Annotated in this window: 59 protein-coding genes and 1 pseudogene (2 of these 60 running past the window's edge); 31 read left to right on the top strand and 29 right to left on the bottom strand. The window is 59.9% G+C overall.

Annotated features, from left to right (window positions below):
* Together mfd and ITX55_RS04030 are read right to left on the bottom strand one after the other, a co-directional pair.
* Positions 1-3,449, bottom strand: partial view of a transcription-repair coupling factor gene (mfd, locus tag ITX55_RS04035; protein WP_223084816.1) — the 5' portion only. The gene continues 25 nt to the left of window position 1, outside the view; the window shows 3,449 of its 3,474 coding nt (coding positions 1-3,449); it begins with the start codon at positions 3,447-3,449; its stop codon lies off the left edge, out of view.
* 192 nt (positions 3,450-3,641) lie between these two features.
* The gene (locus ITX55_RS04030) at positions 3,642-4,247 is read right to left on the bottom strand and encodes a serine O-acetyltransferase (RefSeq protein ID WP_025302502.1); all 606 of its coding nucleotides are present in this window, start codon (positions 4,245-4,247) and stop codon (positions 3,642-3,644) included.
* A 136-nt stretch (positions 4,248-4,383) separates the two neighbouring features.
* On the opposite strand from ITX55_RS04030, the gene ITX55_RS04025 reads away from it, so the two are divergent.
* From ITX55_RS04025 to cobB, 6 genes are all read left to right on the top strand, one after another.
* Positions 4,384-4,581 carry a hypothetical protein gene (locus tag ITX55_RS04025; protein ID WP_127146175.1) on the top strand — a complete coding sequence of 66 codons (198 nt, stop codon included), beginning with the start codon at positions 4,384-4,386 and terminating at the stop codon, positions 4,579-4,581.
* Between the two features lie 87 nt (positions 4,582-4,668).
* Positions 4,669-5,871, top strand: a complete 1,203-nt coding sequence (gene lolC / locus ITX55_RS04020) for a lipoprotein-releasing ABC transporter permease subunit LolC (RefSeq protein ID WP_069100064.1) — start codon at positions 4,669-4,671, stop codon at positions 5,869-5,871.
* Positions 5,864-6,568: a lipoprotein-releasing ABC transporter ATP-binding protein LolD gene (lolD, locus tag ITX55_RS04015; protein WP_004941120.1), complete on the top strand. Its 705-nt coding sequence runs from the start codon at positions 5,864-5,866 to the stop codon at positions 6,566-6,568. Before lolC ends, lolD begins: the two co-directional genes overlap by 8 nt.
* A complete protein-coding gene (gene lolE, locus ITX55_RS04010; protein ID WP_033642765.1) occupies positions 6,568-7,815 on the top strand; it encodes a lipoprotein-releasing ABC transporter permease subunit LolE in 1,248 nt (415 codons plus the stop codon). The genes lolD and lolE overlap by 1 nt, the downstream gene beginning before the upstream one ends.
* Before the next feature lie 53 nt (positions 7,816-7,868).
* A complete protein-coding gene (gene nagK, locus ITX55_RS04005) occupies positions 7,869-8,786 on the top strand; it encodes an N-acetylglucosamine kinase (RefSeq protein ID WP_060659641.1) in 918 nt (305 codons plus the stop codon).
* A 91-nt stretch (positions 8,787-8,877) separates the two neighbouring features.
* Positions 8,878-9,741, top strand: coding sequence for a Sir2 family NAD+-dependent deacetylase (gene cobB / locus ITX55_RS04000; protein WP_223084814.1), 864 nt, complete (start codon positions 8,878-8,880; stop codon positions 9,739-9,741).
* A gap of 17 nt (positions 9,742-9,758) precedes the next feature.
* Here cobB and potD read toward each other — a convergent pair whose 3' ends face one another.
* The 5 genes from potD to ITX55_RS03975 all read right to left on the bottom strand — a co-directional run bounded on the left by potD (position 9,759) and on the right by ITX55_RS03975 (position 14,066).
* Complete coding sequence (gene potD / locus ITX55_RS03995) at positions 9,759-10,802, bottom strand: spermidine/putrescine ABC transporter substrate-binding protein PotD (RefSeq protein ID WP_033642768.1); 1,044 nt, start codon at positions 10,800-10,802, stop codon at positions 9,759-9,761.
* Between the two features lie 226 nt (positions 10,803-11,028).
* Positions 11,029-11,811, bottom strand: a complete 783-nt coding sequence (potC, locus tag ITX55_RS03990; protein ID WP_033642769.1) for a spermidine/putrescine ABC transporter permease PotC — start codon at positions 11,809-11,811, stop codon at positions 11,029-11,031.
* On the bottom strand, positions 11,808-12,668 hold the full coding sequence (potB, locus tag ITX55_RS03985; RefSeq protein ID WP_033642771.1) for a spermidine/putrescine ABC transporter permease PotB: 861 nt from the start codon (positions 12,666-12,668) through the stop codon (positions 11,808-11,810). The genes potC and potB overlap by 4 nt, the downstream gene beginning before the upstream one ends.
* The gene (gene potA, locus ITX55_RS03980) at positions 12,652-13,767 is read right to left on the bottom strand and encodes a spermidine/putrescine ABC transporter ATP-binding protein PotA (RefSeq protein WP_223084812.1); all 1,116 of its coding nucleotides are present in this window, start codon (positions 13,765-13,767) and stop codon (positions 12,652-12,654) included. Before potA ends, potB begins: the two co-directional genes overlap by 17 nt.
* Positions 13,768-13,775: 8 nt before the next feature.
* Positions 13,776-14,066, bottom strand: a complete 291-nt coding sequence (locus tag ITX55_RS03975; protein WP_129993149.1) for a hypothetical protein — start codon at positions 14,064-14,066, stop codon at positions 13,776-13,778.
* A 57-nt stretch (positions 14,067-14,123) separates the two neighbouring features.
* Here ITX55_RS03975 and pepT point away from each other — a divergent pair, with 57 nt between their 5' ends.
* From pepT to ITX55_RS03950, 5 genes are all read left to right on the top strand, one after another.
* On the top strand, positions 14,124-15,353 hold the full coding sequence (pepT, locus tag ITX55_RS03970) for a peptidase T (RefSeq protein WP_223084810.1): 1,230 nt from the start codon (positions 14,124-14,126) through the stop codon (positions 15,351-15,353).
* Between the two features lie 312 nt (positions 15,354-15,665).
* Positions 15,666-16,805 (top strand): tail fiber domain-containing protein, encoded by a 1,140-nt coding sequence (locus ITX55_RS03965; protein WP_223084865.1) that lies wholly within the window; start codon positions 15,666-15,668, stop codon positions 16,803-16,805.
* 92 nt (positions 16,806-16,897) lie between these two features.
* Positions 16,898-19,042 (top strand): S-type pyocin domain-containing protein, encoded by a 2,145-nt coding sequence (locus tag ITX55_RS03960; RefSeq protein WP_223084809.1) that lies wholly within the window; start codon positions 16,898-16,900, stop codon positions 19,040-19,042.
* A complete protein-coding gene (locus ITX55_RS03955; RefSeq protein ID WP_015377593.1) occupies positions 19,042-19,299 on the top strand; it encodes a hypothetical protein in 258 nt (85 codons plus the stop codon). The genes ITX55_RS03960 and ITX55_RS03955 overlap by 1 nt, the downstream gene beginning before the upstream one ends.
* 263 nt (positions 19,300-19,562) lie before the next feature.
* Positions 19,563-20,651 carry a malate/lactate/ureidoglycolate dehydrogenase gene (locus tag ITX55_RS03950; protein WP_049188248.1) on the top strand — a complete coding sequence of 363 codons (1,089 nt, stop codon included), beginning with the start codon at positions 19,563-19,565 and terminating at the stop codon, positions 20,649-20,651.
* 41 nt (positions 20,652-20,692) lie between these two features.
* Here the strand turns inward: ITX55_RS03950 and ITX55_RS03945 are convergent, their stop codons facing one another.
* The 3 genes from ITX55_RS03945 to phoP form a co-directional block, all read right to left on the bottom strand.
* Positions 20,693-21,814, bottom strand: coding sequence for a cupin domain-containing protein (locus ITX55_RS03945; protein ID WP_004941161.1), 1,122 nt, complete (start codon positions 21,812-21,814; stop codon positions 20,693-20,695).
* An 84-nt stretch (positions 21,815-21,898) separates the two neighbouring features.
* The gene (phoQ, locus tag ITX55_RS03940) at positions 21,899-23,356 is read right to left on the bottom strand and encodes a two-component system sensor histidine kinase PhoQ (RefSeq protein WP_033652118.1); all 1,458 of its coding nucleotides are present in this window, start codon (positions 23,354-23,356) and stop codon (positions 21,899-21,901) included.
* Positions 23,357-23,361: 5 nt separating this feature from the next.
* Positions 23,362-24,033, bottom strand: a complete 672-nt coding sequence (phoP, locus tag ITX55_RS03935; RefSeq protein WP_004941169.1) for a two-component system response regulator PhoP — start codon at positions 24,031-24,033, stop codon at positions 23,362-23,364.
* A gap of 378 nt (positions 24,034-24,411) precedes the next feature.
* Here phoP and ITX55_RS03930 point away from each other — a divergent pair, with 378 nt between their 5' ends.
* Entirely contained in the window at positions 24,412-25,431 is a 1,020-nt protein-coding gene (locus ITX55_RS03930; protein WP_046686902.1) for an ADP-ribosylglycohydrolase family protein, read from the top strand.
* 4 nt (positions 25,432-25,435) lie between these two features.
* Here the strand turns inward: ITX55_RS03930 and ITX55_RS03925 are convergent, their stop codons facing one another.
* The gene (locus ITX55_RS03925) at positions 25,436-26,200 is read right to left on the bottom strand and encodes a GntR family transcriptional regulator (RefSeq protein WP_042784278.1); all 765 of its coding nucleotides are present in this window, start codon (positions 26,198-26,200) and stop codon (positions 25,436-25,438) included.
* A 139-nt stretch (positions 26,201-26,339) separates the two neighbouring features.
* Between ITX55_RS03925 and ITX55_RS03920 the strand changes: the two genes are divergently transcribed.
* From ITX55_RS03920 to ITX55_RS03910, 3 genes are all read left to right on the top strand, one after another.
* Entirely contained in the window at positions 26,340-27,854 is a 1,515-nt protein-coding gene (locus tag ITX55_RS03920; protein ID WP_069100058.1) for a PLP-dependent aminotransferase family protein, read from the top strand.
* A 116-nt stretch (positions 27,855-27,970) separates the two neighbouring features.
* On the top strand, positions 27,971-28,423 hold the full coding sequence (locus tag ITX55_RS03915) for a GNAT family N-acetyltransferase (RefSeq protein ID WP_033652064.1): 453 nt from the start codon (positions 27,971-27,973) through the stop codon (positions 28,421-28,423).
* A 15-nt stretch (positions 28,424-28,438) separates the two neighbouring features.
* The gene (locus ITX55_RS03910) at positions 28,439-29,143 is read left to right on the top strand and encodes a GNAT family N-acetyltransferase (protein ID WP_046899339.1); all 705 of its coding nucleotides are present in this window, start codon (positions 28,439-28,441) and stop codon (positions 29,141-29,143) included.
* Between the two features lie 51 nt (positions 29,144-29,194).
* On the opposite strand, the gene purB is transcribed toward ITX55_RS03910, so the two are convergent.
* Both purB and hflD read right to left on the bottom strand, forming a co-directional pair.
* The gene (gene purB / locus ITX55_RS03905; protein WP_108680545.1) at positions 29,195-30,565 is read right to left on the bottom strand and encodes an adenylosuccinate lyase; all 1,371 of its coding nucleotides are present in this window, start codon (positions 30,563-30,565) and stop codon (positions 29,195-29,197) included.
* Between the two features lie 22 nt (positions 30,566-30,587).
* Complete coding sequence (gene hflD / locus ITX55_RS03900) at positions 30,588-31,214, bottom strand: high frequency lysogenization protein HflD (RefSeq protein WP_033642780.1); 627 nt, start codon at positions 31,212-31,214, stop codon at positions 30,588-30,590.
* A gap of 331 nt (positions 31,215-31,545) precedes the next feature.
* Between hflD and kup the strand changes: the two genes are divergently transcribed.
* Entirely contained in the window at positions 31,546-33,414 is a 1,869-nt protein-coding gene (gene kup / locus ITX55_RS03895; protein ID WP_108680550.1) for a low affinity potassium transporter Kup, read from the top strand.
* A 51-nt stretch (positions 33,415-33,465) separates the two neighbouring features.
* On the opposite strand, the gene mnmA is transcribed toward kup, so the two are convergent.
* The 4 genes from mnmA to rluE all read right to left on the bottom strand — a co-directional run bounded on the left by mnmA (position 33,466) and on the right by rluE (position 36,116).
* Positions 33,466-34,566, bottom strand: coding sequence for a tRNA 2-thiouridine(34) synthase MnmA (gene mnmA / locus ITX55_RS03890; protein ID WP_016928066.1), 1,101 nt, complete (start codon positions 34,564-34,566; stop codon positions 33,466-33,468).
* 106 nt (positions 34,567-34,672) lie between these two features.
* A complete protein-coding gene (locus ITX55_RS03885) occupies positions 34,673-35,119 on the bottom strand; it encodes an NUDIX hydrolase (RefSeq protein ID WP_060387611.1) in 447 nt (148 codons plus the stop codon).
* Between the two features lie 9 nt (positions 35,120-35,128).
* Positions 35,129-35,467, bottom strand: coding sequence for a lysozyme inhibitor LprI family protein (locus ITX55_RS03880; protein WP_108680552.1), 339 nt, complete (start codon positions 35,465-35,467; stop codon positions 35,129-35,131).
* Between the two features lie 22 nt (positions 35,468-35,489).
* Positions 35,490-36,116: a 23S rRNA pseudouridine(2457) synthase RluE gene (gene rluE / locus ITX55_RS03875; RefSeq protein ID WP_046686908.1), complete on the bottom strand. Its 627-nt coding sequence runs from the start codon at positions 36,114-36,116 to the stop codon at positions 35,490-35,492.
* Positions 36,117-36,247: 131 nt separating this feature from the next.
* Here rluE and icd point away from each other — a divergent pair, with 131 nt between their 5' ends.
* Entirely contained in the window at positions 36,248-37,501 is a 1,254-nt protein-coding gene (icd, locus tag ITX55_RS03870) for an NADP-dependent isocitrate dehydrogenase (protein ID WP_015377612.1), read from the top strand.
* Positions 37,502-37,575: 74 nt separating this feature from the next.
* Here icd and uspF read toward each other — a convergent pair whose 3' ends face one another.
* From uspF to ITX55_RS03855, 3 genes are all read right to left on the bottom strand, one after another.
* Entirely contained in the window at positions 37,576-38,025 is a 450-nt protein-coding gene (gene uspF / locus ITX55_RS03865) for a universal stress protein UspF (protein WP_042784284.1), read from the bottom strand.
* 217 nt (positions 38,026-38,242) lie between these two features.
* Positions 38,243-38,470, bottom strand: coding sequence for a YgdI/YgdR family lipoprotein (locus tag ITX55_RS03860; protein ID WP_019454813.1), 228 nt, complete (start codon positions 38,468-38,470; stop codon positions 38,243-38,245).
* 12 nt (positions 38,471-38,482) lie between these two features.
* Positions 38,483-38,716, bottom strand: coding sequence for a YgdI/YgdR family lipoprotein (locus ITX55_RS03855; protein ID WP_033642785.1), 234 nt, complete (start codon positions 38,714-38,716; stop codon positions 38,483-38,485).
* Between the two features lie 362 nt (positions 38,717-39,078).
* Between ITX55_RS03855 and tolA the strand changes: the two genes are divergently transcribed.
* Complete coding sequence (gene tolA / locus ITX55_RS03850; protein WP_197755970.1) at positions 39,079-39,516, top strand: cell envelope integrity protein TolA; 438 nt, start codon at positions 39,079-39,081, stop codon at positions 39,514-39,516.
* A 157-nt stretch (positions 39,517-39,673) separates the two neighbouring features.
* On the opposite strand, the gene ITX55_RS03845 is transcribed toward tolA, so the two are convergent.
* Positions 39,674-39,964, bottom strand: a complete 291-nt coding sequence (locus tag ITX55_RS03845) for a hypothetical protein (RefSeq protein ID WP_042784287.1) — start codon at positions 39,962-39,964, stop codon at positions 39,674-39,676.
* Positions 39,965-40,110: 146 nt separating this feature from the next.
* Between ITX55_RS03845 and ITX55_RS03840 the strand changes: the two genes are divergently transcribed.
* On the top strand, positions 40,111-40,530 hold the full coding sequence (locus tag ITX55_RS03840) for a GNAT family N-acetyltransferase (RefSeq protein WP_182073936.1): 420 nt from the start codon (positions 40,111-40,113) through the stop codon (positions 40,528-40,530).
* Here the strand turns inward: ITX55_RS03840 and ITX55_RS03835 are convergent.
* Complete coding sequence (locus ITX55_RS03835) at positions 40,527-40,739, bottom strand: hypothetical protein (RefSeq protein WP_042784289.1); 213 nt, start codon at positions 40,737-40,739, stop codon at positions 40,527-40,529. The two genes, ITX55_RS03840 and ITX55_RS03835, sit on opposite strands and share 4 nt — an antisense overlap.
* A gap of 92 nt (positions 40,740-40,831) precedes the next feature.
* On the bottom strand, positions 40,832-41,947 hold the full coding sequence (locus ITX55_RS03830) for an AI-2E family transporter (protein WP_033652078.1): 1,116 nt from the start codon (positions 41,945-41,947) through the stop codon (positions 40,832-40,834).
* Between the two features lie 295 nt (positions 41,948-42,242).
* On the opposite strand from ITX55_RS03830, the gene ITX55_RS03825 reads away from it, so the two are divergent.
* A complete protein-coding gene (locus ITX55_RS03825) occupies positions 42,243-42,380 on the top strand; it encodes a hypothetical protein (protein ID WP_016928056.1) in 138 nt (45 codons plus the stop codon).
* Between the two features lie 72 nt (positions 42,381-42,452).
* Here the strand turns inward: ITX55_RS03825 and ITX55_RS23980 are convergent, their stop codons facing one another.
* Both ITX55_RS23980 and ITX55_RS23975 read right to left on the bottom strand, forming a co-directional pair.
* Positions 42,453-43,055 carry a hypothetical protein gene (locus tag ITX55_RS23980; protein ID WP_255612185.1) on the bottom strand — a complete coding sequence of 201 codons (603 nt, stop codon included), beginning with the start codon at positions 43,053-43,055 and terminating at the stop codon, positions 42,453-42,455.
* 38 nt (positions 43,056-43,093) lie between these two features.
* On the bottom strand, positions 43,094-43,660 hold the full coding sequence (locus ITX55_RS23975) for an MFS transporter (RefSeq protein WP_255612184.1): 567 nt from the start codon (positions 43,658-43,660) through the stop codon (positions 43,094-43,096).
* 232 nt (positions 43,661-43,892) lie between these two features.
* Between ITX55_RS23975 and ITX55_RS03815 the strand changes: the two genes are divergently transcribed.
* From ITX55_RS03815 to ITX55_RS03795, 5 genes are all read left to right on the top strand, one after another.
* Positions 43,893-44,351 carry a hypothetical protein gene (locus ITX55_RS03815; RefSeq protein WP_072627748.1) on the top strand — a complete coding sequence of 153 codons (459 nt, stop codon included), beginning with the start codon at positions 43,893-43,895 and terminating at the stop codon, positions 44,349-44,351.
* Between the two features lie 98 nt (positions 44,352-44,449).
* Positions 44,450-44,866, top strand: a complete 417-nt coding sequence (locus ITX55_RS03810; RefSeq protein ID WP_004941246.1) for a DUF2000 domain-containing protein — start codon at positions 44,450-44,452, stop codon at positions 44,864-44,866.
* Positions 44,867-44,938: 72 nt separating this feature from the next.
* Positions 44,939-45,970 carry a LacI family DNA-binding transcriptional regulator gene (locus ITX55_RS03805; protein WP_046898570.1) on the top strand — a complete coding sequence of 344 codons (1,032 nt, stop codon included), beginning with the start codon at positions 44,939-44,941 and terminating at the stop codon, positions 45,968-45,970.
* A 186-nt stretch (positions 45,971-46,156) separates the two neighbouring features.
* Positions 46,157-47,080: a TIM barrel protein gene (locus ITX55_RS03800; protein WP_182073933.1), complete on the top strand. Its 924-nt coding sequence runs from the start codon at positions 46,157-46,159 to the stop codon at positions 47,078-47,080.
* A 14-nt stretch (positions 47,081-47,094) separates the two neighbouring features.
* The gene (locus tag ITX55_RS03795; RefSeq protein ID WP_033652084.1) at positions 47,095-48,267 is read left to right on the top strand and encodes a Gfo/Idh/MocA family protein; all 1,173 of its coding nucleotides are present in this window, start codon (positions 47,095-47,097) and stop codon (positions 48,265-48,267) included.
* A gap of 13 nt (positions 48,268-48,280) precedes the next feature.
* Here the strand turns inward: ITX55_RS03795 and ITX55_RS03790 are convergent, their stop codons facing one another.
* The gene (locus ITX55_RS03790; protein ID WP_016928050.1) at positions 48,281-48,631 is read right to left on the bottom strand and encodes a GFA family protein; all 351 of its coding nucleotides are present in this window, start codon (positions 48,629-48,631) and stop codon (positions 48,281-48,283) included.
* Positions 48,632-48,772: 141 nt separating this feature from the next.
* Between ITX55_RS03790 and ITX55_RS03785 the strand changes: the two genes are divergently transcribed.
* Together ITX55_RS03785 and ITX55_RS03780 are read left to right on the top strand one after the other, a co-directional pair.
* The gene (locus tag ITX55_RS03785) at positions 48,773-48,982 is read left to right on the top strand and encodes a hypothetical protein (protein ID WP_004941260.1); all 210 of its coding nucleotides are present in this window, start codon (positions 48,773-48,775) and stop codon (positions 48,980-48,982) included.
* Between the two features lie 204 nt (positions 48,983-49,186).
* Positions 49,187-49,831, top strand: coding sequence for a Qnr family pentapeptide repeat protein (locus ITX55_RS03780; protein ID WP_033642796.1), 645 nt, complete (start codon positions 49,187-49,189; stop codon positions 49,829-49,831).
* Positions 49,832-49,840: 9 nt separating this feature from the next.
* Here the strand turns inward: ITX55_RS03780 and ITX55_RS03775 are convergent, their stop codons facing one another.
* Positions 49,841-50,221 (bottom strand): hypothetical protein, encoded by a 381-nt coding sequence (locus ITX55_RS03775; protein ID WP_223523961.1) that lies wholly within the window; start codon positions 50,219-50,221, stop codon positions 49,841-49,843.
* 579 nt (positions 50,222-50,800) lie between these two features.
* Here ITX55_RS03775 and cspA point away from each other — a divergent pair.
* Together cspA and ITX55_RS03765 are read left to right on the top strand one after the other, a co-directional pair.
* Positions 50,801-51,013, top strand: a complete 213-nt coding sequence (gene cspA, locus ITX55_RS03770; RefSeq protein ID WP_004941268.1) for an RNA chaperone/antiterminator CspA — start codon at positions 50,801-50,803, stop codon at positions 51,011-51,013.
* A gap of 114 nt (positions 51,014-51,127) precedes the next feature.
* Positions 51,128-51,206 (top strand): annotated as a pseudogene (locus tag ITX55_RS03765).
* Positions 51,207-51,419: 213 nt separating this feature from the next.
* Here the strand turns inward: ITX55_RS03765 and ITX55_RS03760 are convergent.
* Complete coding sequence (locus ITX55_RS03760; protein WP_016928046.1) at positions 51,420-52,097, bottom strand: isochorismatase family protein; 678 nt, start codon at positions 52,095-52,097, stop codon at positions 51,420-51,422.
* Positions 52,098-52,350: 253 nt separating this feature from the next.
* Between ITX55_RS03760 and ITX55_RS03755 the strand changes: the two genes are divergently transcribed.
* Both ITX55_RS03755 and ITX55_RS03750 read left to right on the top strand, forming a co-directional pair.
* Positions 52,351-52,779 (top strand): universal stress protein, encoded by a 429-nt coding sequence (locus ITX55_RS03755; RefSeq protein WP_072627746.1) that lies wholly within the window; start codon positions 52,351-52,353, stop codon positions 52,777-52,779.
* 312 nt (positions 52,780-53,091) lie between these two features.
* Entirely contained in the window at positions 53,092-53,847 is a 756-nt protein-coding gene (locus ITX55_RS03750; RefSeq protein WP_033652086.1) for an SDR family NAD(P)-dependent oxidoreductase, read from the top strand.
* A gap of 43 nt (positions 53,848-53,890) precedes the next feature.
* Here ITX55_RS03750 and ITX55_RS03745 read toward each other — a convergent pair whose 3' ends face one another.
* Positions 53,891-54,233, bottom strand: the 3' portion of a protein-coding gene (locus ITX55_RS03745; RefSeq protein WP_016928043.1) for an FAD-binding oxidoreductase. It continues 938 nt past the right edge of the window; only the last 343 of its 1,281 coding nucleotides appear in the window; the start codon falls outside the window, past its right edge; the stop codon is at positions 53,891-53,893.

Genomic DNA, 54,233 nt, shown 5'->3' with positions numbered 1-54,233 from the left:
AACGCGTTCAGCAGCTCTTCGGTGAACGTCAGGCGTTTCTGGCGATCGGCCAGATCGAGCGTGAACTTCAGCTTGCTCGGGCCATCCAGGCGGTAAACCTGCGGATTGCCCTGCAACAGGCCGATCAGATAACCCGGGTCGACGCGGTTATTGTCGCCGAACTCGATAAAGCCGCCGCGCTCGTTGCTCTCGATGCGTTTGATCCCCAGCTTCTGCGCATGAAGCCGCAGCGCTGCGCACTGCAACAGGTTACGCGCCGCGTCCGGCAGTTGACCGAAGCGGTCGATCAGCTCGACCTTCAGCTCATCCAACTCACCGTCGTTCTTCGCGCTGGCGATGCGCTTATACAGCGACAGGCGGGTATTGACGTCGGGAATGAAATCTTCCGGCAGCAGCGCCGGCATGCGCAGCTCCACCTCGGTCTGGCTGTTGGTGAGATCTTCCAGCGACGGTTCGCGGCCGTTTTTCAACGCGTCGACGGCGCTTTCCAGCAGCTCCATGTAGAGCGAGAAGCCGACGGTGGTCATCTGGCCGCTCTGGTCTTCGCCCAGCAGCTCACCGGCGCCGCGGATCTCCAGATCGTGGGTCGCCAGCGCAAAACCGGCGCCGAGGTCTTCCAGCGAGGCGATGGCCTCGAGCCGTTTATGGGCGTCGGTGCCCATGGCTTTCGGGTTTGGCGTCAGCAGATAGGCGTAAGCCTGGTGGTGCGAACGCCCGACGCGGCCGCGCAATTGATGCAGCTGCGCCAGGCCGAAGCGATCGGCCCGCTCGATGATGATGGTGTTGGCGCTGGGAATATCGATGCCGGTTTCAATGATGGTGGTGCACACCAGCACGTTGAAGCGCTGGTGGTGGAAATCGTTCATCACCCGCTCCAGATCGCGTTCGCGCATCTGGCCGTGGCCGATGGCGATGCGCGCTTCCGGCACCAGCTCAGCCAGACGCTGCGCCGCTTTCTCGATGTTTTCCACGTCGTTGTAAAGGTAGTAAACCTGGCCGCCACGCAGCACTTCGCGCAGGATCGCCTCGCGCACCACCAGGCTGTCGTATTCGCGCACGAAGGTCTTCACCGCCAGGCGGCGCGCCGGTGGGGTGGCGATGATAGACAGATCGCGCATGCCGCTCATCGCCATGTTCAACGTCCGCGGGATCGGCGTGGCGGTCAGCGTCAGGATATCGACGTCGGCGCGCATCGCCTTGATGCGCTCCTTGTGGCGCACGCCAAAGCGGTGCTCTTCATCGACGATCAGCAGCCCCAAATCCTTCCAGCGCAGATCGCTCTGCAGCAGTTTGTGGGTGCCGATGATGATGTCCACTTTGCCTTCGGCCGCGTCGTTCAGCACCTGTTGCTGCTCTTTGGCGCTGCGGAAGCGCGACATCATCTCGATGCGGATCGGCCAGGTGGCGAAGCGATCGCGGAAGTTGTCGAAGTGCTGCTGCGCCAGCAGCGTCGTCGGCACCAGCACCGCCACCTGCTTGCCGTTTTCCACCGCCAGGAAGGCGGCGCGCATCGCCACTTCGGTTTTGCCGAAGCCGACATCGCCGCACACCAGGCGGTCCATCGCCAGCGGCTGGCACATGTCGCTCAGCACCGCGTTGATCGCCTGTTCCTGATCCGGCGTGGTTTCGAACGGGAAGCTCTGGCAGAACAGCTGGTACTGCTCGCGGTTGTGTTTGAAGGCGAAACCGGCCTTGGCGGCGCGCTGGGCGTAAATATCCAGCAGCTCGGCCGCCACGTCGCGCACCCGCTCGGCGGCTTTCTGCCGCGCGCGGGTCCAGGCGTCGCCGCCCAGTTTGTGCAGCGGGGCGTTTTCGTCCGCGCCGCCGGCGTAGCGGCTGATCAGATGCAGCGATGACACCGGCACGTACAGTTTGTCTTCACCGGCATAAGACAGGATCAGGTACTCGGCCTTGATGCCGCCGGCCTCCAGCGTGGTCAGGCCGACATAGCGGCCAACGCCGTGCTCCAGGTGCACCACCGGCTGGCCGGGATGCAGCTCCGCCAGGTTGCGGATCAGGGTATCGGTGTTGATGGTGCGCCGGTTGTCCTGCCGGCGACGGCTGACACGCTCGCCGAGCAGATCGCTTTCGCAGATCAGCGCCCGCCGGCGCAGGCCGTCGAGGAAGCCGTGTTCGGCGGCGCCGACCATCATGTAACGGCCCGCGGTTTCCGCCTGATCGAGTCGTTGGATCAAGGCAGGCGCCAGCTTGATGCGGCCGAGCAGATCCTGCAGCGTTTCACGCCGCCCCTCGCTCTCGACGGAGAAGATCACGCTGCCGTCAAAACTTTCAATAAAGCGGCGCAGATTATCCAGCGGGGATTTATGCTGCGCCTGCACCGCCAGATCGGGCAGGGCATGGTAATCCAGATTGGTATTGCCCGCTTTGGCTGGCAGCTCATCGGTTTTCAGCGCGATGCGCGGCCAGGCTTTCAGCTCGCCGAACAGTGCGTCAACGCGCAGCCACAGCGTATCCGGCGCCAGCAGCGGGCGCATCGGATCGACGCGGCGGCTTTCGAAACGCTGGTTGACGTCCTGCCAGAAGCGCTCGGCGGCGCCCTCCAGATCGCCGGTGTTGACGATCAGCGTATTGGCTGGCAGGTAGCTGAACAGCGACGGCAGCGGCTGGCTGAAGAACAGCGGCTGCCAGTATTCGATGCCGGCGGGCCAGGCGCTTTTGCTGACCTGCTGATAGATGTGCTCGGCGTCACGACGCACCTCAAACTGCTCGCGCCACTGGCTGCGGAACAGCTCGATGGCGTTTTTGTCGGTAGGGAACTCGTGGGCCGGCAATAGATTGATGGCCTCGACTTCGCTCAGCGTGCGCTGGGTGTCGACGTCGAAGATGCGCAGGCTGTCTATCTCGTCATCGAAGAAGTCGATGCGGTAAGGCTCATCGCTGCCCATTGGATACAGGTCGAGCAGCGCGCCACGGGTGGCGAATTCGCCGTGCTCCATCACCTGATCGACGCTGCGGTAGCCGGCCTGTTCCAACTGCGCGCGCAGCTTGTCGCGCGACAGGCGCTGGCCTTTTTTCATCACCAGCGCATGGCCGTGCAGGAATTCGTGCGGGCAGACGCGTTGCATCAGGGTATTGACCGGCAGAATGATTACGCCGCGCGCCATGGTCGGCAGGTGATACAGGCTCGACAAACGGTCGGAGATGATTTCCTGGTGCGGCGAGAAGCTGTCGTACGGCAGGGTTTCCCAGTCGGCCAGGGTGGTCACCATCTGATCGGTGAACTGTTGGATCTCGTCGCGCAGCCGCAGGGCGTTTTGCATGTCCGGCGCGATCAGCATCACCGGGCCAGGGTGACGTTCGACGATCTCGGCGCATTCCACGGCGCAGGCCGCGCCGGTCAGTTGCCCCAGCTGGCGCAGATCGCCCGCGCGATCGGGCAGAGAGTAACGAGGGGATGAGGAACGGTTACGGCTATCGGAAGTGCTCATTCAGGTATCTTTAATCAATGTGTTGGATGGCGTCCCGGCACGGATAACCCAGCGCCTTTATGCTGTTTATAGTAGCCCAGCGGCCGGCAAACTGACACCGATAAAAGTGCCCTGTCTCGCAAGTTATTGGGTTGGCATTGCATGCAAGCGCGACGCCAAACAGGCGTCGCGAGGGGCGGAAACAGCGCAAGATTAGCGCTTCTGATATTCGTCAAACGACAGGTAATCCGTATTCAGGACAATCGACGCTTTGCGCGAAATGATTTTAGCCGGTATGCCTGCCACGATGCAGTTGGGCTCGATATCGCTGGTGACTACGGAGTTGGCGCCAATCGTCACATTGTCACCGATGGTGACCGGGCCAACGATTTTTGCTCCGGCGGCAATGGTGACGTTATCGCCGATAGTGGCGACGTCGTCCCGGCTTTTGAAGAGGTTGTTGCCGATGGTCACCCCTTGCAGGATGGTACAATTTTTACCAATTTTGACGTTGGGATGGATGACGATGCCACCGAAATGCGGGATAACCAGACCTTCACCGATGCTGGCCTGATGGGGAATTTCGATGCCATATTTTATTTGCAGGCGCTTCAGATTCTTTACCAGCAGGCGGAAGCAAATTCTCTCAACGATATTGCGTTTCCTGGAATGAAAATCACTGTGCAGCCTCAGCGTGAAAATATAGTTAAAGCCGATGTAGTTCTGTTGGAAAAGGGACTTGATTAGTCTTGCGACGCCGGACTTTCTGCTGGCGCGAAAGAAGTCGGCATAAATTTTATATTTTGTTTCCGTTCTCATTGATTGCCCTTGGGTTTAACCGATAACTATCATCAACTTCGTCAATATTGGCAGATAGTAACATAGGCCGAAATCGCTGGCGATCCTGTGCGGGAGTCCCAGACTGAAACCCGTCGGATAACGGCATGTGCCAATAATGATGGAAAACGATGGCGCGGCGGGTGCCCTGCGAGCGACAGGGGCAAATGCGATTTCGCAGGCGACACTGTCATTTTCAGAAGAAACTGAGGCGGGCCGGCAAAAACATTTTCGGCGACTCACCAAAACAGTCAAGGGTAAACAAGGGGTTATCCGCGATGGAAATGCCGCATGCACATCGATGCAAGAATCGTAAAAATCTTTATTTTTCATTTAATTGTTTTTACGGCGACGATATAATCCGTGATCACTTTGCTTAAGCCACGGCTATCAAACGGATTTCATGTATCAACCTGTCGCGTTATTCATTGGCCTGCGCTACATGCGCGGGCGAGCCTCAGACCGCTTCGGGCGGTTTGTTTCCTGGCTTTCCACCATCGGCATTACGCTGGGGGTGATGGCGTTGGTCACCGTGCTGTCGGTGATGAACGGTTTCGAAAAGGATCTGGAGAACAACATTCTCGGCCTGATGCCGCAGGCGTTGGTCACCAGTCCGCAAGGATCGGTCAACCCGCAGCAACTGCCGGCCTCCGAGGTGCAGAAGCTGCAGGGCGTCACGCGCGTTGCGCCGCTGACCACCGGTGACGTGGTGCTGCAAAGCGCTCGCAGCGTGGCGGTCGGGGTGATGCTCGGCGTGAATCCCGACGAGGCCGACCCGCTGACCCCGTATCTGGTCAACGTCAAGCAGCAACAGCTGCAGCCGGGCCAATACAACATCATCATCGGCGAACAGCTGGCGGGGCAACTCGGCGTCAAGCGCGGCGATTCGCTGCGCGTGATGGTGCCGAGCGCCAGCCAATTCACGCCGATGGGCCGCATTCCCAGCCAACGTTTGTTCACCCTCATCGGCACCTTCCACGCCAACAGCGAGGTGGACGGCTATCAGCTGCTGGTCAACCAACAGGATGCTTCGCGCCTGATGCGCTATCCGGCCGGCAACATCACCGGCTGGCGTCTGTTCCTGCAACAGCCGCTGACGGTCGATACCCTCAGCCAGCAGTCGCTGCCGGCGGGCACCGTCTGGAAAGACTGGCGCGATCGCAAGGGCGAGCTGTTCCAGGCGGTGCGCATGGAGAAGAACATGATGGGGCTGCTGCTCAGCCTGATCGTGGCGGTGGCGGCGTTTAACATCATTACCTCGCTCGGCCTGCTGGTGATGGAGAAGCAGGGTGAGGTCGCCATTCTGCAGACTCAAGGGCTGACCCGTCGCCAGATCATGTCGGTATTTATGGTGCAGGGCGCCAGCGCCGGCATCATCGGTTCGCTGCTCGGCACGCTGCTCGGCGTGCTGCTGGCCACCAACCTGAACAACCTGATGCCGATCCTCGGCGCATTGATCGACGGCGCTTCGCTGCCGGTGGCGGTCGATCCGCTGCAGGTGACGATCATCGCCGTGGTGGCGATGGCGGTTTCCCTGTTGTCCACGCTCTATCCTTCATGGCGCGCTGCCGCCGTACAACCCGCTGAGGCTTTACGTTATGAGTAACCATCTTTTGCTGCAGTGTGACAACCTGTGCAAGACCTATCAGGAAGGCAACCTGCACACCGACGTGCTGCGCAACGTCAGCTTTGCTATGCAGCAGGGCGAGATGATGGCGATCGTCGGCAGCTCGGGTTCCGGCAAGAGCACCCTGTTGCACCTGCTGGGCGGGCTGGACTCGCCGACCTCCGGCGAAGTGATCTTCAAGGGCGAATCGCTGAACGCCATGTCTTCGGCGGCCAAGGCTGAGCTGCGCAACCGCCAGCTGGGCTTCATCTATCAGTTCCACCACCTGTTGCCGGACTTCACCGCGCTGGAAAACGCCGCCATGCCGCTCTTGATCGGTGGCGCCAAACCGGCGCAGGCGCAGGAGAAAGCGCGGGAGATGCTGGCGGCGGTCGGGCTGGAAAAGCGCAGCAAACACCGCCCGTCCGAGCTTTCCGGCGGCGAGCGTCAGCGCGTGGCGATCGCGCGCGCGCTGGTCAATAACCCGGCGCTGGTGCTGGCGGACGAACCGACCGGCAACCTCGACAAGCGCACCGCGGACAGCATCTTCGATCTGCTCGGCGAGCTGAACGTGCGTCAGGGCACCGCTTTCCTGGTGGTAACGCACGATCTGCAGCTGGCCAAGCGCTTGAGCCGCCAGTTGGAAATGGCCGACGGTCACCTGCAGGCGCAGCTGACCCTGATGGGGGCCGAGTAATGGCGGGAGCCTCACTGTCCTTCCTGACGGCCCTGCGTTTCAGCCGCGGCCGTAAACGCGGCGGCATGGTGTCGCTGATCTCGGTCATCTCCACCATTGGCATCGCGCTGGGGGTGGCGGTGCTGATCGTTGGTCTGAGCGCGATGAACGGCTTTGAGCGCGAGCTGAAGAACCGCATTCTGGCGGTGGTGCCGCACGGCGAGCTCGAGCCGGTCAATCAGCCGTTCAGCGGCTGGCCGTCGATTCTGCAGCGGGTGGAAAAGGTGCCGGGCATTGTGGCCGCCGCGCCGTACATCAACTTTACCGGCCTGATGGAAAACGGCGCGCAGCTGCGCGCGGTGGAAGTCAAAGGCGTGGATCCGCAGCAGGAGAGCCGACTGAGCGCGCTGCCGCAGTATGTGCAGGGCGACGCCTGGGCCAACTTCAAGCCCGGCGAGCAGCAGGTGATCCTCGGCAAGGGCGTGGCCGACGCGCTGGGCGTCAAGCAGGGCGCCTATGTCACGGTGATGATCCCCAACAGCGACCCTGAGATGAAGCTGCTGCAGCCGAAGCGTATTCGCCTGCACGTGACCGGCATTTTGCAGCTCAGCGGCCAGCTCGATCACAGCCTGGCGCTGGTGCCGCTGGCCGATGCGCAGCAGTATCTCGACATGGGTGACAGCGTCACGGGCATCGCTCTCAAGATGAACGACGTGTTCGCCGCCAACAAGCTGGTGCGCGACGCCGGCGAAGTGACCAACGCTTACATCTACATCAAGAGCTGGATCGGCAAGTACGGCTACATGTACCGCGACATCCAGATGATCCGCGCCATCATGTACCTGGCGATGGTGCTGGTGATCGGTGTGGCCTGCTTCAACATCGTCTCCACGCTGGTGATGGCGGTGAAAGACAAAAGCGCCGACATCGCGGTGCTGCGCACCCTGGGCGCCAAAGACGGCTTTATCCGCGCCATTTTCATCTGGTATGGGCTGCTGGCCGGGTTGCTGGGCAGCCTGAGCGGCGTGGTGATCGGGGTGATCGCCTCGCTGCAGCTGACCAACATCATCCGGGGCATCGAGAAATTGGTCGGCCACTCCTTCCTGTCGGGCGATATTTACTTCATCGACTTCCTGCCTTCCGAGCTGCACTGGCTGGACGTGCTGATCGTGCTGGCGACCGCTATCGTGCTGAGTCTGTTGGCCAGTTGGTATCCGGCGAGGCGCGCCAGCCGCATCGATCCGGCGCGGGTGCTGAGCGGACAATAAAACCCACGGGGAGGCAGCGATGCCGCCCCGTTTTTTTAGCCTGGGGATGGGTTATGTACTACGGTTTCGATATGGGCGGCACCAAGATTGAGCTGGGGGTGTTCGACGACAGCCTGCAGCGCATTTGGCAAAAGCGGGTGCCGACGCCGCGCGACGATTATCGGCAACTGCTGGCTACGCTGTGCGAGCTGACCCTTGAGGCGGATGCGTTTTGTGGCCGGCGCGGCAGCGTCGGCATCGGCATACCGGGCCTGCCCAATGACGATGACGGCACGCTGTTTACCGCCAATGTGCCGGCGGCGATGGGGCGGCCGCTGCCGCGCGATCTGGCGGCGCTGATCGGGCGCGAGGTGCGGGTCGATAACGACGCCAACTGCTTTGCGCTGTCGGAGGCCTGGGACGACGAGTTCCGCCGCTACCCGACGGTGCTGGGCATCATCCTCGGCACCGGCGTAGGCGGCGGCCTGATCGTCGAGGGCAAGACGGTGCCCGGGCGCAACTATATCGCCGGCGAGTTCGGCCATTTGCGCCTGCCGGTGGACGCGCTCGAGGTGCTGGGGCGTGATGTGCCTCGCGTCGCCTGCGGGTGCGGCCATCAGGGTTGCATTGAAAATTACATATCGGGCCGCGGTTTCGAATGGATGTACGCCCATTTTTATGGCCGGCGCTTGCCCGCCACCGAGATCATTGCGCATTATCAGGCGGGTGAGCCGCAGGCCGTGGCGCATGTCGATCGCTTTATGGACGTGCTGGCGATCTGCCTGGGTAACCTGCTGACGGTGCTGGATCCGCACCTGGTGGTGATCGGCGGCGGGCTGTCGAACTTCGACGCCATTTACCAGGCGTTGCCGCAGCGGCTGCCGGCGCACCTGCTGCGGGTGGCTCGGCTGCCGCGCATCGAGAAGGCGCGCTATGGCGACGCCGGCGGCGTGCGCGGCGCAGCGTTCCTCAATTTGGCTCGCCCAACGTAATGGGCGTTGCGGTCAGGCGTGAATGTATACAGCCAACAACGCCGCAACGTCCAGTAAGAAGGGTAAACAGGGAAAAGTAAGGAGAGAGTTAATGCACACTCGCCATCGGCTGTGTCAGTTTCGCAAGAGTAAGCATGTGCTGCATCAGCGCTTTCGTTCACGCATTTTTCACCGTGACACCATGGCGGCGGCCGAGCTGAAAAAGCCGTTTGTGGTGGTGTTGACCGGGGCCGGCATTTCGGCCGAGTCGGGCATTCGCACCTTCCGCGCCGCGGATGGGCTGTGGGAAGAGCACCGGGTGGAGGACGTCGCCACGCCGGAAGGTTTTCAGCGCGATCCGGCGCTGGTGCAGGCGTTTTACAACGAACGCCGCCGCCAGCTGCAGACCGAGGACATTGCCCCGAACGCCGCGCACCGCGCGCTGGCGGATCTGGAAGAGTGGCTGGGGGACAACTTCCTGTTGGTCACGCAAAACATCGATAACCTGCATGAGCGCGCCGGCAGCAAGCGGGTGCTGCACATGCACGGCGAATTGCTGAAGGTGCGCTGCACCCAGTCGGGGCAGGTGTTCGAGTGGCCCGGCGATCTCAGCGTTGACGAGCGTTGCCACTGCTGCCAGTTCCCGGCGCCGCTGCGGCCACACGTGGTGTGGTTCGGCGAGATGCCGCTGGGCATGGACGACATCTACCAGGCGCTGAGCAAGGCCGATTTCTTCGTCGCCATCGGCACCTCCGGCCATGTCTATCCGGCGGCCGGGTTCGTGCATGAGGCGCGGCTGGGCGGCGCCTACGCGATGGAGCTGAACCTGGAGCCGAGTCAGGTGGAAAGCCAGTTCGACGAGAAACACTACGGCCTGGCCAGCGAAGTGGTGCCGCGTTTGTGCACAAATTTCTGGTGGGCAAGGTGGCGCGGGCCGATAAGCCCTAAAGACATCAGGGCGCAATGCGCGCCCTGATGGGATGGCGGGGCGTGTTAGCGCCCGGCTTTCAGTTTTTGGAAGTAGCTTTCGTACAGCGTGCTGGCGTCGCCGACGTCGTTTTGCCACTCGCCGTGCTCAATCACCGTTTTATCCGGGTAGAGAGACGGATCGTTGGCGATCTCCGGCGACAGCAGCTTCTTCGCCGCCAGGTTCGGCGTCGGGTAACCGATGGTTTCCGCCACCTGCACCGCGATTTCCGGCCGCAGCAGGAAGTCGATCAGCTTCAGCGCCCCCTCGACGTTGCGCGCGTTGGCCGGAATGGCCAGGCTGTCCATCCAGAAGATCCCGCCTTCCTTCGGCCAGACGATCTCCAGCGGCGTGCCGGCCTGGCGCGCCACGAAGGCCGAACCGTTCCACACCATGCCGACGTTGACTTCCCCTTCCATAAACGGGTTGCCCGGGTTGTCGGAGTTGAAGGCCAGCACGTTCGGCATCAATTTCTGTAGTTCGCGGTAGGCGGCTTCGATCTCTTTCGGATCGGTGGTGTTGCCCGAATAACCCAGCTTGAGCAGCGCCATCTGGAACACTTCGCGCGCATCGTCGGTCAGCAGCAGGCGGCCTTTGTACTGCGGCTGCCACAGATCGGCCCAGGAGGTGACGGTGGACGGATCCTGCGCGTCGCTGTTAACGCCGATGGCGGTGGCGCCCCAGATGTAAGGGATGGAGTAGTCGTTGTTGGGATCGAACGGCTTGTTCAGCAGGGTAGGATCGAGATCCTTGAAGTGGCTGAGCTTGCTCTTGTCGATTTTTTGCAGCATGCCTTCCTTGCTCATCTTGGCGATGAAGTAAGTGGAAGGCACCACCAGATCGTACGCGCCGTCCTTGTAGGTCTTCAGCTTGGCGTACATGCTTTCGTTGGATTCATAGGTGGAATAAATCACCTTGATGCCGGTTTCTTTGGTGAACTGCTCCAGCAGCCCCGGCGGGACGTATTCAGTCCAGTTATAGAAATACAGCGTTTTGCCGTCAGAGGCGTTTGCAGAGCAGAAACTCAGCGCCATCATCCCGGCTGCGAGCAGATGTGACCACTTTTTCATGCAGCGTATCCTTCAGCAGTAGTGAGCCGAACCCGTATGAGCCGCCGTTTTCGGCCGCGCCATACCCCAGAAAGGGGCCATTATAGGGGCCGGGGCGGGGTGGGTAAAGGCGGTTATCCCAGCGGCAAATCAGCGGGTTAACCGAGTCAGGGCCATCACCAAAGGCCGCTTTCATATCATTGTGGTCAATGAAAGAGACGGGCGCCGCAGCGCCCGGCGGGAAGGATTACTCGGCCTTGGGCGAGCGATCGCGCATCACCCACTGGCTGGCGATCACCAGCGTCAGCGACAGCAGCAGCAAAATGGTGGCCAGCGCGTTAACCTCCGGCGAGACGCCGACTTTCACCATCGAATAGATCTTCAGCGGCAAAATTTCGTAGCTCGGCCCGGTGACGAAGGAGGAGACGACCACGTCGTCCATCGACAGGGTGAAGCTCAGCAGCCAACCGGCCGCCACCGCCGGCATCGCCAGCGGCAGAATGATTTTGCGCAGGATGGTGAACTCGCTTGCGCCGAGATCGCGCGCGGCTTCCAGCATCTTCACGTCGAAGCCTTTCAGGCGCGCGTAGACGGTCACGACCACGAACGGCAGGCAGAAGGTGATGTGCGAGAACAGCAGCGACCAGAAGCCGAGCGAAATGCCCAGCAACATGAACAGCACCAGCAGCGAGATGGCCATCACGATGTCCGGCGACATCATCACCACAAACAGCATGCCGCCGACGAACGGTTTGCCGCGGAAGCGGTAGCGGTACAGCGCCACCGCGGTCAGCGAGCCGATCAGCGTGGCGAAGGTGGCGGAGAGCACCGCCATGGTCAGCGAGTGGCCCGCCGCCTGCAACAGGCTGTCGTTGTTGAGCAGCGTGCTGTACCACTTGGTGGTGAACCCTTGCCAGTTGATGCCAAAGCGCGAGGCATTGAAGGAGTTGACGATCAGGATGACGATCGGGATATACAGATAGGCGTATACCAGCGTCATAAAGCCGCCGCGCAGCAGACGTCCGATCATGCCAGATCCTCCTTCTTGTTCAGCAGGCGGGCGGCCCGGTAATAGACCAGCAGCAACAGCCCCATCACCAGCGTCAGGCAGATGCTGGTGGCCGCGCCGAACGGCCAGTCGCGGATATTGAGGAACTGGCTTTTAATCACGTTGCCGATCAGCAGATTTTTGGCGCCGCCCATCAGATCGGCGACGAAGAACAGCCCCATCGCCGGCAGCACCACCAGCAGGCAGCCGGCGATAATGCCCGGCATGGTCAGCGGCACAATGATGCGGATAAAGGTTTGGAGCTTGCTGGCGCCGAGATCGCGCGCCGCCTCCAGGCAGGATTTATCGAGCTTTTCGATGCTGGAATAGAGCGGCATCACCATAAACGGCAGCAGGATATACACCAGGCCGAGGATCACCGCTTCCGAGGTGTACATGATGCGAAGCGGCTTGTCGATGACGCCGATCCACAGCAGCGCGTCGTTGAGATAGCCGCGGGTGCTGAGAAACAGCTTCAGGCCGTAGATGCGGATCAGCGAGTTGGTCCAGAAGGGCACGATCAGCAGAAACAGCAGCAGCGGCCGCACCTTCTGCGGCAAGCGCGCCAGAATAAAGGCGAACGGATAGCCGATCACCAGGCAGCACAGGGTGGCGATCAGCGCCATGTTCAGCGAGTGCAGCAGCACCTGGGCATACAGCGGATCGAACAAGCGCCGGTAGTTATCCAGCGTGAACACCATCTGCACCAGGTTGGCGTCATCACGGGTCAGGAAGCTGGCGCCGATGATCATCAGGTTCGGCATGAACACGAACAGCAACAGCCAGGCGACGACGCCGACGATCACCACATTCTGGAAGACTTTACGCGACTTCTTCATCGGCCAGCACCACCTCCCAGCTTTCGACCCAGGTCACCGCCATCTTCTGATTGAGCGAGTGATCGACGTCCGGATCGTCTTCGTTGAAGAACTCGCTGACCATCACCGTTTTGCCGTTCTCCAGCTCGACCACCGATTCCAGCGTCATGCCTTTGTAGTTGCGCTCACGCACGTAACCGATCAGCCCGTCGTGCTGCGCGCTGTCGTTCACTTCTTCCACCCGCAGATCCTCCGGGCGCAGCAGCACCTTGAGCTTTTGGCCCGGTTCTACCGGCAGATCGGCATAGATGTCGCATTCGCGGCCTTCCACGTTGGCGCGCACCCGCTGCGGATCGAGGCGTTGCAGGACCACCGCGTCGAAAATGTTGATCTCGCCGATGAAGCTGGCGACGAACAGGTTTTTCGGCTCTTCATAGATCTCACGCGGCGTGCCGTCTTGTTCGATGCGGCCTTCGCGCATCACCACGATGCGATCCGACATGGTCAACGCTTCTTCCTGATCGTGGGTGACGAACACGAAGGTGATGCCCAGCTTGCGCTGCAGCGCTTTCAGTTCGTTCTGCATCTGCTTGCGCAGCTTGTAGTCCAGCGCCGACAGCGATTCGTCCAGCAGCAGCACTTTCGGCTTGTTGACCACCGCGCGGGCGATGGCCACACGCTGCTGTTGGCCACCGGAGAGCTGGCCCGGCCGCCGCTTGGCGAAGGCATCCAGCTGCACCATGCGCAGCGCCTCTTCGACGCGCGGCGTCAGTTCGGCCGCCGGCACCTTTTGCATGCGCAGGCCGAAGGCGACGTTGTCGAACACCGACATGTGCGGAAACAGGGCATAGCTCTGAAACACGGTGTTGACGTGGCGATGCTCGGCCGCAATGGCGGTGATGTCCTGGCCGTCGAGCGCGATGCGGCCCCGATCGGCGTCTTCCAGACCGGCGATCAGGCGCAGCACCGTGGTTTTGCCACAGCCGGAGGGGCCAAGAATGGTGAGGAATTCGCCGTGATTAATCGTCAGATCCAGATCGGCAATGATGGTTTTGCCATCGAACGCTTTGCTCAGGGCATGCAGTTCAACAAGGGGGGCTCGAGAGGATGTCTCAGTCATTTATCGTCTTACTCTATCCCGTGGGCTAATGCAGATAGAACCGCAACTGGAAAAGACTGCCGGAGCTTGCGGGCAGGCCCGCGATTCAAAAGAAGCTCAAACCAGTTGCGCCAATGGAAATTTTTCGAGCGCGCATGATAGACGCTGAATGCCGGAATTGAAAGCCGATCCGGCCCAGATGCCGCGTTTTTCATCATGATAGCGACAAATGACCCTGTGATGACAGCGTTATTTCCCTCTGAAATCATCACAAAGATTAATGATATTGGCGAATTCTGGTTAAAAATGACCTGACGCAATATTTGATCCTGATCGGTTCAGCATAATGAAACGCGATATTCTGAGGGGCCGCTACCATGGATAAATTACTTGACCGCTTTTTCAACTACGTCTCTTTCGACACCCAGTCCAAAGCGAACGTAAAGCATGTGCCGAGCACCGACGGGCAGTTGAAGCTGGCGCGCGCGTTGCAGCAGGAAATGATCGCGCTCGGCTTCGAGCGGGTGTCGCTCAGCGAGCACGGCTGCGTGATGGGCACCTGGCCGGGCAACGTCGCCTGGCCGGTGCCGGCGGTCGGTTTTATCGCCCATCTGGATACTTCGCCGGATTTCAGCGGCAAACACGTCAATCCGCAGATCGTCGAGAACTATCGCGGCGGCGACATTGCGCTTGGCATTGGCGATGAAGTGCTGTCGCCGGTGATGTTCCCGATCCTGCACCAGATGTTGGGGCAGACCCTGATCACCACCGACGGCAAAACGCTGCTGGGCGCCGACGACAAGGCCGGCATTGCCGAGATCCTCACCGCCATGGCGCGCCTGCACGCGCGCAAAATCCCGCACGGCGACATCCGCGTGGCCTTCACCCCGGATGAAGAGGTGGGCAAGGGGGCACAGCTGTTCGACGTGGCGGCCTTCAATGCCGAATGGGCTTACACGGTGGATGGCGGCGGCGTCGGTGAGCTGGAGTGCGAAAACTTCAATGCCGCCTCGGTGACGATCAAAATCCTCGGCAACAGCGTGCACCCCGGCAGCGCCAAGGGCGTGATGGTCAACGCGCTGTCGCTGGCTACCCGCATTCATCAGGCGCTGCCGGCGGACGAAACGCCGGAGACCACCGAGGGTTACCAGGGCTTTTACCACCTCAGCAGCATCAAGGGCAGCGTGGAACGCGCCGAAATGCACTACATCCTGCGCGACTTCGAGCGCGAGGGATTCGAGGCGCGCAAACGCAAGATGGTGGAGATCGCCCGCGAGGTCGGCAAAGGCCTGCCGCGCGATTGTTATATTGAAGTCAGCATCGAAGACAGTTATTACAACATGCGCGAACAGGTGGCGGAGCATCCGCACGCGATCGCGCTGGCGCAGCAGGCAATGCGCGACTGCGACATTGAACCGGTGATGAAACCGATCCGCGGCGGCACCGACGGCGCGCAGCTGTCGTTCCGCGGCCTGCCGTGCCCGAATCTGTTCACCGGTGGCTACAACTACCACGGCAAGCACGAATTCGTGACGCTGGAAGGCATGGAGCAAGCGGTGGCGGTAATTATGCGCATCGCGGCGCTGGCCGCCGAGCGGGCGCGGTAAACACCTTCGTTCCCCGGCCGGCTTGCGCCGGCCCGCATTCCCTTTTCTGATACGCCCGGCGGGGCTCAGTGTGCCCGCCATTCTCTGCTTCTGTTCTCTTTATAGTTCCCGTTTCTTGGTTGTCCCTTTCACCACACAACCCGCGGTGAGGGAATCCCATTATCCTTCGATATAGAGTGCTGGTTATGCATACAGGTTTTCTGTGTGCTTAATCGGTTTACAGCTTCGGTGCGGTGAGCCCAGTGGCCAGGGGATGCTGGGGGAATGAGCGCTGTTAACCGCCATCAAACAGGACGTAAGAGGGTAACAATCATGGTAGAAGAAAAGAAAAATGCTCAGGTGATTAACGGCGTTAACGACGATATTGCCGAACTGAAATCGCTGTCTACGCTGCGCCAGCGCGTGGTCAGCGACGGTGAAATCGTCTCCAAATCGGCCAACGGTTTTCGGCTGGCAAATGGCAATACCGGCGTGATGCTGCGCAACGACGGCGAAGCTTTTTACTTACTGACAACCCCTGCCGGGCAAGCTCAAAACGGACAATGGAACACCTTGCGTCCTTTCGCTTTCAGCTTGGCTTCCGGCAGGGTTGCACTCGGTAACGGCGTTGATATTTCCGGTGGAGCGATGGTATCGCATAACGCGGGCATTCGGGCGGTGATAACTGGGCCAGCGCCGCTGATCAATGGGCAAATGTACTCTGCGCCTCCGGTATATACCGATTTCACCAGCGGCAACAAAACCACCACCATGATGATGGGCTCACGGGTTGTCGCCGGTAAAGAAGACTACGGTTTGCTTTCGTACCGCGATTGGCAAGGGAACTGGAACGAGCTGCAGGTGAGAGCGAATAGCGAGCTTTCTGTCGGGCAGTTGGTAAAGCGTAACGCCAATGGTTGGATCGTGGCCGCAGGTAACTTCGACACTAATAATAATGCCGATCGTATTACCAACGCGATGCGTATACAGGGCAAGGGCGATCTGTTTGCCGACTTTTATCATTATGAGCGCATCGGTCAGCACCACTTTGTGGGGCTGCACGTGGCTAACGGCGGGGCGCAAGGATGGTATGAATTCCGCAACGACGGCCACGCCTACGCCAACGGCGCATGGCACAGCAGCTCCGATGCCCGCATGAAAACGGATATCGCCAAAATTGACGGCGCATTGGACAAGCTGGCTGGTATCGGCGGCTACACCTACCTCAAACAGGGCGTGCCGGAAGCCGGGGTGATCGCTCAGGAAGTGGAGAACGTGTTGCCGCAGTCGGTCACCCAAACCGAATTGAAGCTCAACGACGGCAGCGTGCTGAAGGATGCGCGGGGCATCAATATCAACGGCGTGGTGGCGCTGCTGGTTGAGGCGCTTAAGGAAGAGCGATCGGCCCGAGAAAGGCTGGAATCGCGGTTGGCGGCGTTGGAAGGCATGATTTCAACGTCTCAAAATGCTTGAGTCACGGCCAACTGACGGGATTTTCAACGGAGTAATTATTGCGGCTGAATAATGCAATATTTGCTCCGCCTGTCTCGAACAAGGAGAAAGATATGGGCGGATTTAACTATGGCGGCGGAAAAGGGGATGGGACTGACTGGAGTTCTGAAAAAGGAGATACTCCCGAACCCGGTGGCGGCTCCAATGGCAATGGCGGTCGAGACAGTGGCAACGACAACTCTCAGGCGGGTGCTTTCCAACGCCAGATGACCGCAGTGCTGAATGATCCGGCGATTAAAAACATGCTGGCGGATTTGCAAAAGCGGGCTCTGCGCATTAGCCCATCGGCGAAAGTCGAGTTAGTCAGTGTAGATGCGCGCGGTCTGTTGAGTATAAGCCTTTCGGGTATGCGTCGTGAGCAGTCTCTCGCCGTAGAGATGGCTTTTCAGTCAGTGCGACCGCAAATAGAAAGAGATTCAATATTTTCATTTACCGCCGACGCGGGCACAGTAAATGAAAAGACGTTTTACTCAGGAAAGGTTGAAACCGGCTACCGACTCGGTGATTACGAGCGAGGGCCCAGTGGTAACAATGGTGATGCCAATACGGTGGCGGAAAACAACGTCACGTTTAGTGCCTATTCATCTGTTCTGCAAGGGAAGATACCACCGGGCTATTGGTTGGATAACAATAAAGTCATGACTGAGGTTGTGATTGAGTATGAGATTAACGGTGGGGGGAAAGGAGACAGTCGGACGGGATACCGGAAAACCACAGTAGAAGTTCCTTCGCTCACCCGTGCTTACCAACAGTGGCAACAGATGCTCAGAGATGTCGCTGAGGAACAACGCAAAGCTGAGGAGGCCCGTAAAGCCGAGGAAGCCCGAAAGGCGGAAGAGGCCCGCAGAGCCGAAGAAGCTCGTAAGGCTGAGGAGGCTCGCAAAGCTGAAGAAGCCCGCAAGGCGGAAGCAGCAAGAAAAGCGCTATTCGCCAAAACGGGGATTCTGGATGCACCGGCCTACTCCCCAGAAAAGCTAAAAGCGGCCAATGCGGCGCTGGCGGCAGCAGGTGCCATGGTGCTCAACCGTGCGCCCGCGATGTTGCAGACGTCGATGGTCGGGCAAGGTGTGATGACGACCACGAGCGAACTGGCCGGCTGGGCAGCGAGCGCGTCGTGGCGGGCGGCCTCCGAAGTCGGCAGTATACGCGCCGGTACCGCGGTCGCCGCCGGATCGGTGCTGGGGGCTTTTGCCCTCGGCTTCTACCCGACGGAGGCCGGAGCCGGGAGTGCCCAGGTGCCCGGGCGGGATGTCAATCTGTTTGCCCTCCAGGCGAGCCTGGCGGCGGCGGGCCGGGCGACTATCCAGTCCGGCATGACCTCGGTCGATTTGCCGGTGCGCGGGTTTATCACCACCGACGACGACGGGAGACAGAGCGTCAACTTTGTCAGGACGGGGGTTGGCGGCGTATCGCCGAGCGTGCCGGTATTCAGACCCGTTCGCGATGAGCTGACAGGACTGGACAAAATCACGCTGCCAGCGGTGGCGGGCACACCGGCCAGAACGATACTGATCAACCCGGTGCCGACCGGGCCGGCAGCGCCGGCGCATACCGGCAACGGCTCACCGGGGCCTAAGTCGCCAGTGCATACCGGCACCGGCATCAGGCAGGCGGACAGCATCGTGGTCACCACCTTCCCGGCGGATGTGGTGCAGGATCTGCAAGACTTTATCCTGTGGCAGCCGGATGCGACGGAGATTGGTGTAGAGGCCATCTATGTGATGGTGAGCAAGCCCTATGGTGAAACCAACGCCAGGGGCAAATACAGCGGTCGTGAATACAACACCAATAAAGCCGGAGGCCCCATTCAGAATCTGGATTGGAAAGGGGCCAGCATCGACCGTGCCGGCGTGGATAAGGTGAAGCTGCATACTGGGCGTTTTGAACAGACTCCGGAAAACCAAGTGATGATTGACCGTTTGGATAAAATCTTGAAAGGGGAGCTACAACCAACTGACACTGATAGGCGATTTTATACTCATGAAATCAGAGAGTTGGAAAGGTACAGGAATCTTGGCATAAAAGATGGTGAGGTTCCGCACAGTGTTCAAGAACAGAAGGCCGTATGGAATAATACACATACTGCTACGCTTGAAGACTATAGAATAAATGAAAAAGAACAGGCACTTTATACAGATGGGGCCCTACAAGCCGCATATGAACAGGAGCTGAAAGATGCTATGGGAGGGAAGAAATAATGCCTTTAAAAGATATCGTTAAAAATGAAAGTGTAGAAGATGTGCTAACTTTTTTGGGGCCGACCTCTGATTACCGTAAATTGGATCGTCTATATACCTATAATCGCTTTGATGCAATTTCCAGCGGGGAACTCTCTTCTACTTACGATGCATTATTCCAAAAAGGGGTGCTTCAAGATCAAAATGGAAAAGTAGTTAAAGGCCCCAATTGGAAAGAGCCGAAATTCGTAACTGAGAAAAAATACGGTATCGAATAGCCATAGTTATGGTCTGATTAGTGCATCTTTAACCCCCGGCAAACGAAATTTTGTTGGGGGTTTCTTTTTTGGCTGGTGGGGGCGCCATAACGCGAGCCTTTATGCCGGGTGGCTAAAGTAGCGGCGCCCGCTCTTTTCGTCGCCTGGGCTAACGTGCGGATACCATAGTTAAAACGGGACGCTTGCGATCGGCATAATCGCTTGCCGTAACAAGGCGTTGCTCATAGTGTTGAAGCCTATTCCCCACGCATAAGGACCGCATGATGAGCACCGAATACCGTATCGCCAGCCCGCATTTGGCGCAGTTCGTTCAGGCGATTTGGCGCCAGGCCGGCAGCACGGCGCGCGAAGCCGAGCTGGTGGCCGATCACCTGGTGCAGGCTAATCTGGCCGGGCACGATTCGCACGGCGTCGGCATGATCCCCAGTTACATGGCATCGCTGGCGCAGGGGCAATTGCAGCTTAATCAACATGCCGAGGTGGTGCGCGACGCCGGCGCGGTGCTGACGCTCGACGGCGCGCGCGGCTTCGGCCAGGTGGTGGCCAGCGAAGCGATGGCGCTGGGCATTGAGCGCGCCGGCAAACTGGGCCTGGCGGCGGTGGCGCTGCACAACGCGCACCATATCGGCCGCATCGGCCATTGGGCGGAACAGTGCGCCCGCGCCGGTTTTATCTCGATTCACTTCGTCAACGTGGTAGGCGATCCGATGGTGGCGCCGTTCGGCGGCAGCGATCGCCGCTTCGGCACCAACCCGTTCTGCGCCATTTTCCCGCGGCCGGGCCGCACGCCGCTGCTGTTGGATTTCGCCACCAGCGGCATCGCCTTCGGCAAGACTCGGGTGGCCTATAACAAAGGCTTGTCGGTGGCGCCGGGCTATCTGATCGACGAACACGGGCAACCCACCACCGAACCGAAGGTGATGCACGAAGCGCCGTTCGGGTCACTGTTGCCGTTCGGCTTGCACAAAGGCTATGCGCTGGCGGCGATGTGCGAGATCCTCGGCGGCGCGCTCTCCGGCGGCCGCACCACCCACGACGCCACGCTGAAAGCCGACAGCGACGCCATCTTCAACTGCATGACGACCCTGATCCTCGATCCTCAGGCCTTCGACGCCCCGCAAATGCAGGCCGAGGCCGAAGCGTTTATCGGCTGGGTGAAGGCATCGCCGCCGAGCGGCGAACAGCCGATCGCGGTGCCGGGAGAATGGGAAGAGGCCAACCGCGCGGCGCGGCTGGAGCAGGGCATACCGATAGACGCCAATACCTGGCGGCAGATTTGCGCGGCGGCGGAGCAGGCGGGCATGGCGAATGAAGCGCTGGCCGGTTTTCGCGCGCAGGCGCGGCAGGCATAAAAAAAGCCACCCGATAGGGTGGCTTGTTCGCGTACTCGCAATCAGTCGTTAAAGTACCAATAGCCGCTGTTGACCAGCGCGGTCAGCAGCGCCAGGAATGACGGGTCGTCCACCGCGTCGCCGAGCAGGGCGGCGTCGACGCTGAAGTGCTGGCACAGGGCGTCTGCGGCCTGTAGCTGGTCGGTGTCGATCAGTTCGCCGTTGACGAAGCAGCGATCGCCGACGCGCAGCACGCGCAACCCGCCCAGGCGCTGCAGCGCTTCACCCTGTTGCAGCAGTTCGTAGATTTCCCCGGCCTGATACGGCGGCTCCGGCGGCGCCAGATCCAGCTCGTGGCGCGATTGGGAGATAAACTCGCCGAACCAGTGCTGGAAGTGTTCCGGCTGTTGCACCAGATCCAGCATCATCTGCCGTAAGGCGTCCACTTCCTGCGGCAGGATCTCCGCCGGGTGTTCGCGCAGTTTAACGTCCGGATCGCCGTAGCGTTTGCTGCCCAGCTCGCGCGCCAGCACGTAATCGGCGAAGCCGCTCACCAGTTCGCGGCCGTTCGGCGCGCGGAAGCCCACCGAATAATTGAGCGCGTTTTCCAGCGCGTAGCCTTCGTGCGGGAAGCCCGGTGGAATGTAGAGAATGTCGCCCGGCTCCATCTCTTCGTCGATGATGGCGTCGAACGGTTCGACCTGCAGCAGATCCGGATGCGGGCAGTGCTGTTTCAGCGGCGTTTTTTCCCCGACTCGCCAGCGGCGGCGGCCAGTGCCCTGAATGATGAACACGTCGTACTGATCGAGGTGCGGGCCGACGCCGCCGCCCGGCACCGAGAAGGAGATCATCAGGTCATCCATCCGCCAGTCCGGCAGTTGGCGGAACGGGCGCATCAGCGCTGCGGAAGGCTCATGCCAGTGGTCCACCGCCTGCACCAGCAGCGACCAGTTGTTTTCGCTCAGGTGATCGAAGCTCTCGAAGGGGCCGTGCGCGACCTGCCAACGGCCGTCCTGGTGGCTGACCAGGCGGCTGTCCACTTCGTTTTCCATCGCCAGCCCGGCCAGCTCATCCGGGGAGATCGGATCGATAAAGTTTTTGAAGCCGCGCTTCAGAATCACCGGACGTTTTTGCCAATAACGTTGCAAAAAATCGTTCCAGTCCAGGTCTAATTGATAATCCATGTTCTATTCCAGGATAGAGGAGTGAGCCTGAGTGCGATTATAACGGAAGTTTGGCCCCGTGGATCGGGGCCGCAGAGGCATAATTTACTCGTTGTGGTGGGTATCGTGCTGGCGGGCGAAGGTGACCTGCATGCGCGCGCCGCCGAGCGGGCTGTCGCTGATGACGATTTCGCCGTCGTATTGCTCGATGATCTCCGCCGCCACCGACAGGCCAAGGCCCTGACCGGGACGCAGGGTATCCACCCGCTGGCCGCGCTGGAAGATCAGCTGGCGCTTGCTTTCCGGGATGCCCGGGCCGTCGTCGTCGATGACGAGGATGAGGTTTTTCTCGGAGTGCAGCGAGGTGATTTCCACGAACTCGAGGCAGTATTTGCAGGCGTTTTCCAACACGTTGCCCATCACTTCCATAAAGTCGTTCTTCTCGCCCATAAAGGTCACTTCCGGCGAGATGTCCAGCGTGATCACCACCCCTTTGCGCTGATAAACCTTGTTCAGCGCCACCACCAGGCTGTCGAGCAGCGCCGGCACCGAGTGGATCTCGCGCGTCAGCACCGTCTGGCCGGAGTTGATGCTGGCCCGATGCAGGTAGTAACCGATCTGCTGAGAGATGCGCCCGATCTGATCCAGCATGATCGGCTCGGCTTCTTCGATGGTGGTCTGCTTGCCGCTGCGCAGCGAGCGTAGGGTGCTTTGCAGCACCGCCAGCGGCGTTTTCAGGCTGTGGGTCAGATCCGACAGGGTGGTGCGGTATTTGGTGTAGCGCTGGCGTTCGTTGCGCACCAGAATGTTCAGATTGCGCACCAGGCCGCGCAGTTCGCTGGGCGGGTTCTCATCCAACTGATCGCGTTCGCCGTTCTCCAGCTCGCCCACCTGATTGACCAGCGCCTTGATCGGCCGCAGGCTCCAGTAGGCCGCCAGCCACAGCAGCGGCACCACCAGCAGCAGGTTGGCCAGCAGCACGTAGCTGAACCACTCCCACACTACGTCGGAGCGCTGCAGCTCCTGCGGAATGCTGTCGACCACCACGATGGTCAACGCCGGCAGCCGCGCCGTGGCGGCATAGGTATTGACCGCCACCGAGTGCGTCAGCGCGTTCTGATCGGTATCGTCATAATTCTTCAGCTGATCCTGCGCTTTGGGGTTGTCCCCCAGCACTTCGCTACTGATGCGGGTATCGGTGTCAATTTCGTAGAAGCCGGACTCCTCCAGCCATTCCTTGTTGATCAGCTTCTCCAGCTCCGGCACCTTGCGCTGGCTCCACAGCAGGTTGCCTTTATCGTCGTAGATAAACACCAGCGTGGGAAAATTGAGATCGATATCGGGAGGAATGGCGATGGTGAGCTTGTTGTCTTTCCACTGCGCCAGGCTGAAGAACAGGTTGCTTTCGCCGCGCAGCAGGCGGAAGGCGGTCTTGTCGAAGCTGACGATGTAGCCGACGACCGCCACCAAACCGTAAGAGAGCGACAGCGCCAGGATCACCCCGGCGGTCGCCATCAGGAAGCGGGCGCGCAGCGAAAACGGTTTTTTATTCTTGTTGAACATCATGTTCACTTCGCGTCAAAACGATAGCCCTGGCCACGTACCGTGGTGATCACTTCATGCGGGTATTCCGCCTGCACCTTCTTGCGCAAGCGGCCCATCAGCACGTCGATGGTGTGGCTTTCGCGCAGTTCGGCGTCCGGGTAAAGCTGCAGCATCAACGAATCCTTGCTCACCACCTTGCCGGCGTTGCGGATCAGGGTCTCGATGATGGTGTATTCAAAGGCGGTCAACTTGATCTGTTGATCGTTGACGCTCAGTTCGCGGCGCGACAGATCGATCTGGAACGGCGGCAGCACGATCACCTGCGATGCCAGGCCGCTGTTGCGGCGCATCAGCGCCTGCATGCGGGCGATCACTTCTTCCAGGTGGAACGGCTTGGTGACATAGTCGTCGGCGCCGGCTTCCAGCACCGCCACTTTGTCCTGCCAGCTTTCGCGGGCGGTCAGCACCAGGATCGGCAGCTTGGTCTGGTGCGCGCGCCAACGGCGGATCAGGCTCAGGCCGTCTTCGCCCGGCAGGCCGAGATCGACGATGGCGATATCCGGCGCATGCTCCTGCAGGAAATAATCGGCTTCCTTGGCGTCTTCAGCCGCATCGACCTGATGGCCCATCTCGCGCATCTGAACGGAAAGGTGGTGGCGCAGCAAACCATTATCTTCAACAACCAGTACTCGCATGGCGAACTCCTGTGACTGTGCGGGTGAATGTCCTGTCACCCACGCGATAAAAGGGAACACGCTCTGCGGCGTGTCAGGGGATAACGCGGCCACCTGAACCATTTTGGCAAAAAATGCTGAGGTTATGGTAGGTATAACCCGCCCGGCCCGCAAGAGAGCCGAAGCAATGTATTAAAATAAGCGTTATCAATTTGTTCGCCGACATTATCGACAAGCTCTGATAAACGTCGGATAAACAGCGGCGGGGCAACGTTAAACGCAACTTAAACGCGTCGGGCATTGCCGCGAAAGGAAAGTGTGAACCGGAGCGCTTGATAAGCTTTAAAGGTACTAATAAGGTATTATTGAGGTATCGGCATATTTTCTCAGGAGCGATGGATGAAGCAATTAACCCAGGCAGAACGCATAGCGGGCGCATTTTACGGACAGATGCTGGGCGACGCGCTCGGCATGCCTTCCGAGCTGTGGCCGCGCGAGCGGGTTAAGCGCCACTTCGGCTGGATAGACGGCTTCCTCGATGGGCCGGCGGAGAACTCGGCCGCCTGTTACTTCAAGGCCGGGCAATATACCGACGATACCTCGATGGCGTTGGCGCTGGCCGATGCGCTGCTGGAAGCGGAAGGCGAGGTGGTGCCAGAACTGATCGCCCGCAACGTGATCCGCTGGGTGGACAGTTTTGACGCCTTCAACAAGAACATTCTCGGCCCCAGTTCCAAACTGGCGTTGAGCGAGCAGAAAGCGGGCACGCCGATCGCCGCGTTGGAAAACAACGGCATCACCAACGGCGCGGCGATGCGCATTTCGCCTTTGGGCTGCGTGCTGCCGTCTGCGCCGCTGGAGGGTTTCTGTCAGCAGGTGTGGCTGGCCTCCAGCCCGACGCACAAATCCGACATCGCCGTCGCCGGTGCCGTGGCGATCGCCTGGGCGGTTTCGCGTGCGGTGGAGGGGGCGGACTGGGCCTCGATTCGTCTGGCGTTGCCGGGCGTAGCGGAGTATGCCCAGCGCCGTCAGGTGACGACGTTCAGCCCTTCGCTGGCGGCGCGCATCGAGTTGGCGTTTCAGGTGGTGGATGAGGCGGCCGATCCCGAACAGGCATCCGAGCGGATATATCAACTGATTGGCGCCGGGGTGAGCACCATCGAGTCGGTGCCGGCGGCGTTGGCGATGGTGCAGTTGGCGCAAACCGATCCTACCCGTTGCGCCGTGCTGTGCGCCAACCTGGGGGGCGATACCGACACCATCGGCGCGATGGCCACCGCTGTCTGCGGCGCGCTGCACGGCGCCGAAGCGATGGATCCTGCGCTGCTGGCGCAGTTGCAGCGGGTGAATCCACTGGACGTCGAGGCGTATGCCCAGGCGTTCGTGCGTTTTCGCCGCCGTCGGCAGGGCGAGGCGTAACGGATCAGCTTTCGCTGGTAAATTCGTACATGTCGCTGCGGCAGAAGCTTTCGCTGTATTCGATAGGCTTCTTGCGGTGGTCGAACAGCGTCTGGCGCACGATCAGCAGCGGCATCGGTTCTGATAATTGCAGCGCCCGGCGGATGTCGTCATCGGCCATGGCCGCGCTGACCTGGCTGCGCAGCGATCCCATCTCCACGTTACTTCGGCGGAAGTAGTCATAGAGCGAGATGCCAATCTCGTCGACGTTGGCAATCGCCGCCGCCACCACGTAGGACACCGCCACCGACATCGGCTGCCGATCGAGAAAGTGGATACGTTTGAGTTGATAGATCGGCGTTCCGGTCGCCAGCTGGAGCTTTTCCGCCAGTTCGGCGCTGGCCGGTACCCGTTCACGGCTGAGCCATTGCGTGTCCGGCCGGCGCCCTTGTTGCATCACCTCGCGCGAGAACCCTTTGACGTCCGCTAATGAATAGCGCAGCTTCGGCGCGGCCCGTTGCGCCTGGATGAAAGTGCCGTAACCGCGTGAACGGCCGATGATGCCGTCTTGCTCGAGACAGGCCAGCGCTTTGCGCACCGTGATGCGCGAGATGCCGAGCCGTTCGGTAAACAGACGCTCGCTGGGCAGGAAATCCCCCGCGTTCAGCAATCCTTGCTCGATGGCCTGGCGCACCGAGGCGTTAAAGCGCAGATACAGCGGCATCGCGCCCGCGCTGGCCAGATCCTGCAGCAGTTTTTCCAGCAGACGCTGGTTGGTCTCCTTGCTCATAGCCGACGGAAATCCTGTAGCCTCAATGCAATGGCTTATTTAAGGGGATTTCGCCGGGCAGCGCAACTGCCGCCGCCGAGGGGATGAAATAAGGTAGAGTAGTGTGCAATCGCCCCGAGTTTGGAGAAACAGACAGCCCATGAGTGACCACCCATCCTGCGCGGACGACGCGGCAATCCTGGCGGCCTTCACCCAGCAGCGTCAGCAGGGGCTGACCCGACGTTCGGCGCTGCATCAGGCCCTGTTGCGGCTCATCACCGCCGGGGAACTGCCGTGGCGGGCGAAGCTGCCGCCAAGCCGCGCATTGGCGCCCCGGCTGGGAGTGGCGCGCGATACGGTGGAGCAGACCTACGCGCGGCTGGAGGCGGAGGGATACATCAGCCGGGCGGTGGGGCGCGGCAGCTATGTTCGCTATCGCTGCGATACGCTGCTCGGCCGTGAACTGCTGGCGACGCAGGCGGGCCAGGAGGCGCGGCTGGCGGAACGCGAGCTAAGCGATCGCGGCCGGGCGTTGCTGGCGGTCAGCCATACGCCGCACACCAGCCGTCAGGCGTCGCTGACGCCCTCGCTGGCTGATCTGCGGGCGTTTCCCATCGATTCGTGGCTGCAGTGGGAAAAGCAGGCGCTGCGGCGGCACGGCGAGCGGCTGTTGGGGTATGCCGATCCGCAGGGCTTGCCGGAGCTGCGTGCGGAGATCGCGCACTATTTGCAGCGGGAGCGGGGCGTCAAGGCGACGGCGGAGCAGGTGATCGTGGTCACCAGCTCTCAGCAGGCGCTGGCGCTGTGCACGCAGGTGCTGTTCGATCCCGGCGATGCGGTATTCGTCGAAGAGCCGGGTTACCAGGGGGCGAAAAAACTGGTGCAGTCGGCGGGGCTGCAGGCGCGGCCGATCGGCATCGATGAGCAAGGGCTGGACGTCGGGCAACTGATGCAGGCTTCGGGCGGCGGGCGGGGCGTTTACATCACGCCGTCCCATCATTACCCGCTGGGATACTCGCTGAGCCTCGAGCGGCGCCTGGCGCTGTTGCAGTGGGCCCAGCGCCGGCGGGCCTGGATCATCGAAGACGATTACGACGCCGAGTTCAACTACGATCGACAAACCAAGGCGGCGCTACAGGGGCTGGACAGCGGCGGGCGCACGCTGTATATCGGCACCTTCAGCAAGACGCTGTTTCCGGGGCTGCGCATCGGTTTCATGATCGCGCCGCCGCAGCTGGTGCGGCCATTGGTCGCCGCCAGGCAGTTTCAGGACGGCTACACGTCAGCACTGGCGCAGATGACGCTGTTCCACTGCCTGCACGAGGGCGGCTACGCCGAGCATCTGCGCAATATGCGCACGCTGTACAAGGCGAGGCTGGACGTCCTGTACGACGCGGTACATCGCCATCTCGCGCCCTGGACGCGCCCGGCCTTGCCGCAGGGTGGCCTGCAGCTGGTTTGCCCGCTGGCGGATGCGGCGACGGAGCGGCGGCTGGTGACGGCGGCGGCCGAGCGGGGAATACGATTGTACGGCCTGGCGGATTTCTACACCGGCGCGCCGCAGCGCGGGGCGCTGGTGCTCGGTTTCTCGGCCTATGCGCCGGACGAGATCGTGCGCTTTATCGCCACGCTGGCGCAGGTGTTCAACGCGCTGCCGCGGGAAAACGGCGGTTAAAATTGGTCTGCTCGGCGTTTTGAATTGGTCCGTATTACACCGTCGCTGCGCGGTGTATCCTGCCGCTATTCGGTTATTTCCCTAATGGAAATAATATCTTAACCCCGTGAGGCGCTATGAACCCATCAAATCGTGAAGTGACTATCCGCAGAATCAATGGCGACGACAGAGCGCAATGGCTGGCGTTGTGGCAGGGCTATCTCGACTTCTACCGCGCCGACGTGGCGCCGCAGGTGACCGATCGCACCTTCGAACGGTTGGGGCAGGATGAACAGGTGTACGGGCTGGTGGCGGAGGATGCCGACGGCCGGCTGCTGGGGCTGATGAACCTGGTATTCCATCCGTCCACCTGGAGTGCGGTGGGCTATTGTTATATCGAAGATCTTTATGTGTCGCCGCAGGCGCGCGGCCATAAAGTGTCGGAAAAACTGTTCGAACAGGCGTATCGGCTGGCGGAGGCGCGCGGCAGCGATCGGGTCTATTGGATGACTCAGGAGTACAACGCGCCGGCGCGTTCGCTGTACGACAAAATCGGCAGAAGAAGTTCGTTTATCGTTTATACCCGTTAACCGCAGGAGGCGCGTATGGCAATGAATCGTTATGGTCAGCCGATTGGCGAACCGATGCCGGATTGGCAGCCGGCTCGCCGCCCGGGCGGCGCAACGCTCGGCGGGCGTTTCTGTTCACTGGCGCCGCTCGAGCCGCAGCGGGATTACGCCGCGCTGTACGATGCTTTCCAGCTGGCGCCGGACGGCCGCGACTGGACCTATCTGTCTATCGAACGGCCCGATACGCCGGCGGCGATGCTGCAGCATCTGGAGACGCTGCAGGCCAACCCGGGGCTGGTCAATCTGACGGTGTTCGACGCCGCCAGCGACGCGCCGGTGGGGACGGTGGCGCTGATGCGCATCGACGAGGCCAACGGCGTGCTGGAGATCGGCCACGTCAGCTGGTCGCCGTTGATGAAACAGCGCTCCAGCGCCACCGAAGCCATCGCGCTGCTGCTGCGCTACGCCTTTGATACGCTGGGCTACCGCCGCTGCGAATGGAAGTGCGACAGCCACAACGCGCCGTCGCGCCAGGCCGCGCTGCGCTTTGGTTTCCGTTACGAGGGCAACTTCCGCTTTGCGGTGATCGTCAAGGGGCGCAGCCGGGATACCGACTGGTTCGCCATCACCGCCGACCGTTGGCCGACGGTGCGGCAGGCGCTGGCGCGTTGGCTGAGTGCCGAGAACTTCGATGCGCAGGGGCGGCAGATAGCCCGGCTGCAGGTGTTGCGCGGCGAATAATAAGCAACAAGGCGGCCCGCGGGCCGCCTTGTCGTTGTGGGTCTAACGCGCTTACTTCAGCTCGTCGACCAGGGTGGTGGCGCGGCCGATGTAGTTGGCCGGGGTCATCGCCTTCAGACGGGTTTTCTCTTCTTCCGGCAGCGCCAGACCGTCGATGAACGCCTGCATGCCAGCGGCGTCCACGCGCTTGCCGCGGGTCAGCTCTTTCAGCTTCTCGTAAGGCTTCTCGATGCCGTAACGGCGCATCACGGTCTGGATCGGTTCGGCCAGCACTTCCCAGTTGTGATCCAGTTCGTCCAGCAGGTGCGTCTGGTTCACTTCCAGCTTGCTGATGCCCTTCAGGGTGGCCTGATAGGCGATCAGCGCATAGCCCAGGCCCACGCCCAGGTTACGCAGCACGGTGGAGTCGGTCAGGTCGCGCTGCCAGCGGGAGACCGGCAGTTTGCCCGCCAGGTGGCCCAGCACGGCGTTGGCCAGGCCCAGGTTGCCTTCGGAGTTTTCGAAGTCGATCGGGTTGACCTTGTGCGGCATGGTGGAGGAGCCGATTTCCCCGGCGATGGTCTTCTGCTTGAAGTGGTTCAGGGCGATGTAGCCCCAGATGTCGCGGTCGAAGTCGATCAGAATGGTGTTGAAACGCGCTACGCAGTCGAACAGCTCGGCGATGTAGTCGTGCGGTTCAATCTGGGTGGTGTACGGGTTCCAGGTGATGCCGAGCGAGGTCACGAACGCTTCGCTGAACTGATGCCAGTCCACTTCCGGGTAGGCGACGATGTGGGCGTTGTAGTTGCCGACCGCGCCGTTGATTTTACCCATGATCTCCACACGCTCCAGCTGGCGGTACTGGCGCTCCATGCGGTAAGCCACGTTGGCGAACTCTTTGCCGACGGTCGACGGCGTAGCCGGCTGGCCGTGGGTGCGCGACAGCAGCGGGATATCGCGGTATTCCAGCGCCAGCCCTTTCAGCGCATCGATGATTTTACGCCAGTAAGGCAGCACCACGTCCTGACGAGCGCTTTGCAGCATCAGCGCATGCGACAGGTTGTTGATGTCTTCGGAGGTGCAGGCGAAGTGGATGAACTCGGACACCGCGTGCAGCGCAGGCACCGCCGCCACTTTTTCCTTCAGGAAATACTCGACCGCTTTCACGTCGTGGTTGGTGGTGCGCTCGATGGTTTTGATGCGCTGAGCGTCTTCTTCGTTGAATTCAGCGACGATTTTGTCGAGGAAAGCGTTTGCGTCGGCGTCAAAAGCGGGAACTTCCTTGATTTCTGCGCAGGCGGCCAGTTTTTGCAGCCAACGTACTTCAACCTGTACGCGGAATTTCAGCAGACCGTATTCGCTGAAAATGGGGCGCAGTGCGCTGACTTTATCACCGTAGCGTCCATCAACGGGGGAAACGGCGGTCAGTGAGGATAATTCCATCGGTAGCAACTCCTGGGATCGATTAACAATGAGCAACGATATTTTGCGCCTGCTTGAACAGACGATTACGGGAAAACATTAACTGCAGGCGGCTGCCGCCGACCTGTTGCCACAGCACGGCGGCGCGAATGCCGGCCAGCAGCGTGGCGCGAACTTTGGCCTGCACCTGCGGGTTCTGCAAGATCGCCGGTGAGCCGGTCACCTGGATGCGCGGCCCGAGCGGGCTGACCACGTCGACATAAATGCCGGCCAGCGCGCTGATGATGGTGTCCGACTCAAGATCGAAGTGCGCCAGCTGGCGTTCGAGCTGGCCGAGGCGTTCGCCGAGCGTGTTCATCGCCTGTTTGTTGGCGTTGAGCTTGCGCTCCAGCACCATCAGGCTGATGGTGTAGCGGGTCAGTTCCGCGCCCGGCCCTTTGTTGTTGGCGTTAAGCACGCCCATCAGGGTTTCGAGGCCGACCATCAAATTGCGCTCCTCGCCGCCGAACACCGCCAGCGTAGAGGGTGGGTCCATCTGCAGCAGGCTTTTCAGCGAGGTGTGAAACGCTTCGCGGTCGCATTGCCCTTCATGGGCCAATTGCTGAACCAAACGCGCCGACTGGCTGATGCCCGCCATGGCCAGCGTGATGTCATAATAATTCTTCGCCACGATGACTCCTGTAAACGCGGTGAACGGTACATGGCTTACTGTATAAGGTTGTGTGTATCGCCAGGGTAACGGCGGCGGCCGCGAACGGTAACGATCGGGCGTGGCTGTAACAACGATGACAACGAATGCCGCGGATCATGCCATAAAATTGAGGGTAAACCCAGCGTCTAATACGCCTGTGGCGAGGCGGATGCGCCGTGCGGCGCAGAACTGCGCAAATAGACGGCGAAAATCGCCGGTGGCGCGGCACGAACTTATTGTTGCGGCGGCAAATAAAGTGCGGCGGCTGCATCTATACTGCCAACGTGACCCCTCAAATAAAGACCTTTATATGCACGTAAAAAACAAGCAGCCGCTGCCGGCGGTGACGCTGGCGGCCATCGGCGTGGTGTACGGCGATATCGGCACCAGCCCGCTGTATACCCTGCGCGAATGCCTGACGGCGGAAGAAGGGATCACCCTGACGCCGACGTCGATCTACGGCTTTCTGTCGTTGATTTTCTGGCTGTTGACGCTGGTGGTGTCGATCAAATACGTCTGCTTCGTGATGCGCGCCGACAACGACGGTGAAGGGGGGATTCTGACGCTGATGTCGCTGGCGATCCGCAAGCTGGATGCGCGCTGGGTGCCGGCGGCGGTGCTGATCGGGCTGGTGGGCGGCAGCTTCTTTTATGGCGATGGGGTGATTACCCCGGCCATTTCGGTGCTCTCGGCTATCGAAGGCCTGCAGATTATCGCCCCCGAGCTGGACAGCTTTATCGTGCCGCTATCGCTACTGGTGTTGACCGCGCTGTTCGCGATCCAGAAACACGGCACCGGCAGCGTCGGCAAACTGTTCGCCCCGGCGATGGTCATCTGGTTCCTGACGCTGGCGCTGCTCGGCATCGGCGGCATTTTGCATCACCCCGGCGTGCTGCGGGCGCTGAACCCTTACTGGGCGGTGAATTTCTTCCTCGAGTACAAGGCAGTGTCGTTCTTCGCGCTGGGCATGGTGGTGCTGTCGGTCACCGGCGCCGAAGCGCTGTACGCCGACATGGGCCACTTCGGCAAAAAACCGATCCGCCTGGCGTGGTTTACGCTGGTGGCGCCGGCGCTGGTGCTGAACTACTTTGGCCAGGGGGCGCTGCTGTTGGCCAACCCGGCGGCGATCAATAACCCGTTCTTCCTGCTGGCGCCCACCTGGGCGCTGATCCCGCTGCTGGTGATCGCCACGTTGGCGACGGTGATCGCCTCGCAGGCGGTGATCTCCGGCGTCTTCTCCCTGACGCGCCAGGCGGTGCGGCTGGGCTACCTGCCGCCGATGCGCATCATCTATACCTCCGATCAGGAGTCCGGGCAAATCTACATTCCGGTGGTGAACTGGCTGCTGTTCGCGGCGGTGTTGATCGTGATTATCAGTTTCAAACACTCCAGCAACCTGGCCTCGGCTTACGGCATCGTGGTGACCGGCACCATGCTGCTGTCGTCGATTTTGCTGAGCATCGTGGCGGTGAAAAACTGGGGCTGGCCGCGCTATCTGGGGGGGCTGATGCTGCTTGCCATGCTGTGCATCGACGTGCCGCTGTTCGGCGCCAACCTGATCAAACTGGCGACCGGCGGCTGGCTGCCGGTGGCGCTGGGGTTGATCATTCTGCTGATCATGCTGACCTGGAAGACCGAGCGCTCGCGCCTGATCCGCCGGCTGCGCGACAACCAGGAAGGGCTGACCGCGCTGATCGAGTCGCTGGAGAAGGCGCCGCCGAAGCGGGTGCCGGGCACCGCGGTGTTTATGGAGCGCACGCCGCATGCGGTGCCGCTGGTGCTGCTGCATAACCTGAAGCACAACAAGGTGTTGCATGAGCGCGTGGTGCTGCTGACTATCGTGACTACCGACATGCCGTATGTGCACAACGTGCAGCGGGTGGCGATCGAACAGCTGTCGACGAGCTTTTGGCGGGTGGTGGCGAGCTACGGCTGGCGCGAAACGCCCAACGTGACGGATATCCTTTATCGCTGCGGCCTGGAGGGGATGAGTTTCACCATGAACGAGACCTCGTTCTTCATGTCGCGCGATACGCTGGTATTGGGCAAGCGCCCCTGGTATCTGCGCGTGCGCGGCAAGGTGTTCCAGCTGTTGCAGCGCAACGCGCTGCGGGCGCCGGATCTGTTCGAAATCCCGCCAAACCGGGTGATCGAACTGGGGGCGCAGGTGGAATTCTGAATAAAAAAAACGCTGCGGTAAACGCAGCGTTTTTCTTGGGCGGCAGGCGAACTACGCCAGGCGCTGTTCGATGATGCCGCCGCCGAGGCAGATTTCGCCCTGGTAGAACACCGCCGACTGGCCGGGGGTGACGGCGGAGACCGGCTCGTCGAAACGCACTTCGATGCGTTCGTCGTCGAGCGGGGTCACGGTGCAAGGGATGTCCTGCTGGCGATAGCGGGTCTTCACCGTACAGCGGAACGGGCCGGTCAGCGGCAGGCGATCAACCCAGTGCAGCTGCTGCGCGATAAGGCCGACTGACATCAGGCGCGGGTGATCGTGCCCTTGCGCGACCACCAGCACGTTATTGGCCACGTCTTTATCCACCACGTACCACGGATCTTCGCTGCTGTCTTTCAGGCCGCCGATGCCTAACCCTTTGCGCTGGCCCAGGGTGTGATACATCAGGCCCTGGTGTTCACCGACGGTCTGGCCGTCGACGCTAACGATCGGGCCCGGCTGCGCCGGCAGGTAGCGGCCGAGGAAGTCGCGGAATTTGCGCTCGCCGATAAAGCAGATGCCGGTGGAGTCTTTCTTCTTGGCGGTGACCAGCTCCAGTTGCTCGGCGATGCGGCGCACCTCCGGCTTCTCCAGTTCCCCAACCGGGAACAGGCTTTGCGCCACCTGCTCGTGGCTCAGGGTATAGAGGAAGTAGCTCTGATCTTTGTTGCCGTCGACGCCGCGCAGCAGGCGGCTTTTGCCGTCCACGTCCTGGCGGCGCACGTAATGGCCGGTGGCGATGAAATCGGCCCCCAGGTCTTCGGCGGCGAACTCCAGGAAGGCTTTGAATTTGATTTCTTTATTGCACAGGATGTCCGGGTTCGGCGTGCGGCCGGCCTTGTACTCTTCCAGGAACAGCTCAAACACGTTGTCCCAGTATTCCGCCGCAAAGTTCACCGTGTGCAGTTCGATGCCCAGCTTGTCGCAGACCGCTTGCGCGTCGGCCAGATCGGTCGCGGCGGAGCAGTACTCTTCGTCGTCGTCTTCTTCCCAGTTTTTCATGAACAGCCCAGCGACCTGATAGCCCTGTTGCTGTAACAGATAGGCGGTAACGGAAGAGTCGACGCCGCCGGACATACCGACGATTACTTTTTTCTGGCTGTTGTCTGACATGGGGATCTCACGAACTTGAACACGAACCGTGCTGATAAAAACAAGCGCAGGATTTTACCACGTTGCCCGCGCCGGCGCACTGTTCATCTTGTGCTGCCCGGTGCCCTTAAAACGGCCAGGCGAAGCTGCCGACCAGCGACAGCGGGTAGCGCTCCGGCTGCTGGTAGCTGCGAATGCTCTCGGCCACCAGCGCGGAACGCAGGTTGGGCGCCTGCAAAATCTCGTCGGCGCTCAACCACAGGCAGCGATCGATATCGCTGTCGTGCGGCTCGGTCGGCAGCGGCTGTTCCAGCTCGATGACGAAGCAAAAACGCAGGAACGGCGTGCGATCCGGCGCAATCCATTGGTGCAGACGTAAAAACGCCTGCGGCGTGGCGCGGATGCCGGTCTCTTCCCACAGCTCGCGCTCGGCGGCCTGCACCAGCGTCTCGTCGGCCTCCAGATGGCCGGCCGGCTGATTCCACAGCGCTTTGCCGTTGATGGTCTCTTCGACAATTAAAAATTTGCCGGCGGCGTGCACCACGCAGGCCACGGTGACGTGCGGTTTGAACATGCGGTCTCCTTACAGCGGTTTGTCGATGCGCCGATAGATATCGTCCAGCTCGGCGATGCGGGTGCGGTAGCTTTTGAGCAGACAGGCGGTGTCGCCGCCGCACCGCTGGCGTTTTGCCAGCCAGGCCTGCTGGCTGTCCTGCATCGCACCGCGCGCGCCCATGGCGAACAGGCCGCGCAGGAATTGGTATTGGGTGGCCATTTGCACATCCAAATCGTTCAGCGTGCGGTTGGCGCAGATGGCTTGCTCATCGCGGCTTGCCGCCTTGGCGCAGTCGAAGCTGGCGGCCTGGGCGGCAAACGGGGCCGCCAGAGCGGTGAGCAGCAGCGCGAGCAGCGTGGATTTCATGGCGCCTCCATCAGTTATCGGTCTACAGAGAATCAATGCTTTTCCATTCACCAGGCTGCAGTGAGCCCAGCGAAAGATTACCCATACTGTAGCGAATCAGGCGCAGGGTAGGGAACCCGATATGCGCCGTCATGCGACGCACCTGGCGGTTTCGCCCTTCGAACAGGGTGATTTTCAGCCAACTGGTGGGGATGGATTTACGTTCGCGGATCGGCGGGTTGCGCGGCCACAGCCACTGCGGCTCGGCTACCAGCTCCACCCCGGCGGGCAGCGTGGGGCCGTCTTTCAGCGTAACGCCGCAGCGCAATGGCGCCAGATCGCTTTCCTGCGGCGCGCCCTCGACCTGCACATAGTAGATTTTGCCGGTGCGCTTGCCCGGCTGGGTGAGCTGCGCCTGCAGCTGGCCGTCGTTGGTCAGCACCAGCAGCCCTTCGCTGTCGCGATCCAGGCGCCCGGCGGCGTAAACGTCGGGGAAGGGGATGTACTCTTTCAGCGTGGCGCGGCCGGCTTCATCGGTGAACTGCGGCAGCACGTCGAAGGGCTTGTTGAATAACACAATTCGACGCGGCCCCTTCGGCGCGGCGGGTTTGGCGGCATTCGGCTTGCTGAATCGTTTAACGTTGTGATTTCTAACAGAGAATTTTTTCATAACAGTTGAGATTACGGATGATAAGCGCATTATAACCGAATCCGTTTCGGATTGGCGCGGACCGAATATTCAAGTAGTATCTACACGCATCTTACAAAGCATTAACAAAATTGCGCTTGAAGGAGAGGTTGATGGAAAGCAAAGTAGTTGTTCCGGCAGAAGGTAAAAAAATCACGGTTGACGCCCAGGGTAAACTGGTTGTTCCTCATAACCCGATCATCCCGTTCATCGAAGGCGACGGCATCGGCGTTGACGTGACTCCTGCCATGATCCACGTGGTTGATGCGGCTGTTAAAAAGGCTTACCACGGCGAACGTAAAATCTCCTGGATGGAAATCTACACCGGCGAAAAATCTACCCACGTTTACGGTAAAGACGTGTGGCTGCCGGACGAAACTCTGGACCTGATCCGCGACTACCGCGTCGCCATCAAAGGCCCCCTGACCACCCCGGTCGGCGGCGGCATCCGTTCTCTGAACGTGGCCCTGCGCCAGCAGCTGGACCTGTACGTGTGCCTGCGCCCGGTGCGTTACTACCAGGGCACCCCAAGCCCGGTGAAACAGCCTGAGCTGACCGACATGGTGATCTTCCGCGAAAACGCCGAAGACATCTACGCCGGCATCGAGTGGAAAGCCGGCTCCGCCGAAGCGGACAAAGTGATCAAATTCCTGCGCGACGAAATGGGCGTGAAGAAAATCCGCTTCCCGGAGCAGTGCGGTATCGGCGTGAAGCCATGCTCTGAAGAAGGGACCAAACGCCTGGTGCGCGCGGCGATCGAATATGCCATCACCAACGACCGCGACTCCGTGACCCTGGTTCACAAAGGCAACATCATGAAGTTCACCGAAGGTGCCTTCAAGGATTGGGGCTATGAGCTGGCGCGCGAAGAGTTCGGCGGCGAGCTGATCGACGGCGGCCCATGGCTGAAGATCAAGAACCCGAACACCGGCAAAGAGATCGTGGTTAAAGACGTGATCGCCGACGCCTTCCTGCAGCAAATCCTGCTGCGCCCGGCGGAATACGACGTGATCGCCTGTATGAACCTGAACGGCGACTACATCTCCGACGCCCTGGCGGCCCAGGTAGGCGGTATCGGCATCGCGCCGGGCGCCAACATCGGCTCTGACTGCGCGCTGTTCGAAGCGACTCACGGCACCGCGCCGAAGTACGCCGGCCAGGACAAAGTGAACCCAGGCTCCATCATCCTGTCCGCAGAGATGATGCTGCGCCACATGGGCTGGTTCGAAGCGGCTGACCTGATCGTTAAGGGCATGGAAGGCGCCATCGCGGCCAAAACCGTGACCTACGACTTCGAACGCCTGATGGAAGGCGCTAAACTGCTGAAATGTTCAGAGTTTGGCGACGCTATCGTTAAACACATGTAAGTGTGTTCAGCGCTTGAATGAGAGCGGGAGCCTTAGGGCTCCCGTTTTTTTATTGTTCAAATGAGCAAGCGATTTTAAGCGTTAGCCGATTCACGCACGACCAGCACCGGGCAATTGGCGTGGCGCACCACCGCGGTGGCATTCGAGCCGAGGAGGTAAGTCATTGCAGAAGGGCGGTTGGAGCCCATCACAATAATCTCCGCGTTAAGCGCATCGGCGAGTTCCAGGATCTGATCTTTGGGATCGCCGACGGCGACATGCGTGGTCACTCGATCCTCGGGTACGCTGAATTGTTTTGCCGCTTTCGCCAGCCCCTCGGTCGCTATCGCAATGGTTTCATCTTTGGTTTCCACCGCCGCCGTGGCGGCAAAGCCGAAGGCCGCGTAGGTGGCGCGCGACGGGATCACCGCCAGGAAATGGACGTGGGAGTCTTCGAGCCTGGCGAGCGCGTTGACATGCGGGATGACCTGCTGTGTTAATTCCGGCTCGGTAATATCCACGGGAACCAAAATAGTTTTGTACATACTCCCTCCTTATCGTTTTAAAAAACTCCACTTATCGGATTATAGCCGTTCGACGCCGGGAAAGGGGAGATCCGTATGGCAAACCTGGCAACGTTGTCTGCTGAAATGTCAGGCGTTTATCGACGTTATCGTTAAACGCCAATGGGCGCGCTTACTGTTTGAATAGAAAGGGAGCCATCGGCTCCCTTTGTTTTAGCAGGCTCAGATTATCGGAACCTTAATGAGGGATTTCCGACACCTCTTTGACTTCCGTCTTGTTGATTTGCTGTTTGACGCCATTGGCGTCGGTATACCCGATCAACCCGGCAGAAGTCTCTTTCGGTTTGCCGTCACTGATGATCGTTCGGCCATCGTGGGTATGAATAGCGTAGCTGGTGCGTGTGCAGCCTGACAGTGCGGCGATGGCTACCAGGGCGATCGCGGGAAGAACAAGCGCTTTTTTCATTTGAAGCTCCTTTTAGTTATTCAACTCACTCATGTTTGCAATCTGGTCTCGATTGATCTGTTCCGTTTTGCCCGTTTCAGCATTTCGATAGGAGACCAATCCGGTATCTTTATCGATCTGGGGCTTGCCGTCGGTAACAATGGTTTTACCGTCCGTCGTTTTGATCGCCTGATTGGAAGCGCAGCCCACCAGGGACATCAATGCTGTTGCCGCCAGCAGCGCGGCAAAGGGGCGTTTGCTTTTCATACCTACCATCCTGGTTACTTAAACAAATTTAATATCAGGAAAGTAAGTATAGGCAGATTTTCCAGATTGCCAGGGTTGAAAGCGCTTCTAATGGGATAAAAAATTAAGAATAACTTAATTTATTGATGGAGTGATTACTCGTTCGGATAACAAGGTTATCGATAGGTCAGGGTGTTCAGCTGTACGCCCCGCCTGGGGCGCTATGGCTTCATGTCATCATCGGCCCACGATTCTCCGCATGCCGATGCTTGATACTCGCAATGTCTCTGGCGGTTTGGCGTTAATTCTGTATAAGTATGCGCCGGGGATCTTGTCGAATACCACGTTGATTTTGGCTGATAGTCATCCATAAGGACAGGGATATGAAAATCACGCATTCAGGCTTTAAAACCGGCGCCGCCACATTATTGGCGGCGATGCTCGCGCTGGCATTAACGGGGTGTGCCAAGAGCACCGCCCCCAGCCAAACCGATCCGGTGAATAAAGAGGTTGACGATCTTTTCGCCAACCTTGGCAACCCAAAGGCGCCGGGAAAAGAGAAAGAACACTATATCGCCCAGTTGCAGGCCGCGATTCAAAGCCATTTGAAAGATGCCGAAGCCTACTCAGGCAAGCGTTGCACATTGAGCATCAAGCTGGCGCCGGACGGTATGCTGATCAGCATTCGGGCTGTTCAAGGGGATCCGGAACTTTGCCAGGCCGCGATAAAGGCAATCGTCAATGCACGTTTGCCTAAACCGCCAACGGCCGCGGTTTACGAAGCGGTCAAAAGCAGCACGTTGGAATTTCGCCCGCAGTGAAAATAAACGGCACTGCGATGCCAGACAATTAAACCAAAGTCACAGGCCGTATTTTCATGCGGCCTGTGAGTATTGGGTTGTGCAATATTTCGTATAGCGCTTCCTCATGCTAAAGCCCGTTTTTTCGGCATTATTTCACGGCATGTGGCGCCACTCTCTACCGATACATCATCGCGCTCACGCGCTCGCTTCGGTCTTTAAAACCGTTGCTGCGCATCGTTACCACATAGTAGCGATAGTGGTGTTTCTGTGCGTATTCGCGCACCAGATCTTCGGCGAACAGGCCGCTGAAGGTGACGGTGGTGACGAACGTCAGCCCTTTCACTTCGTAGGTGCCGATCTCTTGCGGGGTGCCGATATACGGCGGCGGGAACACGGTTTTGTGGAACTGGCAGCCGGCCAGCAGCAGGGTAAACAGCAGGGCGGCGGAGATTTGCGGTATGCTCATCGGGAAATGCTTTCCTTCCTTGGCGCGTGTTTTGGTAACTCTATAATAGGATTACAAAATTCGACCGGGATGTAAAAACTATCCCGCCGCGGTTGCCGTTTCGTTGATGCGGTATCGCCGTTATCCATCAGCATGAGGATTAAAACATGTTTGTTCGCCAGGCCACCGACAGCGATGCCGCAGCCCTGATCGCCCTCGACAGCGTCGCCGAATACGAGCCGCAGCGCGCGGCGCAGATCCGCGCCTGGTGCGGGCAGGGCGTCTGTTATCTTGCCGAGGAGCAGGGCATGGCGATGGGATACGGTGTGCTGCACTATCACTTCTTCGGCTGCGGCTTTGTCGAGATGCTGATGGTCGGCGAGCGCTATCGCCGCCGGGGCGTCGGGCAGGCGCTGATTGCGGCGCTTAAGTTGCACTGCCGGCACCCGAAGCTGTTCACCTCCACCAATCGTTCCAACCTGTCGATGCAGCGGCTGCTGTTGAACGCCGGGTTTGTCGCCAGCGGCCAAATTGACAATCTCGATGACGGCGATCCGGAGCAGGTCTTTTTCATCCCGCTGCGCTAATACAGCCGGACATCCACCGCCTGCTGTTGCAGCCAGGTGCTGACGTAGCCATAAGCGGCATAGAAGGCCAGCAGCGCGAAGATCAGCACGGAAAGCGAGGCCAAAAATTTGACGTCGCCCTGCTTCGAAAACTGATAAGCGCAAGAGATAAAGGCCAGCAGGCACAGCAGGGTGAAGGCGATGGCCAGCGTGGCGTAGAGAATAAGCACAACGAAACCCGTTCTTCCTTGTGAGCGCGGCAAGGATACCACAGACAAAAAAGGGGCCCAAACGGGCCCCGGTGCGATACGGTGCGAGAGGCTTACTCCGCCGCGTCGGGATGATTCTTGCCTTCTTCGATGAATTCTTCGTCGATCTCTTCGATGTTTTCCTTGCTGTCACGACCGGACAGGATGTTCCAGCAGGCGATGAACAGCGCGGCGATCAATGGCCCGATGACGAAGCCGTTAATGCCGTAAATCTCCATGCCACCCAGGGTGGAGATCAGGATCAGGTAGTCCGGCATTTTGGTGTCTTTGCCTACCAGCAGCGGGCGCAGAATGTTGTCCACCAGGCCGATTACGACCACGAAGAACACCACCAGGAAGATGCCTTTCCACAGCATGCCGGTGGCGAAGAAGTAGATCACCGCCGGCACCCAGATGATGGCGGAGCCCACGGCGGGGATGATCGACAAGAACGCCATCAGCGCGCCCCACAGCAAGCTGCCGTCGATGCCGGTAAAGTAAAACGCCAGACCGCCGAGCGCGCCTTGCACCACGGCGACCACCACCGTGCCCTTGACGGTGGCGCGGGAGACGGCGGCGAACTTCACGAACAGGTGGTGCTTCACGTGCTGTGAGAGCGGCAGCGCTTCGAGCGCCAGGTTCACCAGGTACGGGCCGTCTTTCAGCAGGAAGAACAGCAGGTAGAGCATCACGCCGAAGCCGACGACGAAATTGAAGGTGCCTTTGCCGATCAGGAACACGCTGCCCGCCAGGTATTGCCCGCCCTTGAGCGCCACCTCGGAAAGTTGTTTTTGGATCTCGGCGGCGCTGTTGAGGTTATGTTCCGCCAGGAAGCGCTGCGCCCAGCCGGGCAGATGACGCATGAAGTCCGCAAGCATGGTCGGCAATTGGCTGTTGTTGGTCTGCAGCTTGGTGTAAATCATGTTGAATTCCATCGCCAGCGATGAGGCGATGATCGCTAACGGCGTGAACACGATCAGGCAGATCAGCGCCACCGTCAGCAGCGACACCACGCCGTTGCGTTCGCCGACGTACTGTTTCAACTTCTTTTTCACCGGATGGAAAATCACCGCCAGAATAACCGCCCACAGCACCGAGGAGTAATAAGGCCCCAGCACGTCGAGAAAGGCGGCGGTAACGATGAACAGGATCAGAATAAAGAATCCCTTGGAAATGCCTTTAGACATCATAGTCGTCCCTCAAAAGATGAATTTTCAGCATAGATGAACTGAATGAAAACAACACTATCATTACCTTTGCTTATCCGGTAGGGGATTTTTAACGGCGTATTCCATAGGGTTACTAAGGGGAAAGGAGGGCGCCGCGCGAGGCTCAGGCGGCAGCGCAAGGAAAGAAAGAACGCTAAATAGTTAACAAAATTTATTGATTGTGTTTCATTTTGTGTGTTGCGCTTGCCCCCTGCGCCAGGCTTTTCTAGTGTTGATGAGGGCGGCCGTTCGCCCGATACCACGCAGGAGTATGCAAATGACAGAACACAAACGACTTGCCGTTATCGAAAAGGCATTGCTGATCGCTTTCGCCGGTCTGCTGATTTATCTTGTTGCGACCGGCGCCTTGTCATTGTCGGGCCTGGATCATCACTGGCCTTATCCTTCACGATAAGCACGCGCCCGCACCAGGGAATATTCAGCACCGCTAATAATAAATAGAACCTCCTTTCTCATTATTGCGCCATTACGCCGCATTGCGTGGCCCGCGGCGATAAATCAGCGCTAATCCCGCCCCTGACACCGCCGCCGCCAGCACCAGCCAAGCCGGCGCCGCCCAACCGGCCGCGGCCACGATGGCGCTCAGCGCGACCGGGCCGATCACCTGGCCGAGGTAGTTCCCCTGCATCACCAACCCCAGACTCAGCGGCAGCAGCGTGGGCTCTGGCGTCGCCGCCGGCGTGGCGGCCAGAATGGTGGCGGGCAGCATGCCGGCGATGGCGCAGAACAGGAAGCACAGCGGGATCAGCAGGCCATTGGGCGTCATCGGCAGGAAAATGCCGATGCCGAAGATGCCGATGACCAGGCTGGTGGCCGCGAGCAGGCTCCCGGCCCGCAGACCGCGCGACAGCAAGAACCCGGCGGCGAGATTGCCGAGGATATTGACGGCCACCGCCGCCGCGCTGATGCCGCCGGCGGCCGCCAGCGTCAGACCGATGCGCTGCATCAGAAAGATCGGTAAAAAGGTCATCACCGAGAAAAACTGCAGGTTGTAAGCGGTGAACATCAGCGCCAGCAACAGCGGCTGGCGCGCCCGCAGCATCGCGCCCAGCGCTTGCCGCAGCGGCAACGGCGGAGCGTGCGCGTCGGCGGCGCGGCGCGGCGTGGTCAGCGGCGCAGCAGCGCCAGCAGCGTCAGCGCCGCACCGGCCTGCCAGTTCTGTTGCCAGCCCGCCAGGTGAGGGCCGAAAAACAGCGAAATGGCGATGCCCGCCGGCATGAAGGTGCTCCAGATGCCGAACACCAGGCTGCGCTGCGCCGGGGCGACGATGCGGTTCAGCACCGCCGGCGAGGCGACCACCACGATGACGAAGCCGAGGCCTTCGACAAAGCGGCTGACGATCAAGCCGCTGAAGTCGTGCAGCGTGGCGCCGGTAAAGCTGGCGGCGCTGACGATCAGCAATCCCAGCGCCAGCAGGCGCCGATCGCCCCAGCGGCGCACCAGCAGCCCGGCGGCGATGCCGCCGAACACCCCGACGAAAGGAAACGCCGAGATGACCCAGCTTAGCGTCTCCAGTGAACGGCCAAACTCGGCCTGCAGCGCCGGCAAGGCAATGGTGGCCTTGCCCACGTGCAGCGCCGCGGCGATGCCGGCGAACAGCACATTGATGACGGCTAGCCAGGGCGTGGCGGCGGGGGAAACGCGGTCGATGGCGTCCGGTTTAATCGCAGTCATAACACTCTCCAGTGGCGGTAACGCCCTCACTATGCGTCTGCGCTACGACAGAAGTCGTTCAAATGCTGCGCTGTCACGCGGGGAAATTATTCATTTCGAGCTTTATTTTGCGCGCCTCGTTGTTTGGTTCGCCAGCGTGCCGCCCTGCGTGGACGCGGGTGCCCGTTCAGCGGTTTACTGTTCCGGCACGCAGCGAGCGTGCCCGATCAATTTTATTTATAAGGAGCAGTGTATGTCAGAGATGATGAATGAAAACGGAGCGCCGGTGATGGAGTGGAGCTACGGCGGCCGGGGTGACGATATCAGCAGCAGCCTGACCTTCGACACGGTAGAGGAACAGCCGCATGGCTTCCTGATGACGGTCGATCGGCCGGTTCAGATCTTCAAAGAGGCGCTGTCGCCGCTGATGGCCTTTGTCACGCTGCTGCGCCCGCTGTATGTGAAGACGGGCGAGGGATTCCAGTTCGTGCCGGTCTCCAACCCCTGGACCGACGTGCAGCGCCTGCCGCCAAGCGCCGGTTATCTGGGCGTGCAGGTCAACGCCGGCCTGTTCTTCCACGGGGCCAAACCGACGCACTATAAAGATCGCGACGGCCAGATGAAACCGATCGACGGCGGCACTGTCCTGCAGAACATCACCGTGCTGCATCAGGTGGCGCAGCCGCAGGGCCCGGGCGAAGGCGGGATCTGAGGCTGAAACGTTATCACGGGGCCGGACGCGGCCCTTATCTCGCCTTGAAAACCGCCCTTGGCTTGGGTAAAAAGGGTTGTCTATTCAAGGAGAAGAGTATGTACAGCGACAACGAGAAAAAATTCTACATCATCCTCAACCGCAACCACGAACCGGCCACGCTGTTTAACGCCTCCTGCCATCTGACGGCGGGCATCACCGATCTTATCGAGCAGCGCGAGTTTCACCACTACCCGAGCAGCCTCGACGGCGTCAGCGCCAATATGAGCCACTACCCGATCGTCATCCTGCAGGCCAAGAACAGCAGCCAGCTCAGCAACCTGATCCTCAAATGCAAGGAGGAGGGCGTGCTGTCCAACTTCTTCACCACCACCATGCTGTCGCATTCCGCCGAGCAGCAGATCGCCGACACCGCCAATACCCCCTACGAGCAGTTGGACTTCGTGGCAGTAGCGCTCTACGGCGACACTGAACAGCTTAAGCCGCTCACCAAGAAGTTCTCCGTCTACCGTTAATCGCGAACGGCGTCACATCAGGGGCGGCAACGGCTATGATATTTTTCCATCAAATCGTTGATGGAGATGAACATGAGCGGCAAGAAAACCACCATGGCGGCCATCGCCAGAGAGGCGCGGGTCGGCATCGCCACCGTCGATCGGGTGATCAACCAACGCGCGTCGGTGCGGCCCGCCACCCAGCGCCGGGTGATTGAGGCGGCGAAAAAGTTGGGGTTCGCGTTGGAGAAGTCCCACTGCCTGTCGGCGGTGCTGGGCAGGCCGGAGCGCCGCCTGAGAATGGGGTTTATCCTGCTGCGGCGCGAACACTCTTTCTATGCGCAACTGGCTGATGAACTGATGGCGCAAGCGGCGCCGTATCATGAGCCGGGTCAGCCGCCGCAGTTCATCTTCCACTCTCTCAATGCCATCGGCGACACCGCCGCCGCCATTAGCCAATTGAGCCGCCAGGTGGAAGCGATCGGCGTGCTGGCGCTGGATCATCCCCTGATCCACTATGCCGTAGAAGAAGCCGCCCAGGCGGGCATCAACGTTTTCGCGCTGCTGTCGGATTTATCGGTGCCCAGCCGCGCCGGCTACATCGGTCTGGATAATCAAAAAGCGGGCCGCACCGCCGGCTGGGCGGTGGATCGTCTGTGCCGGCGTCAGGGCGACGTCGGCGTGATCATCGGCGACAACCGTTTTACTTGCCAGGAAGCCTGCGAGATCGGTTTTCGCTCCTACCTGCGTGAGCAGATGAGCGGCCAGCGAGTGCTGGAACCGGTGCGCAGCCTTGAGGACGCGGAAACGGCGCGCCGGGTCACGCGTGAACTGCTGGCGAACCACCCGGAACTGGCGGCGCTTTACGCGCCGAGCGGCGGTGTGGAGGGCATTATTCAGGCGTTGCGAGAGAGCGGCCGGCAGCGCGACATCACGCTGGTGTGCCACGGCCCGGTGCAGGGCGGTGAAATGGCGCTGCTCGACGGCACGGTGGATCTGCTGCTGTGCCACCGCATTCCCGAATTGGCCGCCACGATCGTCGAGACGTTACTCGCCGCCGATGAACAACCGGGATTACGCCACATCATTAATCGCTTCGATGTGATCACCAAAGAAAACCTCTGACGGCCGCTGAGTGGTGGTTGCCGAGGTCAGGGCGCAGCCAGGCGCCGCCTGGATTTGATTAAAAACTATCAAATAATTTATCAAAAATAGCGCGATCTCTATCAAAAAATAAAATTTTCATTATTGATGATTTTGGAATTTTTGTTTGATACTGCCGGCATTCCCCGCAAAAAAGGAGCCGTCGCCATGACTTTGCCTATCGCCAATGCGCCCTGCAGTTGGGGCGTGGATGATCCTAACAACCCCCATTTGCCGCCCTATGCCACGGTTCTGCAAGAAGCGTCGGCGGCCGGCTACCGCAGCATCGAGCTGGGGCCGTGGGGCTATCTGCCGACGCAGAGCGAGGCGCTGTGTGCCGCGCTGGAGCAGCATCGCCTGTCGCTGGTGGCCGGTACGATTTTTGACGATCTGGTCAGCGAGGCGAACATTGAGCGCCTGCTGGCCCTGACTCATCGGATATGCCGCAACCTCTCGCGGGCACCCAGGGCTGAGCCGACCGAGGGCGATCGCGCCGCGCCGCCGTTCTTGGTGATTATCGATTTCGGCAATCCGCAACGCGCCAGGTTCGCCGGGCGTTCAGATTTAGCGCCGCGTTTGTCGCCGCGGGAGTGGCAGAGGATGATTGGGCACATTACGCGCATCAGCGAACTGGCCTGGCGGGAATACGGCGTGCGGCCGGTGGTGCATCCGCACGCCGGCGGCTGTATCGAGTTCGCCGACGAAATCGACCGGTTGGCGGCGGACATTCCGCATCACACCGCCGGATTGTGCCTGGATACCGGCCATCTGTATTACGCCGGGCTGGACCCGGCTGCCTGGCTGAGCAAGCACTTTGAGCGTCTCGATTATCTGCACTTCAAAGACGTCGATCCGCAGGTGTTCCGCGAGGTGCTGGCGCGCGGCGTCGATTTCTTCACCGCCTGCGCCGAGGGCGTCATGTGCCCGTTGGGCAGCGGGGCGATCGATTATCCGCAGCTGCGCGCGCTGTTGGCCGAGCGCGGATACCGGGGCTGGATCACTATCGAGCAGGAGCGCGATCCGCGCAATGTGCAGGGCAGCCTGCAGGACGTCACCGCCAGCTTGCGCTACTTGCGCGGCCTCGGCTTTTAATCAGGAGAAACACGATGATCAACGGCAGCAAACCTTTGGCGAGATCGTTGCGCTGGGGCATGGTCGGCGGCGGCGGCACCAGCCAGATCGGTTACATCCACCGTTCGGCGGCCTTGCGCGACGGCGCGTTTACTCTGTTGGCCGGCGCGTTCGACATTGACGCCGAACGCGGGCGTGATTTTGGCCGGAGTCTGGGCGTGGCGGCGGAGCGCTGTTATGCGGATTATGCCGAGATGTTCCGCGCCGAAGCCGCGCGGGCGGACGGCATCGAAGCGGTCTCGATCGCCACGCCGAACAACACCCATTACGCCATTTGCCGGGCGGCGCTGGAGGCGGGATTGCACGTGGTATGCGAGAAGCCGCTGTGTTTCAGCGTCGAAGAGGCGCAGGCGCTGGCGGCGCTGTGCGAGCGGCAGCGCAAAGTCATCGGCGTGACCTACGGCTATGCCGGGCACCAGATGATTTTGCAGGCGCGGCAGATGATTGCCGATGGCCGGCTGGGGGAAATTCGGCTGGTGAATATGCAGTTCGCCCACGGCTTTCACGCCGCGCCGGTGGAGCAGGATAATCCCAGCACTCGCTGGCGGGTCGATCCGCGCTTTGTCGGCCCCAGCTATGTGCTGGGCGATCTGGCGACCCACACGCTGTTCCTGGCGGAAACCATGGCGCCGCAGCTGAAGATCCGGCGGCTGCTCTGCAGTCGACAAAGCTTTGTGCCGTCGCGCGCGCCGTTGGAGGACAACGCCTATGTGCTGATGGAGTATCACAACGGCGCCATCGGCTCCGTGTGGGCTTCGGCGGTCAACTGCGGTTCGATGCATGGCCAAAAGGTGCGCATTGTCGGTGAAAAGGCCAGCCTGGAGTGGTGGGATGAACAACCCAATCAGCTGCGCTTCGAAGTGCAGGGCGAGCCGGTGCGGATCCTGGAGCGCGGCATGCCGTATCTCGCCGCGTCGGCGCTGGCGGACGATCGCATCGGCGGCGGCCATGCGGAGGGGCTGTTTGAAGCCTGGTCGAATCTCTACCGCCGCTTCGCGCTGGCGATGGACGCCACCGATCGGCGCGACGCAGCCTTCCTGGCCGACTTCTGGTACCCGGACGTGCAGGCCGGCGCGCTGGGCGTGAAGTGGGTGGCGCGCTGCGTGCAATCCGCCGAAACCGACGCCGGCTGGGTCGCCTTCGACTGAGCGAGCGATTCGCTCAGACGCTGGCCCCGTCGTAGCTGTGGATCTGTAACGCATCCAGCGCGACGTCCGGCACGCAACGCAGGTTAACGGCGCACATCGCGGCGCCGTCTGGCGCGGTGCCGTAGGCGAAGGGCTGGGCTCCGCAGACTCGGCAGAACTGATGGCGGATCCTGTGGTGATTGAAAGTGTAGGTGCTGAGCTGGTCCTGACCGCTGTTGAGCGTGAAAGCGCTGATGGGGAAGAACGACAGCAGCAGCCCTTTGCGGCGGCAAATCGAACAGTTGCAGCTGAGGGCTTCGGTCGGCAGTTCGGCGTCCACGGTAAAGGTGACGGCGCCGCAGTGGCAGCTTCCCTGGAATGACATGGCGATGATCCTGTAACAGGGGAGAGTGTTTGCCCAGTATAGTGCAATTTATCGTCACTCGGCCGCGCCGGGCGCGGTTTCCTTAATAAATGCGCGGTTTTCTGGTAGGTTAAGGTTTAACGTCATCAAAAGGAGATCGCGATGTTAGAGCATTACTATCCGGCAAACATGGGCGCCGAACCGGTCACGGACGAACAGCACAAGCGGCTGGTGGCGGTGCAGGCGGCACTGGAGCTTATCAAGGCTACGCTGTCAGACACCAACGATGGCAACGGCGTGGATTTCCAGCTGAAGGCGGCGGAGAAGCACATCGGCCCGATGGCCGACGCTATTCAGGAAGCCCTGAAGTAACGGTTCGCCGTCACGTCAACCGCCCGTATCGGGCGGTTTTTTTTTGCGCCGATTACTGCGGTCTTTTACGACGCCAGCGGCTCAAGCCATCATCAGGTGCTCGTTCATATTCCGCTCTCGCGCCTTTGCTCGACGGCGGTTGCCAACCGTGCCGGAATAGGATTAAATGCTGCACTGACTGTATAAATAAACAGGGGTGTTGCAATGAGCCTGGCGCTGAAGGGTGAGAAGATCGCGCGTAACCGCTTTACCGGCGAAAAAATTGAAAACGGCAGCTTTATGCTGTGTGATTTTTCGGGCGCCGATCTGACCGGCACCGAATTTATCGGCTGTCAATTTTACGATCGCGAGAGCCGACAGGGCGGTAACTTCAGCCGCGCGATCCTGAAAGACGCGAGTTTTAGAAGCTGCGATTTATCGATGGCCGATTTCCGCCACGTTGACGCATTGGGGTTGGAGATCCGCGAATGTCGCGCGCAGGGAGCAGATTTTCGCGGCGCCAGCTTTATGAATATGATCACCAGCCGCACCTGGTTTTGCAGCGCCTATATCACCAAGAGCAACCTGAGCTACGCCAATTTTGCCAAAGTGGTGTTGGAGAAATGCGAGCTGTGGGAAAACCGTTGGCACGGCGCGCAGGTGCTCGGCGCCAGCTTCAGCGGCTCCGATCTGTCCGGCGGCGAATTCTCCGGTTTTGACTGGCGCGCCGCCGATGTCACCCAGTGCGATCTGAGCAACGCGGAACTGGGCGAGTTGGATTTGCGCACCACCGATCTGCAGGGCGTTAAAATGGACAGTCACCAGGCCGCTCAACTGCTGGAGCGGCTGGGGATCGCAATCATCGGCTGAAGGGGAGGGTTAGCGCGATGGTTGGGCAAATAAGCGATTGAACGCTTGATCCGCGTCCACGGGAATGCGGCGTTGCATTACCGGGATAGTGAAACGCGGATCGCGCACAAAGTGCCGAGCTTGCTCGTTGAGCGGCACGACGGCGATCGCCAGATTGTCGTTAGCCTGCATGACGCCTTCCTGCTCGAACAAGGCGAATACCGGCGCGTGGCGCGCGTTGCCCAATGAGCAAGCCGAAATCCAATAATCGCCGTCTTGGGCAAATTTGCACTGCGCCGCTTGCGGGCCAATCGCGCTGATTTGTTTGGCTATCAAGGCGTTCGCGTTTTCCACATAGCTTGGCGGTGCCGGCTGGCAGCCCGCCAAACTGAGCGTCAGCGCCGTCAGCATCAGTGTTCTTTTGCCCATCATAGCCATCCTTGAGGTCATTTCCTGTAAAGTAAAATAATTATCCTAACAACGATAATGCGCCAGTGTCGAGAACAGATTGATTTATTAAGCTTTTATTTCTCTTTCATGACGATTAAGCGGTTTTCTTCAGTGTTATAGCAGGGAGTAGTTTCGCGTGAAGGGAAGAGCAGAACGCGGAATCGGCGGCTGTTTGCGCGTTCATGATCGGCCCCGGCGCGGTGAGTCCAATCGTTCGTTATTTTTCACCCCGAACGCCGCGCCGAAAACCCTGAGCTGGCGGCAGATGCAGGCGGTGCTTTGCGGTAATAAATTTATGAGGCAGATGAATATAATTTAAAATATATCTTGCTTAAATAATTTAGCTGTGTGTAAATAGCGTCATCGGTTTGTAGTACAGACCTTATGAAAGCAGTTTTAGTAAAGCAGTTCTCAGTATTAGCGATATCCCTCAGATACCTCTTCTTCCGCGAATTCTCTTCTCTAGTGCCCCATAAGTTTCCAATAAAAACAGACCTCTATCGCCCTATGGCGTCGCAAAAATATAAAGGAAATATCTCTATGTCCAATAAAATGACTGGTTTGGTAAAATGGTTTGATGCAGGTAAAGGCTTTGGCTTTATCACCCCGGCAGACGGCGGCAAAGATGTGTTCGTACACTTCTCCGCTATCCAGAGCAACGATTTCAAAACGCTGGACGAAGGCCAACAGGTTGAGTTCACTATCGAAAATGGCATGAAGGGGCCTTCTGCCGGCAACGTGGTCGCGTTATAATTTTTGGCCGAGGTGCAATGTCTTACGACAGCGATGATGGTTTAAGCCGGAGCAGTTAAGCAATGAAATCCTCAGCCTGAATAAACTCCGGGTTCGCCCGGAGTCTTTCTCGATACGTCATTAGCTCAGCAGGAAGAGCGGCAGCGAAATTATTCGTTGGCGGACTGGGGTTCGATTCCTCGATGACGTTCCAATAATTAATGATTATTGGCAACAGAAAAACAGATTGCCGCAGAATTAATAACGCCGCGTTTCAGTCTATTTTTCTGTTGTGAAAAAGTCGCGCTTAGTCTGCGTAATGTTGGAGTGTGGGATGGACGCTTACGCCATAACATGACAGCCGGGAAAGTCACCGGCACACGATTAATAGCCCCGGCCTTGGCCGGGGTTTTTTATACCCGCGATCTTAACGTTGCGAGTCCAGCAGTTCGTTATTTTTCACCACGTCCTGCGCCTTGAGGTAGCTCTCGATCAGCAGCTGATAGGCCGGGAAGATTTTGGTGTAGACCTCGGCCCACTGCTGAGCGTCGGCGCGGTTCCAGCTGCCCTGCAGCTCGGAGGCGACGCCGGCGGTGTCGATCGGCACCACGCCCGCCTGTACCACGCGCGCCAGGGTAATTTCCTGCGCCATTTTCGAGTAGGTGCCGGAGGCGTCGATCACCGCGAAGACCTTATAGCCTTCGGCCACCGCGCTGATGGACGGAAAGGCCATGCAGACGCTGGTGATGGTGCCGGCGATGATCAGGGTTTTGCGGCCGGTGGCTTTGACCGCCGCCACGAAGTCCGGGTTGTCCCAGGCGTTGATTTCCCCTTTACGGGCGACGTATTGCGCGTGCGGCGCATTCTGGTGAATCTCCGGGATCAGCGGGCCGTTGGGGCCCTGCGGCACCGAGGCGGTGGTGATCACTGGCAGTTTGCTGAGGGTGGCGATGCTGGCGAGGGCGGCGGCGCGAGCGCGCAGTTCGGTCATCGGCATATCGGCGACGGTCTGAAACAGACCGCTCTGGTGGTCGATCAGGAGCATGACCGCGTCATTAGCATCAATAACAGGACGCTGGCCGTTGAAGTTGGCTGGAGTGCTCATGGTATTTTCCTTTTCTCGTCGTGAGGTCAGTGGGTATCTTCTTTGATTGATAAGGCTGAAACTCAGCACTTGCCTACAGTGTAGAGAGAGGAGATAAATCCGGTAGAGCCTAAAGCCGGGATGCATCGTTCCATTAATAGAACGACACTGCAGCAGGCGAGGGGGCCGGCGCTGGGCTAAACTTAAGGTGCATGAGAAACATGCGGCAAGGAACGCCATCCTGTTCATGGGTTTGACGCGGAGGGCCGCCGTCATGGCTTATCAGCATATCGTTGTCGCCACGGATCTCAGCGAAGACGCCGAGTTCCTGTTGGGCAAGGGCGCCAGGTTGGCCGCCGCGCTCCAGGCCAAACTTTCACTGATTTATATCGATATTCACCGCGCCGGTTATTATGTCGATCTGGGCGTGGGAGATTACAACTACACCGATCGCACGTTTTCGGAGCGGGTGAAGAATATGCTCAATGCGATCAAAGGGCAGTCTTCCTATCCGGTGGAAGAGGTGATCGTCAGCCGTGGCGCATTGACGGAAGAGCTGAATCGGGTGGCGAAGGAAAAAGGGTTCGATCTGGTGATCTTCGGCCATCACCACGATGTCTGGAGCCGGTTGCTCTCTTCGACGCGTCAGGCGATCAATGAGTTGAACGTCGATCTGCTGGTGATCCCCATCGAGAAAAAATAGTCGCGGCGCCGGCGGGTGGCTGCTTTTTTCATTCGCATCGCTTATCTCTGAGCGGCCATAACCGTCTATCCGCAATAATCCCGCTTGCTGACAATCCGCCAGGAAAATAGTGACTGGCCGCAATTTTATTATTTCCATCAATATGTTGGCCAAAATCCGATAAAGATTAACCCAGCGCATTGAAATGACTCACATACCTCCTTTTGGTTAATAAACCGCACGTTTTGACTGGCTCTCAGGGAGCCTGCGTCTTATCCTCGGGCAATGAGATTTGTATGACTTATATAAATGCGTTTACATGGAGGAGGTCTCATGCGTTTTGACAATAAAGTCGTGGTTATCACCGGTGCGGGCAATGGCATGGGGGAAGCGGCGGCGCGGCGTTTCTCCGCCGAGGGCGCCATTGTGGTGCTGGCCGACTGGGCCAAGGAAGCGGTAGACAAGGTTGCCGCTTCGCTGCCGAAGGGCCGTGCGATGGCGGTGCATATCGACGTTTCCGATCACGTGGCGGTTGAAAAAATGATGAACGAGGTGGCGGAAAAAATGGGCCGCATCGACGTCCTGCTGAACAACGCCGGCGTACACGTGGCGGGCAGCGTGCTGGAAACCAGCATTGACGACTGGCGTCGCATCGCCGGGGTCGATATCGACGGCGTGGTGTTCTGTTCCAAATTCGCCTTGCCGCACTTGCTGAAAACCAAAGGCTGCATCGTCAATACCGCATCGGTGTCTGGCCTGGGCGGTGACTGGGGCGCGGCCTATTACTGCGCGGCGAAAGGCGCGGTGGTTAACCTGACGCGCGCCATGGCGCTGGATCACGGCGGTGACGGCGTGCGCATCAACTCGGTCTGCCCGAGCCTGGTCAAAACCAACATGACCAACGGCTGGCCGCAGGAGATCCGCGACAAGTTCAATGAGCGCATCGCGCTGGGGCGTGCGGCGGAGCCGGAAGAAGTGGCGGCGGTGATGGCGTTTCTGGCCAGCGACGACGCCAGCTTTATCAATGGCGCCAACATTCCGGTCGATGGCGGGGCGACCGCCTCGGACGGCCAACCGAAGATCGTCTAAGCGTTAATGCGCAGGCCCGGCCATTATGACTGGGCCTGTTGTTTTAGACGCCGATGCGATCGCGCAGCGTGTAGTAGGCCGCGCCGATGGCGGTGAACGGGATCTGCAGATTGCGTCCGCCGAAGAACGGCAGGTGCGGCAGCTTGGCGAAGGCGTCGAAGCGTTCGGCGTCGCCGCGCATCAGCTCGGCGATCAGCTTGCCCGCCAGATGGGTGCAGGTTACGCCGTGGCCGCTGTATCCCTGCATGTAGTACACGTTATTCTCCAGCCGGCCGAACTGCGGCATGCGCGACAGCGTCAGCAGGAAGTTGCCGGTCCAGCGATAGTCGATACGCACCCCTTTCAACTGCGGGAAGGTCTTCAGTAGCTTCGGCCGGATCAGGTTA

The sequence above is a fragment of the Serratia sp. EWG9 genome, from assembly GCF_019913725.1.
GTDB lineage: Bacteria > Pseudomonadota > Gammaproteobacteria > Enterobacterales > Enterobacteriaceae > Serratia > Serratia ureilytica.
Note: the sequence above shows the minus strand (reverse complement) of the source record. Positions and strands in the feature narration are given on the sequence as shown.

Excerpts from the sequence above, each read along its gene's own strand:
- ITX55_RS04030 (WP_025302502.1), bottom strand. The coding sequence starts at position 4,247 with ATGAGAACGGAAACAAAATATAAAATTTATGCCGACTTCTTTCGCGCC.
- ITX55_RS04025 (WP_127146175.1), top strand. The coding sequence starts at position 4,384 with ATGATGGAAAACGATGGCGCGGCGGGTGCCCTGCGAGCGACAGGGGCA.
- lolC (WP_069100064.1), top strand. The coding sequence starts at position 4,669 with ATGTATCAACCTGTCGCGTTATTCATTGGCCTGCGCTACATGCGCGGG.
- lolD (WP_004941120.1), top strand. The coding sequence starts at position 5,864 with ATGAGTAACCATCTTTTGCTGCAGTGTGACAACCTGTGCAAGACCTAT.
- lolE (WP_033642765.1), top strand. The coding sequence starts at position 6,568 with ATGGCGGGAGCCTCACTGTCCTTCCTGACGGCCCTGCGTTTCAGCCGC.
- nagK (WP_060659641.1), top strand. The coding sequence starts at position 7,869 with ATGTACTACGGTTTCGATATGGGCGGCACCAAGATTGAGCTGGGGGTG.
- cobB (WP_223084814.1), top strand. The coding sequence starts at position 8,878 with ATGCACACTCGCCATCGGCTGTGTCAGTTTCGCAAGAGTAAGCATGTG.
- potD (WP_033642768.1), bottom strand. The coding sequence starts at position 10,802 with ATGAAAAAGTGGTCACATCTGCTCGCAGCCGGGATGATGGCGCTGAGT.
- potC (WP_033642769.1), bottom strand. The coding sequence starts at position 11,811 with ATGATCGGACGTCTGCTGCGCGGCGGCTTTATGACGCTGGTATACGCC.
- potB (WP_033642771.1), bottom strand. The coding sequence starts at position 12,668 with ATGAAGAAGTCGCGTAAAGTCTTCCAGAATGTGGTGATCGTCGGCGTC.
- potA (WP_223084812.1), bottom strand. The coding sequence starts at position 13,767 with ATGACTGAGACATCCTCTCGAGCCCCCCTTGTTGAACTGCATGCCCTG.
- pepT (WP_223084810.1), top strand. The coding sequence starts at position 14,124 with ATGGATAAATTACTTGACCGCTTTTTCAACTACGTCTCTTTCGACACC.
- ITX55_RS03965 (WP_223084865.1), top strand. The coding sequence starts at position 15,666 with ATGGTAGAAGAAAAGAAAAATGCTCAGGTGATTAACGGCGTTAACGAC.
- ITX55_RS03960 (WP_223084809.1), top strand. The coding sequence starts at position 16,898 with ATGGGCGGATTTAACTATGGCGGCGGAAAAGGGGATGGGACTGACTGG.
- ITX55_RS03955 (WP_015377593.1), top strand. The coding sequence starts at position 19,042 with ATGCCTTTAAAAGATATCGTTAAAAATGAAAGTGTAGAAGATGTGCTA.
- ITX55_RS03950 (WP_049188248.1), top strand. The coding sequence starts at position 19,563 with ATGAGCACCGAATACCGTATCGCCAGCCCGCATTTGGCGCAGTTCGTT.
- ITX55_RS03945 (WP_004941161.1), bottom strand. The coding sequence starts at position 21,814 with ATGGATTATCAATTAGACCTGGACTGGAACGATTTTTTGCAACGTTAT.
- phoQ (WP_033652118.1), bottom strand. The coding sequence starts at position 23,356 with ATGTTCAACAAGAATAAAAAACCGTTTTCGCTGCGCGCCCGCTTCCTG.
- phoP (WP_004941169.1), bottom strand. The coding sequence starts at position 24,033 with ATGCGAGTACTGGTTGTTGAAGATAATGGTTTGCTGCGCCACCACCTT.
- ITX55_RS03930 (WP_046686902.1), top strand. The coding sequence starts at position 24,412 with ATGAAGCAATTAACCCAGGCAGAACGCATAGCGGGCGCATTTTACGGA.
- ITX55_RS03925 (WP_042784278.1), bottom strand. The coding sequence starts at position 26,200 with ATGAGCAAGGAGACCAACCAGCGTCTGCTGGAAAAACTGCTGCAGGAT.
- ITX55_RS03920 (WP_069100058.1), top strand. The coding sequence starts at position 26,340 with ATGAGTGACCACCCATCCTGCGCGGACGACGCGGCAATCCTGGCGGCC.
- ITX55_RS03915 (WP_033652064.1), top strand. The coding sequence starts at position 27,971 with ATGAACCCATCAAATCGTGAAGTGACTATCCGCAGAATCAATGGCGAC.
- ITX55_RS03910 (WP_046899339.1), top strand. The coding sequence starts at position 28,439 with ATGGCAATGAATCGTTATGGTCAGCCGATTGGCGAACCGATGCCGGAT.
- purB (WP_108680545.1), bottom strand. The coding sequence starts at position 30,565 with ATGGAATTATCCTCACTGACCGCCGTTTCCCCCGTTGATGGACGCTAC.
- kup (WP_108680550.1), top strand. The coding sequence starts at position 31,546 with ATGCACGTAAAAAACAAGCAGCCGCTGCCGGCGGTGACGCTGGCGGCC.
- mnmA (WP_016928066.1), bottom strand. The coding sequence starts at position 34,566 with ATGTCAGACAACAGCCAGAAAAAAGTAATCGTCGGTATGTCCGGCGGC.
- ITX55_RS03885 (WP_060387611.1), bottom strand. The coding sequence starts at position 35,119 with ATGTTCAAACCGCACGTCACCGTGGCCTGCGTGGTGCACGCCGCCGGC.
- ITX55_RS03880 (WP_108680552.1), bottom strand. The coding sequence starts at position 35,467 with ATGAAATCCACGCTGCTCGCGCTGCTGCTCACCGCTCTGGCGGCCCCG.
- rluE (WP_046686908.1), bottom strand. The coding sequence starts at position 36,116 with ATGAAAAAATTCTCTGTTAGAAATCACAACGTTAAACGATTCAGCAAG.
- icd (WP_015377612.1), top strand. The coding sequence starts at position 36,248 with ATGGAAAGCAAAGTAGTTGTTCCGGCAGAAGGTAAAAAAATCACGGTT.
- uspF (WP_042784284.1), bottom strand. The coding sequence starts at position 38,025 with ATGTACAAAACTATTTTGGTTCCCGTGGATATTACCGAGCCGGAATTA.
- ITX55_RS03860 (WP_019454813.1), bottom strand. The coding sequence starts at position 38,470 with ATGAAAAAAGCGCTTGTTCTTCCCGCGATCGCCCTGGTAGCCATCGCC.
- ITX55_RS03855 (WP_033642785.1), bottom strand. The coding sequence starts at position 38,716 with ATGAAAAGCAAACGCCCCTTTGCCGCGCTGCTGGCGGCAACAGCATTG.
- tolA (WP_197755970.1), top strand. The coding sequence starts at position 39,079 with ATGAAAATCACGCATTCAGGCTTTAAAACCGGCGCCGCCACATTATTG.
- ITX55_RS03845 (WP_042784287.1), bottom strand. The coding sequence starts at position 39,964 with ATGAGCATACCGCAAATCTCCGCCGCCCTGCTGTTTACCCTGCTGCTG.
- ITX55_RS03840 (WP_182073936.1), top strand. The coding sequence starts at position 40,111 with ATGTTTGTTCGCCAGGCCACCGACAGCGATGCCGCAGCCCTGATCGCC.
- ITX55_RS03830 (WP_033652078.1), bottom strand. The coding sequence starts at position 41,947 with ATGATGTCTAAAGGCATTTCCAAGGGATTCTTTATTCTGATCCTGTTC.
- ITX55_RS03825 (WP_016928056.1), top strand. The coding sequence starts at position 42,243 with ATGACAGAACACAAACGACTTGCCGTTATCGAAAAGGCATTGCTGATC.
- ITX55_RS23975 (WP_255612184.1), bottom strand. The coding sequence starts at position 43,660 with ATGACTGCGATTAAACCGGACGCCATCGACCGCGTTTCCCCCGCCGCC.
- ITX55_RS03815 (WP_072627748.1), top strand. The coding sequence starts at position 43,893 with ATGTCAGAGATGATGAATGAAAACGGAGCGCCGGTGATGGAGTGGAGC.
- ITX55_RS03810 (WP_004941246.1), top strand. The coding sequence starts at position 44,450 with ATGTACAGCGACAACGAGAAAAAATTCTACATCATCCTCAACCGCAAC.
- ITX55_RS03805 (WP_046898570.1), top strand. The coding sequence starts at position 44,939 with ATGAGCGGCAAGAAAACCACCATGGCGGCCATCGCCAGAGAGGCGCGG.
- ITX55_RS03800 (WP_182073933.1), top strand. The coding sequence starts at position 46,157 with ATGACTTTGCCTATCGCCAATGCGCCCTGCAGTTGGGGCGTGGATGAT.
- ITX55_RS03795 (WP_033652084.1), top strand. The coding sequence starts at position 47,095 with ATGATCAACGGCAGCAAACCTTTGGCGAGATCGTTGCGCTGGGGCATG.
- ITX55_RS03790 (WP_016928050.1), bottom strand. The coding sequence starts at position 48,631 with ATGTCATTCCAGGGAAGCTGCCACTGCGGCGCCGTCACCTTTACCGTG.
- ITX55_RS03785 (WP_004941260.1), top strand. The coding sequence starts at position 48,773 with ATGTTAGAGCATTACTATCCGGCAAACATGGGCGCCGAACCGGTCACG.
- ITX55_RS03780 (WP_033642796.1), top strand. The coding sequence starts at position 49,187 with ATGAGCCTGGCGCTGAAGGGTGAGAAGATCGCGCGTAACCGCTTTACC.
- ITX55_RS03775 (WP_223523961.1), bottom strand. The coding sequence starts at position 50,221 with ATGCTGACGGCGCTGACGCTCAGTTTGGCGGGCTGCCAGCCGGCACCG.
- cspA (WP_004941268.1), top strand. The coding sequence starts at position 50,801 with ATGTCCAATAAAATGACTGGTTTGGTAAAATGGTTTGATGCAGGTAAA.
- ITX55_RS03760 (WP_016928046.1), bottom strand. The coding sequence starts at position 52,097 with ATGAGCACTCCAGCCAACTTCAACGGCCAGCGTCCTGTTATTGATGCT.
- ITX55_RS03755 (WP_072627746.1), top strand. The coding sequence starts at position 52,351 with ATGGCTTATCAGCATATCGTTGTCGCCACGGATCTCAGCGAAGACGCC.
- ITX55_RS03750 (WP_033652086.1), top strand. The coding sequence starts at position 53,092 with ATGCGTTTTGACAATAAAGTCGTGGTTATCACCGGTGCGGGCAATGGC.